General features: G+C 64.1%; 56 protein-coding genes (3 of these 56 only partly in view). 21 read left to right on the top strand and 35 right to left on the bottom strand.

The window, feature by feature from the left end; translation table 11 throughout:
* From AC1DUN_RS14005 to AC1DUN_RS13965, 9 genes are all read right to left on the bottom strand, one after another.
* Positions 1 to 187, bottom strand: partial view of a hypothetical protein gene (locus AC1DUN_RS14005; protein WP_477714473.1) — the 5' portion only. The gene continues 167 nt to the left of window position 1, outside the view; only the first 187 of its 354 coding nucleotides appear in the window; the start codon lies at positions 185 to 187; the stop codon falls past the left edge of the window.
* 246 nt (positions 188 to 433) lie between these two features.
* The gene (serA, locus tag AC1DUN_RS14000) at positions 434 to 1663 is read right to left on the bottom strand and encodes a phosphoglycerate dehydrogenase (RefSeq protein ID WP_477714472.1); all 1230 of its coding nucleotides are present in this window, start codon (positions 1661 to 1663) and stop codon (positions 434 to 436) included.
* Between the two features lie 69 nt (positions 1664 to 1732).
* A complete protein-coding gene (locus AC1DUN_RS13995) occupies positions 1733 to 2017 on the bottom strand; it encodes a hypothetical protein (protein ID WP_477714471.1) in 285 nt (94 codons plus the stop codon).
* A gap of 464 nt (positions 2018 to 2481) precedes the next feature.
* Complete coding sequence (locus AC1DUN_RS13990; protein WP_477714470.1) at positions 2482 to 2967, bottom strand: rod shape-determining protein; 486 nt, start codon at positions 2965 to 2967, stop codon at positions 2482 to 2484.
* A gap of 23 nt (positions 2968 to 2990) precedes the next feature.
* On the bottom strand, positions 2991 to 3509 hold the full coding sequence (locus AC1DUN_RS13985; RefSeq protein WP_477714469.1) for a hypothetical protein: 519 nt from the start codon (positions 3507 to 3509) through the stop codon (positions 2991 to 2993).
* A 12-nt stretch (positions 3510 to 3521) separates the two neighbouring features.
* A complete protein-coding gene (locus AC1DUN_RS13980) occupies positions 3522 to 3872 on the bottom strand; it encodes a GlpM family protein (protein WP_477714468.1) in 351 nt (116 codons plus the stop codon).
* 51 nt (positions 3873 to 3923) lie between these two features.
* Positions 3924 to 4433: a GNAT family N-acetyltransferase gene (locus AC1DUN_RS13975; RefSeq protein ID WP_477714467.1), complete on the bottom strand. Its 510-nt coding sequence runs from the start codon at positions 4431 to 4433 to the stop codon at positions 3924 to 3926.
* Positions 4434 to 4474: 41 nt separating this feature from the next.
* A complete protein-coding gene (locus AC1DUN_RS13970) occupies positions 4475 to 5218 on the bottom strand; it encodes a DUF1223 domain-containing protein (RefSeq protein WP_477714466.1) in 744 nt (247 codons plus the stop codon).
* 104 nt (positions 5219 to 5322) lie between these two features.
* Positions 5323 to 5841: a hypothetical protein gene (locus AC1DUN_RS13965; RefSeq protein ID WP_477714465.1), complete on the bottom strand. Its 519-nt coding sequence runs from the start codon at positions 5839 to 5841 to the stop codon at positions 5323 to 5325.
* Positions 5842 to 6047: 206 nt separating this feature from the next.
* Between AC1DUN_RS13965 and AC1DUN_RS13960 the strand changes: the two genes are divergently transcribed.
* Both AC1DUN_RS13960 and AC1DUN_RS13955 read left to right on the top strand, forming a co-directional pair.
* The gene (locus tag AC1DUN_RS13960; protein ID WP_477714464.1) at positions 6048 to 8408 is read left to right on the top strand and encodes a Tex family protein; all 2361 of its coding nucleotides are present in this window, start codon (positions 6048 to 6050) and stop codon (positions 8406 to 8408) included.
* A gap of 80 nt (positions 8409 to 8488) precedes the next feature.
* A complete protein-coding gene (locus AC1DUN_RS13955; protein ID WP_477714463.1) occupies positions 8489 to 9574 on the top strand; it encodes a patatin-like phospholipase family protein in 1086 nt (361 codons plus the stop codon).
* Between the two features lie 4 nt (positions 9575 to 9578).
* Here the strand turns inward: AC1DUN_RS13955 and AC1DUN_RS13950 are convergent, their stop codons facing one another.
* Entirely contained in the window at positions 9579 to 10685 is a 1107-nt protein-coding gene (locus AC1DUN_RS13950) for a porin (protein WP_477714462.1), read from the bottom strand.
* Positions 10686 to 11229: 544 nt separating this feature from the next.
* Between AC1DUN_RS13950 and AC1DUN_RS13945 the strand changes: the two genes are divergently transcribed.
* Positions 11230 to 13653 carry a calcium-binding protein gene (locus tag AC1DUN_RS13945; RefSeq protein ID WP_477714461.1) on the top strand — a complete coding sequence of 808 codons (2424 nt, stop codon included), beginning with the start codon at positions 11230 to 11232 and terminating at the stop codon, positions 13651 to 13653.
* Between the two features lie 31 nt (positions 13654 to 13684).
* On the opposite strand, the gene AC1DUN_RS13940 is transcribed toward AC1DUN_RS13945, so the two are convergent.
* Positions 13685 to 14821: an iron-containing alcohol dehydrogenase gene (locus AC1DUN_RS13940; protein WP_477714460.1), complete on the bottom strand. Its 1137-nt coding sequence runs from the start codon at positions 14819 to 14821 to the stop codon at positions 13685 to 13687.
* 157 nt (positions 14822 to 14978) lie between these two features.
* Between AC1DUN_RS13940 and AC1DUN_RS13935 the strand changes: the two genes are divergently transcribed.
* Both AC1DUN_RS13935 and AC1DUN_RS13930 read left to right on the top strand, forming a co-directional pair.
* Positions 14979 to 15932 carry an alpha/beta hydrolase gene (locus AC1DUN_RS13935; protein WP_477714459.1) on the top strand — a complete coding sequence of 318 codons (954 nt, stop codon included), beginning with the start codon at positions 14979 to 14981 and terminating at the stop codon, positions 15930 to 15932.
* Between the two features lie 16 nt (positions 15933 to 15948).
* The gene (locus AC1DUN_RS13930) at positions 15949 to 16806 is read left to right on the top strand and encodes a YbgC/FadM family acyl-CoA thioesterase (RefSeq protein WP_477714458.1); all 858 of its coding nucleotides are present in this window, start codon (positions 15949 to 15951) and stop codon (positions 16804 to 16806) included.
* Here AC1DUN_RS13930 and AC1DUN_RS13925 read toward each other — a convergent pair.
* The gene (locus AC1DUN_RS13925; RefSeq protein WP_477714457.1) at positions 16793 to 17611 is read right to left on the bottom strand and encodes an NRDE family protein; all 819 of its coding nucleotides are present in this window, start codon (positions 17609 to 17611) and stop codon (positions 16793 to 16795) included. The two genes, AC1DUN_RS13930 and AC1DUN_RS13925, sit on opposite strands and share 14 nt — an antisense overlap.
* Positions 17612 to 17613: 2 nt before the next feature.
* Positions 17614 to 18552 (bottom strand): CAF17-like 4Fe-4S cluster assembly/insertion protein YgfZ, encoded by a 939-nt coding sequence (ygfZ, locus tag AC1DUN_RS13920; protein WP_477714677.1) that lies wholly within the window; start codon positions 18550 to 18552, stop codon positions 17614 to 17616.
* A gap of 85 nt (positions 18553 to 18637) precedes the next feature.
* Between ygfZ and mltG the strand changes: the two genes are divergently transcribed.
* The 6 genes from mltG (at position 18638) to AC1DUN_RS13890 (ending at position 23457) form a co-directional block, all read left to right on the top strand.
* Positions 18638 to 19645, top strand: coding sequence for an endolytic transglycosylase MltG (gene mltG, locus AC1DUN_RS13915; protein WP_477714456.1), 1008 nt, complete (start codon positions 18638 to 18640; stop codon positions 19643 to 19645).
* Positions 19646 to 19647: 2 nt separating this feature from the next.
* The gene (gene tmk, locus AC1DUN_RS13910) at positions 19648 to 20343 is read left to right on the top strand and encodes a dTMP kinase (RefSeq protein ID WP_477714455.1); all 696 of its coding nucleotides are present in this window, start codon (positions 19648 to 19650) and stop codon (positions 20341 to 20343) included.
* Complete coding sequence (locus AC1DUN_RS13905; protein ID WP_477714454.1) at positions 20340 to 21443, top strand: DNA polymerase III subunit delta'; 1104 nt, start codon at positions 20340 to 20342, stop codon at positions 21441 to 21443. The genes tmk and AC1DUN_RS13905 overlap by 4 nt, the downstream gene beginning before the upstream one ends.
* A gap of 64 nt (positions 21444 to 21507) precedes the next feature.
* Positions 21508 to 21888, top strand: coding sequence for a PilZ domain-containing protein (locus AC1DUN_RS13900; RefSeq protein WP_007874426.1), 381 nt, complete (start codon positions 21508 to 21510; stop codon positions 21886 to 21888).
* 103 nt (positions 21889 to 21991) lie between these two features.
* Positions 21992 to 22792, top strand: coding sequence for a TatD family hydrolase (locus tag AC1DUN_RS13895; RefSeq protein WP_477714453.1), 801 nt, complete (start codon positions 21992 to 21994; stop codon positions 22790 to 22792).
* Positions 22789 to 23457 (top strand): ankyrin repeat domain-containing protein, encoded by a 669-nt coding sequence (locus tag AC1DUN_RS13890; RefSeq protein ID WP_477714452.1) that lies wholly within the window; start codon positions 22789 to 22791, stop codon positions 23455 to 23457. Before AC1DUN_RS13895 ends, AC1DUN_RS13890 begins: the two co-directional genes overlap by 4 nt.
* Positions 23458 to 23604: 147 nt before the next feature.
* Here the strand turns inward: AC1DUN_RS13890 and AC1DUN_RS13885 are convergent, their stop codons facing one another.
* Positions 23605 to 24687 (bottom strand): acyltransferase family protein, encoded by a 1083-nt coding sequence (locus AC1DUN_RS13885; protein ID WP_477714451.1) that lies wholly within the window; start codon positions 24685 to 24687, stop codon positions 23605 to 23607.
* Between the two features lie 725 nt (positions 24688 to 25412).
* On the opposite strand from AC1DUN_RS13885, the gene AC1DUN_RS13880 reads away from it, so the two are divergent.
* The 4 genes from AC1DUN_RS13880 to AC1DUN_RS13865 all read left to right on the top strand — a co-directional run bounded on the left by AC1DUN_RS13880 (position 25413) and on the right by AC1DUN_RS13865 (position 28446).
* Positions 25413 to 26591 carry an acyltransferase family protein gene (locus AC1DUN_RS13880; protein WP_477714450.1) on the top strand — a complete coding sequence of 393 codons (1179 nt, stop codon included), beginning with the start codon at positions 25413 to 25415 and terminating at the stop codon, positions 26589 to 26591.
* A gap of 235 nt (positions 26592 to 26826) precedes the next feature.
* Positions 26827 to 27312, top strand: a complete 486-nt coding sequence (locus tag AC1DUN_RS13875; RefSeq protein WP_477714449.1) for a hypothetical protein — start codon at positions 26827 to 26829, stop codon at positions 27310 to 27312.
* A gap of 85 nt (positions 27313 to 27397) precedes the next feature.
* Positions 27398 to 27862, top strand: a complete 465-nt coding sequence (locus AC1DUN_RS13870) for a type II toxin-antitoxin system Phd/YefM family antitoxin (protein ID WP_477663147.1) — start codon at positions 27398 to 27400, stop codon at positions 27860 to 27862.
* The gene (locus tag AC1DUN_RS13865) at positions 27859 to 28446 is read left to right on the top strand and encodes a DUF6036 family nucleotidyltransferase (RefSeq protein WP_477714448.1); all 588 of its coding nucleotides are present in this window, start codon (positions 27859 to 27861) and stop codon (positions 28444 to 28446) included. Before AC1DUN_RS13870 ends, AC1DUN_RS13865 begins: the two co-directional genes overlap by 4 nt.
* A gap of 49 nt (positions 28447 to 28495) precedes the next feature.
* On the opposite strand, the gene AC1DUN_RS13860 is transcribed toward AC1DUN_RS13865, so the two are convergent.
* Positions 28496 to 29113, bottom strand: coding sequence for a LysE family transporter (locus AC1DUN_RS13860; RefSeq protein ID WP_477714447.1), 618 nt, complete (start codon positions 29111 to 29113; stop codon positions 28496 to 28498).
* A 114-nt stretch (positions 29114 to 29227) separates the two neighbouring features.
* On the opposite strand from AC1DUN_RS13860, the gene pdxR reads away from it, so the two are divergent.
* The gene (gene pdxR, locus AC1DUN_RS13855) at positions 29228 to 30667 is read left to right on the top strand and encodes a MocR-like pyridoxine biosynthesis transcription factor PdxR (protein WP_477714446.1); all 1440 of its coding nucleotides are present in this window, start codon (positions 29228 to 29230) and stop codon (positions 30665 to 30667) included.
* A 54-nt stretch (positions 30668 to 30721) separates the two neighbouring features.
* On the opposite strand, the gene AC1DUN_RS13850 is transcribed toward pdxR, so the two are convergent.
* The 3 genes from AC1DUN_RS13850 to AC1DUN_RS13840 form a co-directional block, all read right to left on the bottom strand.
* On the bottom strand, positions 30722 to 31504 hold the full coding sequence (locus AC1DUN_RS13850; protein ID WP_477714445.1) for a hypothetical protein: 783 nt from the start codon (positions 31502 to 31504) through the stop codon (positions 30722 to 30724).
* Positions 31505 to 31715: 211 nt separating this feature from the next.
* On the bottom strand, positions 31716 to 34487 hold the full coding sequence (locus tag AC1DUN_RS13845; RefSeq protein WP_477714444.1) for an autotransporter family protein: 2772 nt from the start codon (positions 34485 to 34487) through the stop codon (positions 31716 to 31718).
* A 458-nt stretch (positions 34488 to 34945) separates the two neighbouring features.
* A complete protein-coding gene (locus AC1DUN_RS13840; RefSeq protein WP_477714443.1) occupies positions 34946 to 36073 on the bottom strand; it encodes a citrate/2-methylcitrate synthase in 1128 nt (375 codons plus the stop codon).
* Between the two features lie 126 nt (positions 36074 to 36199).
* On the opposite strand from AC1DUN_RS13840, the gene AC1DUN_RS13835 reads away from it, so the two are divergent.
* Genes AC1DUN_RS13835 through AC1DUN_RS13825 form a run of 3 tightly spaced genes read left to right on the top strand, consistent with a single transcriptional unit; the run spans position 36200 to position 39198 of the window.
* Positions 36200 to 37153: a 2-hydroxyacid dehydrogenase gene (locus AC1DUN_RS13835; RefSeq protein ID WP_413328114.1), complete on the top strand. Its 954-nt coding sequence runs from the start codon at positions 36200 to 36202 to the stop codon at positions 37151 to 37153.
* A gap of 55 nt (positions 37154 to 37208) precedes the next feature.
* Entirely contained in the window at positions 37209 to 38183 is a 975-nt protein-coding gene (locus tag AC1DUN_RS13830; protein WP_477714442.1) for a Bug family tripartite tricarboxylate transporter substrate binding protein, read from the top strand.
* A 40-nt stretch (positions 38184 to 38223) separates the two neighbouring features.
* Positions 38224 to 39198 (top strand): Bug family tripartite tricarboxylate transporter substrate binding protein, encoded by a 975-nt coding sequence (locus AC1DUN_RS13825; protein ID WP_477714441.1) that lies wholly within the window; start codon positions 38224 to 38226, stop codon positions 39196 to 39198.
* Between the two features lie 172 nt (positions 39199 to 39370).
* Here the strand turns inward: AC1DUN_RS13825 and AC1DUN_RS13820 are convergent, their stop codons facing one another.
* The 6 genes from AC1DUN_RS13820 to AC1DUN_RS13795 all read right to left on the bottom strand — a co-directional run bounded on the left by AC1DUN_RS13820 (position 39371) and on the right by AC1DUN_RS13795 (position 46302).
* Positions 39371 to 40126 carry a hypothetical protein gene (locus AC1DUN_RS13820; protein ID WP_477714440.1) on the bottom strand — a complete coding sequence of 252 codons (756 nt, stop codon included), beginning with the start codon at positions 40124 to 40126 and terminating at the stop codon, positions 39371 to 39373.
* A 362-nt stretch (positions 40127 to 40488) separates the two neighbouring features.
* Complete coding sequence (locus tag AC1DUN_RS13815; RefSeq protein WP_477714439.1) at positions 40489 to 43074, bottom strand: ATP-binding protein; 2586 nt, start codon at positions 43072 to 43074, stop codon at positions 40489 to 40491.
* A 52-nt stretch (positions 43075 to 43126) separates the two neighbouring features.
* Entirely contained in the window at positions 43127 to 44230 is a 1104-nt protein-coding gene (locus AC1DUN_RS13810; protein WP_477714438.1) for a sulfotransferase family protein, read from the bottom strand.
* Positions 44231 to 44337: 107 nt separating this feature from the next.
* Positions 44338 to 45015, bottom strand: coding sequence for an adenylyl-sulfate kinase (gene cysC, locus AC1DUN_RS13805; protein WP_477664569.1), 678 nt, complete (start codon positions 45013 to 45015; stop codon positions 44338 to 44340).
* Between the two features lie 233 nt (positions 45016 to 45248).
* Positions 45249 to 45851: a flavin reductase family protein gene (locus AC1DUN_RS13800; protein ID WP_477714437.1), complete on the bottom strand. Its 603-nt coding sequence runs from the start codon at positions 45849 to 45851 to the stop codon at positions 45249 to 45251.
* 1 nt (position 45852) lies between these two features.
* The gene (locus AC1DUN_RS13795) at positions 45853 to 46302 is read right to left on the bottom strand and encodes a VOC family protein (RefSeq protein WP_477714436.1); all 450 of its coding nucleotides are present in this window, start codon (positions 46300 to 46302) and stop codon (positions 45853 to 45855) included.
* Positions 46303 to 46415: 113 nt separating this feature from the next.
* Between AC1DUN_RS13795 and AC1DUN_RS13790 the strand changes: the two genes are divergently transcribed.
* On the top strand, positions 46416 to 47294 hold the full coding sequence (locus tag AC1DUN_RS13790) for a LysR family transcriptional regulator (RefSeq protein ID WP_477714435.1): 879 nt from the start codon (positions 46416 to 46418) through the stop codon (positions 47292 to 47294).
* 21 nt (positions 47295 to 47315) lie between these two features.
* Here AC1DUN_RS13790 and AC1DUN_RS13785 read toward each other — a convergent pair whose 3' ends face one another.
* The 7 genes from AC1DUN_RS13785 to AC1DUN_RS13755 all read right to left on the bottom strand — a co-directional run bounded on the left by AC1DUN_RS13785 (position 47316) and on the right by AC1DUN_RS13755 (position 52219).
* Positions 47316 to 47507 (bottom strand): hypothetical protein, encoded by a 192-nt coding sequence (locus AC1DUN_RS13785; RefSeq protein ID WP_413328127.1) that lies wholly within the window; start codon positions 47505 to 47507, stop codon positions 47316 to 47318.
* Positions 47508 to 47590: 83 nt separating this feature from the next.
* The gene (locus AC1DUN_RS13780) at positions 47591 to 47797 is read right to left on the bottom strand and encodes a DUF3606 domain-containing protein (RefSeq protein WP_477714434.1); all 207 of its coding nucleotides are present in this window, start codon (positions 47795 to 47797) and stop codon (positions 47591 to 47593) included.
* Between the two features lie 161 nt (positions 47798 to 47958).
* Entirely contained in the window at positions 47959 to 49179 is a 1221-nt protein-coding gene (locus tag AC1DUN_RS13775; RefSeq protein WP_477714433.1) for a pyridoxal phosphate-dependent aminotransferase, read from the bottom strand.
* Positions 49176 to 49838 carry an RraA family protein gene (locus AC1DUN_RS13770; RefSeq protein ID WP_477714432.1) on the bottom strand — a complete coding sequence of 221 codons (663 nt, stop codon included), beginning with the start codon at positions 49836 to 49838 and terminating at the stop codon, positions 49176 to 49178. Before AC1DUN_RS13770 ends, AC1DUN_RS13775 begins: the two co-directional genes overlap by 4 nt.
* A 4-nt stretch (positions 49839 to 49842) precedes the next feature.
* Positions 49843 to 50514, bottom strand: coding sequence for an RraA family protein (locus AC1DUN_RS13765; RefSeq protein WP_477714431.1), 672 nt, complete (start codon positions 50512 to 50514; stop codon positions 49843 to 49845).
* Between the two features lie 2 nt (positions 50515 to 50516).
* A complete protein-coding gene (locus AC1DUN_RS13760; RefSeq protein ID WP_477714430.1) occupies positions 50517 to 51494 on the bottom strand; it encodes a Bug family tripartite tricarboxylate transporter substrate binding protein in 978 nt (325 codons plus the stop codon).
* 26 nt (positions 51495 to 51520) lie between these two features.
* A complete protein-coding gene (locus tag AC1DUN_RS13755) occupies positions 51521 to 52219 on the bottom strand; it encodes an RraA family protein (RefSeq protein WP_477714429.1) in 699 nt (232 codons plus the stop codon).
* Between the two features lie 68 nt (positions 52220 to 52287).
* Between AC1DUN_RS13755 and AC1DUN_RS13750 the strand changes: the two genes are divergently transcribed.
* A complete protein-coding gene (locus AC1DUN_RS13750; protein ID WP_477714428.1) occupies positions 52288 to 53187 on the top strand; it encodes a LysR family transcriptional regulator in 900 nt (299 codons plus the stop codon).
* On the opposite strand, the gene AC1DUN_RS13745 is transcribed toward AC1DUN_RS13750, so the two are convergent.
* Complete coding sequence (locus AC1DUN_RS13745; protein WP_477714427.1) at positions 53184 to 53588, bottom strand: DUF1801 domain-containing protein; 405 nt, start codon at positions 53586 to 53588, stop codon at positions 53184 to 53186. The two genes, AC1DUN_RS13750 and AC1DUN_RS13745, sit on opposite strands and share 4 nt — an antisense overlap.
* Positions 53589 to 53622: 34 nt before the next feature.
* Complete coding sequence (locus AC1DUN_RS13740) at positions 53623 to 54054, bottom strand: DUF1801 domain-containing protein (protein ID WP_477714426.1); 432 nt, start codon at positions 54052 to 54054, stop codon at positions 53623 to 53625.
* A gap of 30 nt (positions 54055 to 54084) precedes the next feature.
* Positions 54085 to 54506, bottom strand: partial view of an SRPBCC family protein gene (locus AC1DUN_RS13735; protein ID WP_477714425.1) — the 3' portion only. 1 nt of this gene lie beyond the right edge of the window; the window shows 422 of its 423 coding nt (coding positions 2–423); the start codon is cut by the window's right edge — 2 of its three bases fall inside, at positions 54505 to 54506; its stop codon occupies positions 54085 to 54087.
* A protein-coding gene (locus AC1DUN_RS13730; RefSeq protein ID WP_074575104.1) for an ArsR/SmtB family transcription factor crosses the window boundary here: on the bottom strand, positions 54504 to 54506 show its 3' portion. It continues 321 nt past the right edge of the window; the window shows 3 of its 324 coding nt (coding positions 322–324); its start codon lies off the right edge, out of view; its stop codon occupies positions 54504 to 54506. The genes AC1DUN_RS13735 and AC1DUN_RS13730 overlap by 4 nt, the downstream gene beginning before the upstream one ends.

The raw sequence follows: 54506 nt of genomic DNA, 5'->3' as shown, positions 1-54506 counted from the left end.
TCTGCTCGCCTGGCCGCCCGGAGGATTCACGGTAGCAGAGCTGCCCGCGATGGTCCGGGTGGAACACTTCGCCGGGCGGTTCCGCCGGCAGCGGGCCGCCCTGCTTGGCCGTCTGCCCGTGCCGCCAATAAGTGCCCGCCATGTTGGCCATGTGCGGCAAGCTTGGGTTGAATAAGGGTTCGCGCATTTCCTTGACTCCTTCACGGTTTCACGGTGTGGATGTCTTGCGGCCTGATGTTTTTCAACGCAAGACGGTTGAACCGGTGCGGAGCTTATGCGCTGTGCCGGGCGCTTGCTGGGCTATCGCCACTTCTTTGTCCGCGGATGGACAAAGTTTGGCGATTTGGGTGATATTCACTTCTTTGCGGCCTGCGCCGATGCAAGCCGGGCGTGCGCGCGCCGGCCCCGGGCGGTGGGCGAGGAGGGCCCGGTCTTAGAACAACACGCGGCTGCGTATGGTCCCAGGCACCTCGGCCAGTTTGGCCAGTGCCATGTCGGAATGCGCCGCATCGATATCGATCACGACGTAGCCGACGGCCTCGTTGGTCTGCAGGTACTGCGACGCGATGTTGATGCCGTTGCCGGCAAACACCTTGTTGATGTCCGAGAGCACGCCGGGCACGTTGCGGTGGATGTGCAGCAGGCGGTGTTTGCCGGGGTGGGCCGGCAGCGCGACTTCGGGAAAATTGACGGACGAGGTCGAGGTGCCGTTGTCGCTGTACTTCACGAGTTTTTCGGCGACTTCTATGCCGATGTTTTCCTGGGCTTCCATGGTGGAGCCGCCCACATGCGGCGTCAGGATCACGTTGTCCAGGCCGCGCAAGGGCGACTCGAAGATGTCCTTGTTGCTGCGCGGCTCAACCGGGAAAACATCGATCGCGGCGCCCAGCAGCTTCTTTTGCTTCAGCGCTTCGGCCAGCGGCTCGATCTCCACCACGGTGCCGCGCGAGGCATTGATCAGCACGCCGCCGGGCTTGATCGCGGCGATCTCGGCCGCGCCCATCATCCACTGTGTGGCCTGGGTTTCGGGCACGTGCAGGCTCACCACGTCAGACTGGGCCAGCAAGTCCTTGAGCTGGGCCACCTGGCGCGCATTACCCAGCGGCAGCTTGGTGACCACGTCGAAGAAGACCACATGCATGCCCAGGGCCTCGGCCAGCACCGAGAGCTGCGTGCCTATGGAGCCGTAACCGACAATGCCTAAAGTCTTGCCGCGGATTTCATACGCGTTCTCGGCCGACTTGAGCCAGCCGCCGCGGTGCGCCACCGCGCTTTTTTCGGGCACGCCGCGCAGCAGCAAAATCGCCTCGGCCAGCACCAGCTCGGCCACCGAGCGGGTGTTGGAGTAGGGCGCGTTAAACACCGCGATGCCACGCTCACGGGCCGCGACCAGATCGACCTGGTTGGTGCCTATGCAAAAGCAGCCGACGGCTGCGAGCTTGGACGCCTGGGCAAATACCTCGGCCGTGAGCTGGGTGCGCGAGCGTATGCCGACAAAATGCACATCGGCGATCCTGGCCTTGAGCTCATCGTCGGGCAGGGCGCCGGACAGGCTTTCAATATGGGAATAACCCGCGGCCTTGAGAACCTCCACGGCGGAGGGGTGTATGCCCTCGAGCAGCAGGAACTTGATTTTGTGCTTGTCGACCGAGGTTTTGTTCATGGAGGCGGGCAGGGGATGGATAAAGGGCCACCCAGTATGACGCATGCCAAATACCCATGCTGCGCTGCGTCATTCCAGCACCCGGCCCGTGGGCGGGTGGTCGCGCGACAGCACCTGCTCGTCGGTGAGGTCCTGGCCTTGCCAGAGCGTGAGCTCCGACGCGCCGGCACCCAGGGCCATTTCGCGAAAGGCCCGTATCTCTATCTGGGTGAAGCCGCCGGCCGGGTCGCCCTGGGGATGCAGGAGCACGCCGGGCGAGGCGGCGAAGGTGTTGCCGCCATTGAGGATGTGGTCGCCGCGTTGGCCCTGCAGGCTGTCGCGACCATGGCCGCTATTGAGCGCTATCGTTTTCAATGTCGCCCTACAGGCGATCGTTTCTCGCGCGGCCATTCAACGTGTCATCGCCGCCGCCGCCATGGAGCGCCTCTTGCCAAGCGGACGCTAGCGCAGGCGCAAGAGCCACTCGGTAGTCCGCTGGCAACGTGGTGTATATCGCGGACGGCGGCGGGAAGGCGGCCATGGCCTGCACCAGTTGGTCGACATTGCCGTTCTTCAGCTCCACGAGTGCCCCGGGGTCGCCTGCCCTTGGGGTTGTTGAAGGGGTTCCTATTCCACCCTGATCCTCAATGGATCCCCAGGCCAAGATAGCCACGGCGATCTGAAAGCCTGACGCAAAAAGTTTTCTCGCGGACATTTTTTGCAGGGTTTCCGAACCACGTCTTGCGGCGGTCCGGCCGGCCGCCGGCAAGCACATGTGCCGCGCGGGCCTCGGCAATGGGTCTTATGCGGAGCCCCCTAGCGCAGGGGCCGGGCCCGCTTTATTCCAGTACCCGGCCCGTGGGCGGGTAGACGCGCGACAGCACCTGCTCATCGGTGAGGTCCTGGCCTTGCCAGAGCGTGAGCTCGGAGGCGCCCGCGCCCAGGGCCATCTCCCGCAGGGCCCGTATCTCTATCTGGGTGAAGCCGCCGGCCGGGTCGCCCTGGGGATGGAAGACCATGCGGGGCGAGGCTGCGAGGACATGGCTTTTGGGCAGCTTCTTGATGAAGGCCTTGAGCAACTGCTGGCCCAGCGTGAAGTCGGACACCAGGGTACGTGGATGGCTGAAAGGGTTGAGTACCTGCGCCGACTTGCTGGACTTGTACAAGGCTGCTTCATCGCCGGCGCCCAGCACCTTGGGCTTGGGTCCGCGCGAGAGGGCGATTTCGGGCACTTCAGACACAAAGGCGCCGGTCTTGACGTTGCGCACCGTCAGGCGAAAAGGCGACAGGCGTATATACAGGGGTGTCTGGAAAAGATCGAGCATGGTGCGAAAAATCCCTGTCAAATTCAGCCCTCAGAAAAAACGGCTTTCAGCGCCGCCAGCAGCCTGGCGCCCGCCAGCTTGAGCCGCGTCTTCATGCGGCGCGCCACACGCCAGGCCCAGGAGGCCCTGGCCTGCGCGATGAGCTTGTCTTTCCAGGCCTTCCAGGGCGTGTAGAGCCGCGCGAACCAGGCCATGCGCATCAGCGCCGGTTGCGTCAGCTGGAACAGGCGGGCCGCCATCGCCGTTCCCGCGATCTTCGCTGCAAGAATCAAGCCCAGCCCGACGGTGATATGGCCCTGGCCGAAGAGGTAGAGCGCCAGCAGCTTGAGGGGAATCAGCGCGAGCACCGGCACGCCAAAGGCCAGCAGCGCGGCCCAGGGTGGCAGGCCGGTGATGAAACGCTCCAGCCGGCCCCACCAGGGCAGCCGGCCCAGCGCCGCGAAGGCGGCGGCCAGCGGTTCCCAACCCCATTCCTCGAACAGCAGGAACAGGGCCACAGGGGCCAGCAGCAGGCTTCGCAGGATTTTTTTAAGTTTGTTCACGTGGGCTTCGGCTCAGAAAGACGTGGGGTAAGCGCGGCTCCATCCCAGCAGCAGCGCACCCGCCGCCACGGCCCAGGCCAGGGTGGCGGCGGCCAGCGTCACGGTTAATGTGGTCCGCACACTGAGCCAGTACACCGCCAGCAGGTAGGTCGCATAAGGGATCAGCGACCACAGGCCGAACAGCGCGGTGGCGCGCAAATCGGCGGCGCTGCGCTCGCTGCCCACCATGTAGTGCGCGATCAGCGCGAAGGTGGGGAACAGCGGCACCAGGCCGGCGATGACAAAGTTGCGCGAGCGGGACAGCAGGGCGATCAGCAGCACGGCCAGCGCGCCCAGCAGGCATTTGAGGAACAGGGAGATCATGCGAAAAAGAAAGAAGGGCGCGCGGGGCGGCAGAAAGACATGCAACGAAGTTTAGCCAAGCGCCCGGCCCTCCTTGCGCATGGCAAACACCCGCGCGTCCGACAGGTCCGGCACCACAGCAAAACCCAGGCGCTCGTAAATCGCCAGCGCCGGGTCGTTGTCGCGGTAGACGCGCAGCGTGAAGGCTGTGGCGCCGACGGCGCGCGCGGCCTCGGCCATCAGCAGCTCGCACAGCGTGGTGCCCAGCCCCTGGCCGCGCGCCGTGGGTGCCAGGATGATACGGGCCAGATGCGCCACGCCGGGATCGCGCACCCAGAACTGCCCGAAACCCAGGGCCGGGGCCGCCGGGCCGCGGCTCATCACAAAGCTGTTGGCGCCGGGCTCGGCCAGCAACTTCGAGAGCCGTGCCGGCCTGAACGGATACTTCAGCTTGGGTCCGGCCCAGCGCGCGCAGCCCTCGGCGTCGCGGATCCAGCTGCCCAGCGCCAGGTAGTCGGCATCTTCGGGCGTGCGCAGGCTGGGCGGCAGAAAAGAGGGGGAGGGCGCGGGCCGGGGCTCCATGCCGCCATTGTGCGGCAAGCCTTGTGAAATCTGCTCATGATTCAGGCAGGGCACTGCAGGCTCAACGCCTGCAGCGTCTTGCCGGTTTTAGGGTCGAACACCACGAGGTTGACCTGGCGTTCATGGCCGGGGGTGGCGGCAATGCTGCGAAAGGCCAGCTTTTGCGGCGTCGCGCCCTGGCTCGGGTATTCACCCGCCTGGGCGTACTGGCGCACTACAAAATCGTGCTTGAGGACGGCGCCGGCGTTTTCGCCGGCCTGCACCTTGGAGTTGTGGCCGTGTTCGGTGACGGTCCAGTAGGCCGCCCACGAAGGCGACAGCTGCCGCCCATCCACCGGCGCCACCACGGCTTCGAACTGGTCGGCACCCAGCTGCGTCAGCACGATGGCCGCGCGCGCCGGCTCCTTGCCGCCGGGCGGCCTGGGCCCCCAGGCGGGCAGGTCCTTGCCGTTGAGCACGGCCTGCGGGGTGTAGACGCTGCGCAGGCCGTTGCGGGCGGCCACCTCGTGCTGGCGCCGGGTGTAGGCCGGCGCGGCGAAGCGGTCCACCCAGCCTATGTAGTCCCAGTAACCGACGTGGAAGGCCTGCACCACCATGCCCGAGCCCTTGAGCGAGGACAGCCATTTGTCGGCGGGCGGGCAGGAGCTGCAGCCCTCGGAGGTGTAGAGCTCCATCACCGGCGTGACCGCCGGCCCCGATGCGGCGCTGCAGGTGTTTTGCGCCGCGAACACGCCGCAGCTCAGCGGCAGCAAGGCGGCGGCGATCCAGGGTGAAGGGTTGGGCATGGGCGTCTCCAATGGCGTTGAAACAGCGCCGCACCCGAAAAGGGCAGGCGGCTGCTGATGGCCGTTGGTCGCGCGGCGCCGGGCTTTCTTACAGCACTACACCCTCATACCAGGGGCATGGTCAGGTGGTCTTTTTGCAGGCTGGTCATGCCGTTGCGCCGCTCAAGCTGGTCTTCCAGCTGGCCCACGTGGGCCGCCACGCTGTTGTCGATCTGCTCCAGCCGCGCCAGCAGGGCTTGCTGCTGCTGGGCAAAACGTTCGGCCAGCACGGTGGCCGCGGCGGCTTCGCGGTGCTGGGCGGCCAGCGCCTGCACCTCCAGGTAGCTGCGCAGTTCGGTAAAGCGCGAGGCCTCGGCCTTGTCGGCGAGCTCACGCTGGGTGTTGAGTTCGCGCGCGTACTTGCGGCTTTCCAGCAGGTGGGTGCTTTGTATATAGAGCGTGCTGGCCAGGAAGACCACGGTGGCGATCACCAGCAGCAGCAACATTAGCAGGCCCAGCGACACCTGCACCGTGGTAAAGCCCAGGCTCAGCATGCTCACGCGCGTGAACTCGTCGAGGTTGAGGGCGACAAAACCCGACAGGAGCAGGATGCCCACTACCAGCAATATCGTGCGAATTCGCATATCAGTCTCCCCTGGAATAAATGTAAGAAATTGCTTTTCAGCCCGGCTCAATTATTGGGAGCGGGGCCCGGGTTTGCCTGTGGGACAATGCCGACCCTTGGCGTCAGTTTCCGGGTTCGCGAGTCCTGCGCCTGCGGCCACCTGATCCCGTTTCATCCGTTCATCCGTTTCACCCTCTTCAGCCTTTCCAGCCACTTTTTTCCGATATGCAAAAAATCATCCGCCAGATCGCGGCAGAAATCAAAGTCCAGGAACACCAGATCAAGGCAGCCGTGGAGCTGCTGGACGGCGGCGCCACCGTTCCCTTTATCGCGCGCTACCGCAAGGAGGCCACCGGCGGGCTGGACGACATCCAGCTGCGCGAACTTGAATACCGGCTCGGTTACCTGCGCGAGCTCGAAGAGCGCCGCGAGGCCGTGCTCAAAAGCATTGAGGAGCAGGGCAAGCTCACACCCGAGCTGCGCGCGGCGATTGAATTTGCCGCCACCAAGCAGGACCTGGAAGACCTGTACCTGCCCTTCAAGCCCAAGCGCCGCACCAAAGGCCAGATCGCGCGCGAAGCCGGCATAGAGCCGCTGGCCGACAAGCTGTTCGCCGACCCGTCGCTGGTACCGGTCGACGAGGCCGCGGCCTTTGTGAAGGCCGAGAAAAACGAAAGCGGCGACGACTTCACCACCGTGCAGGCGGTGCTGGACGGCGTGCGCGACATCCTCTCCGAGCGCTGGGCCGAGGATGCCGGCCTGGTGCAGTCGCTGCGCAACTGGCTGTGGAGCGAAGGCTTGTTCAGTTCCAAGCTGGTGGCCGGCAAGGACGAGAACAACGCCGACAACAGCAAATTCCGCGACTACTTCGAGTACGACGAGCCGATTGGCCGCGTGCCTTCGCACCGCGCGCTGGCGGTGTTCCGCGGCCGCGCGCTGGAGATTTTGGACGCCAAGCTGCTGTTGCCCGAGCAGGCCGAGCCCGGCAAGCCCAGCATCGCCGAAGGCAAGATCGCGCTGCACCTGGGCTGGAGCCACAAGGCGCGCCCGGCCGATGATTTGATCCGCAAAGCCGTGGCCTGGACCTGGCGCGTCAAGCTCAGCCTCTCGCTGGAGCGCGACCTCTTCACCCGCCTGCGCGAGGAAGCTGAAAAAGTCGCGATCAAGGTGTTTGCCGACAACCTGCGCGACCTGCTGCTGGCCGCGCCCGCCGGCCCGCGTGTGGTGATGGGCCTGGACCCGGGCATACGCACCGGCGTCAAGGTGGCGGTGGTCGACGCCACCGGCAAGCTGGTGGAAACCGCCACCGTCTACCCGCACGAGCCGCGCAAGGACTGGGACGGCTCGCTGCACACCCTGGCCAAGCTCTGCGAAAAACACGGCGTGAACCTGATCGCCATCGGCAACGGCACGGCCAGCCGCGAAACCGACAAGCTGGCCGCCGACCTGATCAAGGGCATGGCCAAGGTGGAGCAGATCATTGAAAAAGTCGTGGTCAGCGAAGCCGGCGCCTCGGTCTACTCGGCCAGCGAATTCGCCTCGCAGGAAATGCCCGACGTGGATGTGAGCCTGCGCGGCGCGGCCAGCATCGCGCGCCGCCTGCAAGACCCTTTGGCCGAACTCGTCAAGATAGACCCGAAGTCGATTGGCGTGGGCCAGTACCAGCACGACGTCAACCAGAGCGACCTGGCGCGCAGCCTGGACACCGTGGTCGAGGACTGCGTGAACAGCGTGGGCGTGGACCTGAACACGGCCAGTGTGCCGCTGCTGGCGCGGGTTTCGGGCCTGTCGCAAACCGTGGCCAAATCGGTGGTGCGCTGGCGCGATGCCAACGGCGCTTTTGCCTCGCGCGCCGATTTGCTCAAGGTGACCGGCCTGGGCGCCAAGACCTTTGAGCAGAGCGCGGGCTTTTTGCGACTGCGCGGCGGCAGCAACCCGCTGGACATGACCGGCGTGCATCCCGAAACCTATCCCGTGGTCGAAAAAATCATGGCCCACACCGGCAGGCCGGTGGCCGAACTCATGGGCCGCGCCGAAATGCTCAAGACCCTGAAGCCCGAGCTGTTCGCCAATGAGCAGTTCGGCGTGATCACCGTCAAGGACATCCTGACCGAACTCGAGAAACCCGGCCGCGACCCGCGCCCCGACTTCAAGGTGGCGCGCTTCAACGAGGGCGTGGAAGACATCAAGGACCTCAAGGAAGGCATGACGCTGGAAGGCACGGTCAGCAACGTCGCGGCCTTCGGCGCTTTTGTCGACATCGGCGTGCACCAGGACGGCCTGGTCCACGTGAGCCAGCTCGCCAACAAGTTCGTCAACGACGCGCGCGAAGTCGTCAAGACCGGCGACATCGTCAAAGTGCGCGTGACCGAGGTCGACGTGGCGCGCAAGCGCATAGGCCTGACCATGAAGCTGGACGCCGCGTCGGCGCGGCGCGACGGCCCGCGCGACAACCGCTTTGAAAGCGCGCGGCCCGGCGGGCAGGGCCGCGGCGGCAACTACGGTGGCGGGCGCGGTGCGCCGCAACCGGCGGCCGCCACGGCCATGGAATCGGCCTTCAGCAAGCTGGCGGCGCTCAAGAAATAAGCGGGGAGGGCGCGGCCGTCCCGCAAAGGACAAGTGCGCCACCGGCTTGATGCTCCAATACGCCCGACACTCCACGCTCCATGAAAGCCCTTCGCATCTACGCTGGCCCGCAAGCGCGCCGGCACATCGAGCAGCACGGCCTGCAAGCCAGGGACATCGGCGTGGTGCCGGGCGCGGCCGGCGGGCCCAAGGGCCTGATCCTGGGCGCGCTGGACCGTTTTATCTTCGGCGAGTGGCTCGCCAAAACCGACCATCCCGTCCATTTGGTCGGCGCGTCGATAGGCGCCTGGCGCATGGCCACGGCCTGCCTGAATGACCCGGCGGCCGGCTTCTCGCGGCTGGAGGACGACTACATCCACCAGCACTATGAATTGCAGCCCGGCCAGAAACGCCCGACCGCGGACAGGGTGAGCGAGCAGTTCGGCGAGAGCCTCAAGGCGTTTTACGGCGGCCGCGTGCAGGAAGTGCTGCAACACCCGCGCTACAAGCTGCACATCGTGACCTCGCGCGGGCGCCACATGCTGGGCCGCGAGCACAAGCTGGCCACACCGCTGGGCTATTTAGGCGCCTTTTTGACCAACAGCCTGCACCGCAAGGCCATGGGTGCCTGGCTGGAGCGCGTGGTGTTTTCCACGCCCGGCGTGAAACTGCCTTTCGCCACCGGCGACTACCGCACGCGCCAGGTCGACCTCAGCGAAGACAACTTCCAGCCCGCGCTGCAGGCCAGCTGCTCGATTCCCTTTGTGCTGCGTTCGGTGCACAACGTGCCCGGGGGGCCGCCCGGCGCCTACTGGGATGGCGGCATCACCGACTACCACCTGCACCTGAACTACAGCGCCCAAAGCGTGGCGGGCGGCGCCGGCCTGGTGCTGTATCCGCACTTCCAGAAATCGGTGGTGCCCGGCTGGCTGGACAAAGGCCTCAAGTGGCGCCACAAGGCCACCCACTTTCTGGACAATATGGTGCTGCTGGCGCCCGACCCGGAATGGATCAAGACCCTGCCCAACGCCAAGCTGCCCGACCGCCAGGATTTTGTGCGCTACGGGCCGGATATGCAGGCCAGGGTGAAAGCCTGGAGCGCGGCCACCGCGGCCAGCGCGCAGCTGGCCGAGGAATGGCAGGCCTGGCTGGCGCGGCCCGACCTGGGGAAGCTGGGCACGCTCTGACCGTTTAGAACATGTGCGCGATACCCGCGTACACCGATTTCGGGCTCTGGCCGACGGCCGAGAGCGCCAGGCCCGGCGAGCTGCCGCCGCCGCCGCTGATGGTGTAGCCGGCCGCGGCCTGGTTGCTGATCCGGGTCGCGCCGCCGTAAATCGTGGTGCGCTTGGACAGCGGGTAGTCGTAGCGCACGCCAATGGCCTTGGAGTCCGAGTTCGCCGTGGTCTTGTTTTTCAGCTGGCCGTAGGTGGCGATCAGCTTGCCGACGCCCACGGGCGCCGAGGCGCCGATCTGGTAGGCGTCGAGGGCGGGCGCGCCGGCCATGTCGCCGCGACGGCGCACAAAAATCGCCGAAGGCTTGATCACCCCGAAATCGTAGGACGCTGCCAGGACGGTGTACTTGTCGGTGTTGCCGACGATGTATATGGTTTTTTCCGTCATGTAGCTCGCTTGCGCCGACAGCGTGCTGCTGCTGTAGCCGGCCGCGATGTTGAGCGTGTTGCCGGTGGACTTGGGCTGGCCGCCCGCGCCGTTCGATTCACCGAAGGCGTAGAACAGATTGGCCTTGAAGCCGCCCCAGGTCGGCGTGGTGTACTGGATGGAGTTGTCGCGGCGCGTGGTGGCGTCGGCCAGCGAGCCGCCGTTGATGCCCACGCCGGGGCCGGCGTAGTAGTTCAGGGCGCCCGACATGGTGAAGCCGGCCGGGTCAAACGCCGCCATGGTGCCGAAGTGCGGCGTGTACTGCCGGCCTAAGTTGACCGCGCCGAAGTCGCCGCTCAGGCCCACCGTCGCCAGGCGCTGGAAGATATAGGCGGCGCCCGTCGGCACGGTGCTGGTCGGGACGGTGGCGGTGCCGGTGCTGGCGCCCGTGTCCATCAAAATGCCGGCTTCCAGGATGAAGTTCGCCTTCAGGCCGCTGCCCAGGTCTTCCGTGCCGCGAAAGCCGAAGCGCGAGCCCATGGCGCCGCCGCTGGAGACGCGTGTCACCGTGCCGTTGCCCGCGGAGGCGAGCTCGAGGTAGGAATCGAGCGCGCCATACACCGTGACGGAGCTCTGGGCTTGCACCGCGCAGCTGGCGGCCGACAGCACCGAAAGTGCGAACAATTGGGTCTTCATGATGTCTCCTGATGTTGTTGATCCGGCGTGCTTAGCGACCGGCGTCCGGCCGAGGCCATGCGCCCGCAAACCCGCCAGCGTGGAAATCGTTAACCACAAGCCGAAGCGTAACGGGATTTTGGTTATAAATAATAAGTAAATAGACTCTTGCCAAGTCGCCCATTTATGGTTATGAAACGTAACCATATTCCGTTGAACGCGCGCGCCCGGGCCTGCCTTGATCCCTGCCCGGATCACCTGGCGGCCCGGCCTTTGCGCCGCCAAGCGCATAGGGCCTTTATGGCCCGGGGCCGCCCCACGGCGCGCCCTTTAGACGAAGGGCAAATAAATCGCCCAAACAATGCCCACCAAAAGACAAAGCGCGTCTGCATTCCTGCCTGGCCTGCCCATAATTCGCCGACTTGGCGCGTAGTACCAAAACATTCCCGACGGCTCTCTACTCCGGGTTTATGAATGAAAAAGGATTCCCCGGGCGCGCAAGTGCAAGCGAACCATCCCACAAGCCCTTCAGCCCAAAGCAAGCAAGGAAAACCAAGGAAACCAAATGGCTCAAACACTGGCAGACACTCTCGCAGCGCAGAAACCCAGCTCCGGTAAAGAGACCGAGCCCGGGCTCCGGAAAAAAAAGCCCTACGGGGAAGCCGGCTCCGACCTGTACAACAACGAGGCCCCCGTCTTTGAGGCGGGTTTCCAGATAGCGGCGAACAGCCTGGGCTCAAGCCCGGCCACCCGGGCCGCTATGGGGCCTTTGGCGGTGGAGAACCACATCATAGGCACCCCCGGCAACGATAACCTGATCGGCACCGCCGGTGCCGACTGGATCGAGGGCCTGGACGGTGATGACACGCTGTGGGGCTTGGGGGGCAACGACAGGCTCTTTGGCGGCAATGGCAGAGACACGCTGAAGGGCGGCGAAGGCAATAACTGGCTCGATGGCGGTGCCAACGATGACTGGCTTGACCAATCAGACAGCTGGGGCAACAACTACCTGTTCGGCGGCGATGGCAACGATGAAATCAAGGGCGGCTGGGGCAACGATACGCTCAGGGGCGGAAACGGCAATGACTGGCTGCGCGGCGGCGAAGGCATCAACGTGCTGGATGGCGGCCCAGGCAATGACAGCCTCAGTGGCGGCAGTGGATATGTCACGGCGGCTTACAACCTCGGGGCCCCGGGCAGCAACGCCAACCCGGCGGTAGGCATTGTTGCCGACCTTGGCGCGGGGACGGTCGTTGAGCGCTACAACTCAAGTGGCACCTCCGTCGCAATCGGGACTTTCGGCCGCTTTATCCGCATCTACGCTTTCCTTCTTGCAGGCGAAGAGGGGATGCCTCCCGTCAGTCATTTGGAGCTGACTGAAGTGAGAGCATACGGGGATACCGCTATAGCCAACTTTGCGTCCGTCAGAGCCTTTGGCATAGGTAATTCCGCTTTCCCTCCCTGGAGTGGCCGTTTAAATGCACTGACGGACGGGATTGCAGGGGGATACGCAGATTTCCTGCATGTCACCGCCGTCGCTGGTCATGCCTGCATAGAACTGGACCTTGGTAGTGTGCAGGCTATAGACACTATCCAATTGTCGGGGCGACAAGGAAGCGAAAACGCGTGCAGGCTCTTGGGCGTGTATGTGTCTCCAACGGCATTTCCAAGCTACGATGGGTTCCCCCCCGACGGTTCCTATTGGCCCGTTGAGCAGGCCACAACGGCACGCGAAATCTCCTACATTGATTCGCTGAACCTAATCTCGAATGTGGATGGCACGGCAGGAGTCGACCACATCAAGGGCAGCCTGGACGGCGGAGCTGGGAACGACGCTCTGGCTGGGAACCAGGGCAACGACACGCTGTGGGGCCAGGCGGGCGATGACAGGATCAATGGCGATGAGGGCAACGATACCGCGCTGGGCGGTGATGGCCACGACAGCCTGTTTGGCCAGGAGGGCAATGACGCGCTTTACGGCGAAAGCGGCAATGACAGCCTGCACGGCGACGACGGCGATGACAGACTGGACGGCGGAGCCGGTGACGACACCGCCCAGGGCGGTAACGGCGACGACACGCTATGGGGCCAGGCGGGCCATGACTCGCTTTACGGCGAAAGCGGCAATGACAGCCTGTGGGGCGGTGGTGACAACGACAGCCTGTACGGCCAGGCGGGCAATGACTCGCTTTACGGCGAAAGCGGCAATGACAGCCTGCAGGGCGACGACGGCGATGACAGCCTGGACGGCGGAGCCGGTGACGACACCGCCAAGGGCGGTAACGGCAACGACACGCTATGGGGCCAGGCGGGCAATGACAAGCTCAATGGCGACGCGGGCAACGACAGCCTGCGGGGCGGTGATGGCAACGACAGCCTGGACGGCCAGGCGGGCAATGACTGGCTTTACGGCGAAAGCGGCGATGACACCCTCATGGGCGGCAATGGCAATGACGCCTTGGAGGGCGGCAATGGCAATGACGTCTTGGAGGGCGAGGCCAACGATGATTGGCTTGGCGGCGACTACGGCGACGACGGGCTATTTGGCGGCGAGGGTAACGATACCTTATTGGGCGGCCCGGGTAGCGATCGGCTACTGGGCGGAGAGGGCTCGGATACCTATTGGTTCCGCCCAGGCGATGGGGCGGACAAGCTGTGGGAAAACGACTCCACGGCCGGCAATACGGATGTTCTTAAGTTAAGCGACATAAGGCATGATCAGGTGTGGTTGCGCCAGCTTGACAACAACCTGGAACTCAGCCGCATAGGCACCGGCGACAAGGTGACAGTTATCGGCTGGTACCTGGGCAATACCTACCATGTGGAGCAGATCAAGGACACCTCCTTTCAACTAACCCTGCTGGACAGCAATGTCGACAAACTGGTGCAGGCCATGGCGGTTTTCCCGCCGCCGCCGCTTGGGCAGACCACGCTGCCGGACAATTACCGCACGGCGCTTGCCCCCGTGCTCGCGGCCAACTGGACCTGAGGCGGGTGGCGCGCCGGCGGCGGCTGTTCGTTCAGAGCGACGCGGCCAGCATGTCCTCGTATTCCTGCGCCGTCGCGATGCGCGGGTTGGTCTTGTGGCAATGGTCGGCCAGCGCGCCGCTGATGATCTGGCCGAACTGCCCGCGCTCAACCCCCATGGCCGCCAGCCCGCTGGGCAGGCCCAGCCGGGCGTTCATGTCGCGTATCGCCTCGGCAATGTCGCCGCCCGAGGCCAGGCCCATGGCGCGGGCCATGCGGTCCAGTCGCCGGTCTTTTTGCACCGACTCGGCCCCGGCGTTAAAGCGCACCACGGCCGGCAGGAACATCGCGTTGAGCGTGCCATGGTGCAGGCGAGGATCCACGCCGCCCAGGCTGTGGCTTAAGGAATGCACGCAGCCCAGGCCTTTCTGGAACGCCATGGCGCCCTGCATCGATGCGCTCATCAGGTTGAAACGCGCTTCCCGGTCGCTGCCGTCGCGCGTGGCGCGCTCGATGTGGGCCCAGCCGCGTTCCAGGCCGTCCAGCGCAATGCCGTCGGCCGGCGGGTTGAAGGCGGCCGACATATAGGTCTCCATGCAGTGCGCGATGGCGTCCATGCCGGTGGCGGCCGTGAGTTTGGCGGGCAGGCCCAGCGTGAGTTCGGGGTCGCAGATGGCCGTCTTGGGCACCAGGTGCCAGGAATGGAAACCGAGCTTGCGGTGGTCGTCCACGATGATGATGGCGCCGCGCGCGACCTCGCTGCCGGTGCCGCTGGTGGTGGGCACGGCGATCAGCGGCGCGGCGCGCTCGGTGATCTTGAGTGAGCCGCCTTCTATGGTGGCGTAGGTGGTGAGCGGGCCCTCGTGCGTGGCGGCAATCGCCACGCCCTTGGCGCAGTCGATGGCCGAGCCGCCACCCACGGCGACCAGGCCGTCGCAGCCGCTGGCCTTGTAAAGCTCGGCGGCGGCGCGCACTGCGGCCTCGGTCGGGTTGGAAGGCGTCTGGTCGAACACCGTGACCTGCATGCCGGGCAGGGCGTCCAGCGCTTTTTGCAAAATGCCGGCCGCCTTGACGCCGGGGTCGGTCACGATCAGCGGGCGCGTGATGCCCACGCGCTCGCATTCCTGCTTGAGCAGCTTCACAGCGCCGAACTCGAACTGGATCTGGGTGACGTAATAAATGAAGGCCATGCGGGCGGTCTTTCTGCGTTGTACGATGTGGGGCTATGCGGGCTCTTGCACTGACTTTAATGGCTTTCCAGGCCTCCTGCCCGAATCCCCCGCCCGCCAACCCCTATTCCCGTCACCTGGGTGATAGCGCCCGCGCCGCCGCCCCACGCCTTCACTGATGCCGCCGAATCCGCAAACCCTGCTGACCCCCGCCATGCGCGATGTGCTGAGCCGCATCGCGCGCGCCAATCGCCCGGCCTTCCATACCCAAACACCCGACCAGGCCCGCGCCGCCTACGCGGCCGGCGCCGGCGTGCTCGAAATCCCCAAGCCGGCGCTGGCCCGGGTGGAGGATTGGCAGATCCCCGCGCGCGACGGCGAGCTGCTGGGCGCCCGGCTGTATGCGCCCTCGGACCAGGCGCTGCCGGTGCTGCTGTTTTTCCATGGCGGCGGCTTCACGGTGGGCAGCGTCGCCACGCATGACATCCTGTGCCGCCAGCTGAGTCTTTTGGCCGGCATCGCCGTGGTCTCGCTGGACTACCGGCTGGCGCCGGCCCACAAGTTCCCGATGGCGGCCGACGATGCCTGGGACGCGCTGCAGTGGCTGGCGGCCAATGCCACCGCCCGTGGCCTGGACGCGAAACGCATCGCCGTGGGCGGTGACAGCGCGGGCGGCACGCTGGCCGCCATGTGCGCGGTGCTGGCGCGCGACGCCGGCCTGCCGCTGGCCCTGCAGCTGCTGATCTACCCGGGCTGCACCGCCCACCAGGACACGGCTTCACACAAGACTTTTGCCGAGGGTTTTGTGCTCAGCGAGGCCGATATCAGCTGGTTCTTCAGCCAGTATGTGCGCAGCCCGGCGGACCGTGACGACTGGCGTTTCGCGCCGCTCAATGCGCCCGACGTGGATGGCGTGGCACCGGCCTGGGTGGGGCTGGCCGAATGCGACCCGCTGGTGGACGAAGGCGTGATGTATGCCGACAAGCTGCGCGCGGCCGGCGTGGCGGTGGACCTGGAGATTTACCGCGGCGTGACCCATGAGTTCATCAAGATGGGTCGCATCATTCCCGAAGCCAGGCGCGCCCATGCCGATGCGGCGGCGGCGCTGCGCGGCGCCTTCGGGCTGGATTGATAAGGAGACGACAGGGATGAAACGACAGAACTTCCGCTTTTTCCACCGCCTGCGCGTGCGCTGGGCCGAGGTGGACATGCAAAAAATCGTGTTCAACGCGCACTACCTGATGTACTTCGACACGGCCATCACCGACTACTGGCGCGCGCTGGCCTTGCCCTATGAGGAAGCCATGGTGCTGCTGGGCGGCGACCTCTACGTCAAGAAGGCGACCGTGGAATACCACGGCTCGGCGCGTTTTGACGAACAGCTCGAGGTGGCGCTCAAGTGCGCGCGCATCGGCAATTCGTCGATGGCGTTTACGGGCGCGATCTTTCGCGGCGACGCGCTGCTGATCAGTTGCGAGCTGGTCTATGTATTTGCCGACCCGGCCTCGCAGACCTCCAAACCGGTGCCCGAGGCCTTGCGCCGCGTGCTGACAGCGTATGAAGCCGGCGAGGCCATGCTGCAGGTCAAGACCGGCGGCTGGGCCGCGCTGGGCGCGGACGCCGGCAAGGTGCGCACGGCGGTCTTTGTGCAGGAGCAGGGCATCCCCATGGAGATGGAATGGGACGAGGCCGACAGCACGGCCCTGCATGCCGTGGCCTACAACGGCCTGGGGCAGGGCATCGCGACCGGTCGGCTGGTGCAGCAAGCGCAGGGCGTGGGCAAGATAGGCCGCATGGCGGTGCACCATGCGCTGCGCGGCTCACGCGTGGGCAGCGACATCCTGCAGGCACTGATGGATGCGGCGCGCGAGCGCGGTGACAGGGAGGTGATGCTCTATGCCCAGCGCAGCGCCGAGGGCTTTTACCAGCGCCTGGGCTTCAGGCCGCGCGGCGAGCCCTTTGAGGAAGTCGGCATCCCGCACATAGAGATGGTCAAGGCGCCTTGACGCTGAATTGCTCGCGGTGTACCGCTACGGCGGCCGGGCCCTCGCGGCCGTGGCTGCGCTCTTCCAGCTCGATGTTCCAGCCGCTGCCGGAGGCCGTTGCCAGCAGCACGGTGCTGCAGCGCGTGCCGTAGCCGCGCCCCGGCACTTCGACAAAGGCGCTGGAGAGGGCTTCTTCCAGCTCGGGCGGCACGCCGGTATGCGGAAGGTCCGCGGGCAAGGCGCGCTGCCGGCTGCCCAGCGCCGTCCATAGCTTTTGCAGGCCCTCAGGGCCGTCGCCGCTTTGCAAGGCGGCCGCCAGCACGCGCTTGAGTTCCAGGGTTTTGGGCCAGGGTGTGTCCAGCCCTGCGTTGGAAAGCCCATAGAGGCCGGGCGCCAAAGCCTGGGCATGCAAGGCTGGTGCGCCCTCATATTTGTTGGTGACCCAGGTCCAGGCCTTTTGCCGGAAGTCGCCCAGCACCAGGTTAAAGCCGCCAAAGGCCGCGCCTTTATCTTCCAGCGCGGCCACGAAACCTGCCGCGTCGCCGCTGCCTTCGAGCCAGCGCGTGACCAGTTCACCGCGCGAGCGCGGCGCGGCCTCGGGCTGGGCTTGGCGCACATTGGTCAAAAAAGCGATGCGGCCGGCTGGCGTGATGCCCATCCAGGTGCCGCCGGCGCGCAGGTCGCGGCCTGAAACGATCTCCTGGCCGGACGCGGTGTTCCAGCGCGCCAGGGGCAGGGTGGGCCGCTCCAGGAATTCATCGCGGTTGGCCGCGATCACCAGCGGCCATCGTGCGGAAGCGCCTATGGCAAAGGCGACCAGGCACATCGTTAAATATCTTCTAGCAGTGCGTAGGGCAGGGGGAGCAGGGTGAGGGCGTCACCGGAAGCGCTTCCCAAGGTCAGGCGGCCGTCTCCAGCATCGGCCGCTGCGGAAGTCTGCATGGACACAATGGCGTCAGAACCGCCGGCTGGGTTGGGGGCGGCAGCGGCAACCAGGCCGCAGGGCTGGCTGGCATCGGAGGCGTGGAACACCTCCTGGCCGACCGCAGGTGTTCCGGCGGTGTGGGCCAGATAAGCGCGCCGCTTGAGCGTGCCGCGGAACTGGCTGCGCGCCACGATTTCCTGGCCGGGGTAGCAGCCTTTCTTGAAGTTCACGCCGCCCACGGATTCATAGTTCAGCATCTGCGGCACAAAGGCCTCGAAGATGGGTTGGGTGATCATGGCAATGCCGGAGCGCACGCCCAGCCATTGCCAGTCGGCCAGGCTGATATGCGGGCTCGGGGGTGCGGGCGAGCCGGCCGGCAGGCAGCACAGCGCGCGCGCCTGGCCGGCGCCGGGATGCAAAAACACCAGGCTGGTTTCGCCGATCTCGGCTTTTTCCCACAGGGCGCCGGCGCGGCCCGCAAGCTGGGCCACGGCGGCGCCGGCGACACCATACAAGGCGAATTCCGCGCTGGCATCGCTCAATTTGGCCTTGGCGCGCAGCACAAACATGGACAGGCGCTTGAGTGTGGCCGGCAGGATGTCGCGGCTGCAAACCAGCAGCAGGTCCGCGCCATGTTTGAAGACCACAAAGCTGGCCTGCATGCGGCCCTTGGCATTGCAAAAAGCCGCCAGGCGGGCTTCGTTGTTGGCCATCAGCGCCACGTCCTGCGTGAGCTGGCCCTGCAAAAAGGTGACGGCGTCGTCGCCCGTGACGCGGATGACGCCCAGGTGCGTCAGTTCGGTGGTGCCGGAAATCGGGTGGGCGGTGCTGGGCAGGGTCATGGGGGTCTTCACGGTCGGTGGGGAGATGGGCTGAATTATCATAGGCCTCGGCTTTTGCGTTCTGTACAGAAAAGGTAGCTGGGTTGTGCGTCGTGTCTTTACAAGTCTGTTGATCCTGGTATTTGCCGGCGCCCTGCTGTTGTTCGGTGCGGGATTGTGGTGGCTGCACGAGCCGATTCCGCTGCGCCTGGCGCCCGGCAGCCAGGTGGTGGACCTGGAAATCGAGCCCGGTACGCCCGCCAGCGGCGTCGCCGACGTCATAGTCGCCAGCGGCGCAGACGTGCCGGCGGTCTTGCTCCATGCCTGGTTCCGCTTTTCGGGTCAGGGTCGGCTGATCAAGGCCGGCAGCTATGAATTGGCGCCTGGTACCACGCCGCAAAAGCTGCTCAGCATGCTGGTGCGCGGTGACCAAGCCCTCAAAAGCGTGACGCTGGTCGAAGGCTGGACCTTTACCCAGGTGCGCGCGGCCCTGCAAAAAGCCGAGCAGCTGTCACCCGACACGCTGAACCTGGCGCCCGAAGCCATCATGGAAAAACTGGGCAAGCCGGGCGTGCACCCCGAGGGCCGTTTTTTCCCCGACACCTACACCTATGCCAAGGGCTCCAGCGACCTGGCCGTGCTCAAACGCGCGGCACGCGCCATGGACAAGCGCCTGGATGCCGCCTGGTCCCTGCGCAGCCCGGACACCCCGCTCAAAACCCCGGATGAGGCGCTGATCCTGGCCAGCATTGTCGAAAAAGAGACCGGCAAGCCCTCGGACCGGCCGCAGATAGGCGGCGTTTTCAGCAACCGGCTGCGCCTGGGCATGCTGCTGCAAACCGACCCGACCGTGATTTACGGCCTGGGCAGCAAGTTCGACGGCAACCTGCGCAAGCGCGACCTGCTGGCCGACACCCCCTACAACACCTACACCCGCGCCGGCCTGCCGCCCACGCCGATCGCCATGCCGGGCCGGGCCGCGCTGCTCGCGGCGGTGCAGCCGGCGCCCACCAAGGCCATCTACTTTGTGGCGCGCGGTGACGGCAGCAGCCAGTTCAGCAGCAGCCTGGACGAGCACAACCGCGCGGTGAACAAATACATCCGGGGTCAGTAGCCATGCATTCCAAACACCCCACGCATGGCCTTTTCATCAGCTTCGAAGGCATAGACGGCGCCGGCAAGTCCACGCACATCGCCGGCCTGGCCGAGGCTTTCAAGGACCAGGGCAGGGCGGTGACGCTGACACGCGAGCCCGGTGGCACGCCGCTGGCCGAAAAGCTGCGCGCCATGGTGCTCAACGATGCCATGGACCCGCTGACCGAAGCGCTGCTGATCTTCGCGGCCCGGCGCGACCACATCGTCAATGTGATCGCCTCGGCGCTGCTGCGCGGCGAGGTGGTGCTGTGCGACCGTTTCACCGATGCCACCTTTGCCTACCAGGGCGCGGGCCGCGGCTTTGACCTCAAGCTGCTGGCCACGCTGGAGCAATGGGTGCAGTCCGACGAAGGCCTGCTGGGCGACCCGGCCGGCAACACGCCCATGAAGCCCGGCGTCGAAACCGTGATCGAGCCGCATCTGACGGTCTGGTTCGACCTGGCGCCTGAGGAGGCCGCGCTGCGCCTGGCCGGCGCGCGCGTGCCCGACAAATTTGAAGCCCAGCCGCTGGAGTTTTTCCGCCGCGTGGCGCAAGGTTATGCCGACCGGCAGAAAAACCACCCCGAGCGTTTTGCCCGTATAGACGCCGCCAAAAGCCGCGACGAAGTCTGGCAGGCGGTGCGCCAGGTCTTTATGGACAAGGGCTGGCTGCCATGAGCGACACCGAAACCGCGGACGGCCCAGCCGTATCGAACAACCCGCCGCTGGCGCCCTGGCTGCAAACCCAGCTGGAAAGCCTGCTGGTGCAGCGCGGCCACGCCTGGCTGCTCAGCGGGCCGTCCGGCCTGGGCCAGTTCGAGCTGGCGCTGGCGCTGGCCCGCGCCTGGCTTTGCGAAGAGCCCACGCCGCAAGGCGCTTGCGGGCACTGCGGCAGCTGCCATGCGGTCGACGTGCACACCCATGCCGACCTTTGCATGCTGATGCCCGAGACCCTGTCGCTGGCGCTGGGCTGGCCGCTGGACGAAAAAACCCAGGATGAGCTCGACAGCAAAAAACGCAAGCCCAGCAAGGAAATCAAGGTCGACGCGGCGCGCGAGGCCGTGTCCTTCACCCAGTTCACGCGTTCGCGCGGCACGACCAAGGTGGTGCTGGTGTTCCCGGCCGAGCGCATGAACAACGTGACGGCCAACACCTTGCTCAAGACGCTCGAAGAGCCGCCCGGGGCCGTCAAATTCATCCTGGCCACCGATGCGGCCCACCAGCTGCTGCCCACCATACGCAGCCGCTGCCTGGGCCACACCATGGTCTGGCCGGATTTTGAGCTCGCGCTGGGCTGGCTGCAGCAGGAAATCAGCCAGGCGGGTGAGGGCGGCGGCGCCAAAAAAGCCGCGCCCGCGCCCAAGCCGGCCGACCTGCAAACCCTGCTAGTCGCCTCGGGCGGGCGCCCGGCCGATGCGCTGGCCTGGGCCCAGGATGCGCCACCCGGCGAAGCGGCCCAGCACTGGCAGGCCCTGCCCAAAGCCATGGCGCGCGGCGACGTGAGCGCCCTGTCGGACTGGGCGCCGGCGCAGGCGGTGGACGCCCTGCAAAAGCTTTGCCACGATGTGCTGGCTGTGCGCATGGGCGCCGCGCCGCGCTTTTTCAGCGCCGCCGACCTGTCGGCCGCGGCCGGCAAGGCGGGTGCCGGCTTGTATGCGCTGGCCAGCTGGTCGCGCGAGCTGGCGGCCATCGCGCGCACCGTGGAGCATCCCTACAACCCGGGCCTGATGCTGGAATCGCTGGTCAGCCGCGCCCGGCTGGCGCTCAATGCCAAATAAAAAAGCCCGCCATTCATCCCGCAAATTGCGGACACCGCCGCCTTCAAACCGATAAACTAGCGCCATGAGTACAACGCCCCCCGCCAGTTCCCCCGCAGCCGCCGGCGCCCGGCCCAGCGTCGTCCAGCTGGCCATCAAGGAAAAAGCGGCTTTGTACGCCGCCTACATCCCGCTGTTCAAGGAAGGCGGCGTTTTCATTCCCACCGCACGCGACTACAAGCTCGGCGACGACGTCTACGTGCTGCTGACGCTGCCCGAAGACACGCAACGCTACCCGGTGGCCGGCAAGGTGGCCTGGGTCACGCCGGGCAGGGCGGCCGGCAACCGCACCCAGGGCGTGGGCGTGCGTTTCCCGTCCGACGAAAAATCCCGCCTGCTCAAGATCAAGATCGAGGAAATCCTGGGCGCGCACCTGGCCTCCGACCGGCCCACCCAGACGATTTAAGCGGAGCGGCGGCCGCGCCGGCCGCCCCGCTTTCCATGCCTTTCACCCCCTGTCCCTCTATATATATAGTGGGATAGCGGCACCCATCCAGAGCCATTGCGCCATGTTTACCGACTCCCACTGCCACCTAAGCTTTCCCGAGCTCCAGGCCCAGCTGCCGCAAATCCGCCAGGCCATGCGGGACGCCCAGGTCGACCGGGCGCTATGCATTTGCACCACCCTGGAAGAATTCGAAACCGTCCACGCCCTGGCCACGGGCTATGATAATTTCTGGGCCACCGTGGGTGTGCACCCCGACAACGAGGACGTGCGCGAGCCCAGCCTGGACGACCTGCTGCAGCGCGCGGCCCTGCCCAAGGTGGTTGGCATAGGCGAAACCGGGCTGGACTACTACCGCCTGGGCGAGCGCACCGTGGCCGACATGGAATGGCAGCGCGAGCGCTTTCGAGTGCACATACGCGCGGCACGCCAAACGGCCAAGCCGCTGGTCATCCATACCCGCAGCGCGTCTGACGACACCATCGCCATCCTCAAGGAGGAGGGCGGCAGCGCGGGGCAGCCAGGCGCCGCCACCGGTGTTTTCCACTGCTTCACCGAAACCCTGGCCGTGGCCCGCGCGGCTCTGGACCTCGGCTTTTACATCTCGTTTTCCGGCATCCTGACCTTCAAGAACGCGGCCGATCTGCGCGAAGTGGCGCAATTCGTTCCGCTGGACCGCATGCTGATAGAGACCGACAGCCCCTACCTGGCGCCCATGCCTTACCGCGGAAAAACCAACAACCCGTCTTACGTTCCCTTTGTGGCCAAGCAGATCGCCGAGCTGACGCAGCAACCGCTGCAAACCATCGCCGAGGCCACCAGCCGCAATTTCGAGCGCCTGTTCAGCGGGGTGAACGCCTCATGAAAAACCTCATCCAATACTTTAAGAAGGCAATTTATCTTATTGTCATTACTGGTTTTTCTGTGGCGAATGCTGGCTCCTACGAAGATTTTTTCGCGGCCATACGGCAGGACAATCCCGCCGTCATCCAGAACCTGCTGCAGCGCGGTTTTGACCCCAACACCCTGAACCCGGCGGGCCAGACCGGCTTGTACCTGGCCTTGCGCGAGCCTTCGCCCAAGGTCGCCGAGGCGCTGATCGCCTGGCCCAAGACCGACGTCAACATCCTCAACAGCAAGGACGAAAGCGCCCTCATGCTGGCCGCGATCAAGGACCACCAGGCGCTGGCCGAAAAGCTGATCAAAAGGGGCGCCGACGTCAACAAGACCGGCTGGACGCCGCTGCACTACGCCGCCAGCAACGGCAACGTGGCCATCATCAGCCTGCTGCTGGAGAACAACGCCTATATCGACGCCGAGTCGCCCAACGGCACGACGCCGCTGATGATGGCCGCCATGTACGGCACGCCGGCGGCCGTCAAGCTGCTGCTCGAAGAAGGCGCCGACCCCCAGCTCAAGAACCAGCAAGGCCTGACCGCCTTGCAGTTCGCCGAGCAAGCGAATCGCCCGGACGCCGTCGAAGCCATCGCCGCGGCGATCCGGAAGAAGCGGCCGGCCGGGCAATGGTGAGCCTACGGTGAGCGTAAACGGGCTGCGGCGATTCGTGCGGCCCAGCAAGGCCGAGCCCAGCCAAGCTGACCAGAGCGCCAAACGGGCCCTTGATTCAGTTAGGACGAGGGCAGAGTGATCAAGTGTACTTAGCTGTCAGTCGGCGGCTTACGACGTCAGCAGTGAAGGCTGGCCACGCTTTTTGCCGAGGTAACCAGCGATAGGTTTTTCCACCCAAATGTGGAATGCCAGCGAGATGGCAATGCATGCGCACAGTATGGCCCCGTAAGTTGCCATCGCCCCGAACCATCCGAACCCATTAAGCCCAATCGACATAGCAAGCCTGGAAAAAACCCCGATCACAGTAAAGTGAATTAGGTAAAGGGAGTATGAGGATTGACCCATTAATTGGAGCCAATTCTGATCGAGCAAGACCTTACCTCTATTCTCTGCTTGTACTAGACCGAGAATAATCACGGCACTCGCTATGCCATAAAGGATCGTGCGCCAAGCATTAAGCAAATTGGCTCCCGCAACAACATCAATCGCCACTAACGCAAAAAGTGCAACCCCGAACCCCGCAACAGCGACAGGTGCTCTCAAGAGACTCTTGTTTTTCGAATTGACGAATGACACCAGCGCACCCATCATAAAAAGAAAAACATAGTCTCGAAATATGAAAGACAGAGGAAAGCCTACAGATGGGGAGCCACTATAAGTGGAGTACAGATAAAGATAAAAGCATCCAAGAGCAAGTGCCACCCACCGACTCGCAATCAAAACCGCAAAAAATAGATAGAAGCACATCTCGTACTGCAACGTCCACGCAACCGAAACCACGGGAGCTCCCGCCTCCTGCGGAATGAGCAATAGTGAGGCTAGGACATGCGATACATCTTTGGGAACGTTATCTCTAAAGCCGCTCAATAGCATAGCGACTACAAATATCGACAGAAAAATAATCCAGTAGATGGGGAAAATGCGGCTAATTCGCTTTCGGATATATGCCGCTAATCGATCCGGTCTATCTATGTCTTTAGCATGCACACTGAGGATGATGAAGCCACTGAGAACAAAGAAAAATTCAACACCGGCGCTACCAAATTTGAAGGGGACGGCTAATGCATCAATTCCAAAGTACTTGCTCAGTGCCAAGGTACTTCCAAGGTGAAACAACACAACAAGCATCGCTGCAACTGCTCTAGTACCTTGAAGCGATCTGTACATGTGTAGCCGTTCTTTAGATTTCATTTTTGTCCAACACAACGCGGCAACCAGCCGCTAATGCCTTTTATTAATTCCCAGTGTATGTGAGCCACACTACGAAGGGATTGGTGTCCAACACCCAACAGTCGCCAAAACTGTTTAACCAGTGCCGCGCCACCCGATGACCGGGCGGGCATTCAAAGCACACAGCAGTGGCCCCTCAGGGAACTCCAGCGTAATCGCCTTGGGTGGCGTGAGGTCCAGCGTGCTATCCCACATCCTGCATCGACCGTGCTTGATTTTGTGCCGGCAGTTCCGTTTGGCTGCTCAGAGCCTCGTCATCGCCACACCATGCGGGCGTGGTGTCGGCGTTCCTCTTGCACTGGAATTGCCAGCAACGACGGGTTATGCGGACTTCGCGCTGTCCGGTGCCGTATCTGGTGCCGGCCGCTAAGCCAGTTTTGTAAAGTCCGCAGCGAGACCTGCAGATGCAGAGCCGCGTTGGGCAACTTGAGGCCAGTTTCAGCGAGCAGAGCGCGCAGCCGGGCACTGGCGCCCCCTAGCAGGGTTATTTTTATATTCCACGATGTATATTCCGGACTCGTTATTACAACTATGTAGTTAGAGTCTCGTTGTCATAACACCACGATCTTTGTAATGTTAAGAAAACCCTCCCCTAATCGGAGGGTTTTTTTTCGCGCTTCGGACGGCTTGATCTCAAAACCTTTCGATTATCGAAAAATTCGTCACTTTGCAAACTAGTATGCGCCATGCCTACATTAACCCAGCCAGATTTTCCGGGCAGACATCGCCTGCCAGAAATAGAGGTTTTGCGCGCTGTCGCCATCTTGATCACCTTGGTTGCTCACCTCAACCTGTTGTTTGCGTGGAAGCCCGCTTGGTTCCAAGTGCTTGCTTCAAATACGGCACTAGGTGGCGGCGTAGACCTGTTTTTCTGCATTTCCGGCTATGTCATCGCTAGCAGCTTCGTCGCGCGGCCTGCCGGTCGGTCATGGCAAGACTTCAAGGCTGTTGCCGTCCCGTTCTGGATAAAGCGCATATGGCGATTGTGGCCCTCGGCCACGCTGTGGCTGATGGTGTACCTAGGTGCCTCGCTGTTTTTCAATAATTCGGGGAGCTTTGGCAGCTTCTTTAATACTGCGACTGGCACCCTTGCCGCCCTACTGCAAGTGGCTAACTTCAACTTCGCCGCATGTGCTGAAGCAAAAAATTGTGGTTCCAGCGTGATTTACTGGAGCTTGTCGCTGGAGGAACAGTTCTACCTCGTGTTCCCATTTGTGGTGGTGTTCTTGTCGAGATCACGCCTTAAGTTTGTGCTGGTGGCTCTGGTGCTGGTGCAGATCGCTCTACATCGGCCTCCGCCCGGGCTTTTGTGGAATATCAGGACCGATGCGATCGCGCTGGGTGTTCTGCTGGCCGTCACGCCAGAGACAATTGCACTGCTGAAACAGCTAACCGGCCGCATCGGTGTGTTTCGTGCCATCCTGCTGCCAGCGCTCTGCCTGGCGCTGATCTTATTGCCCACTGGGCCGTTGCGCGACTACCCCGGAGTGGCCGCGTTAGTGTCGGTGCTGCTGGTGGCGCTGGCCGCGTTGGATCAGGCCGTGCTCATCAAGCCAGGGCGGGTCCGCGCAGCGCTGATCTACCTTGGCACGCGCTCCTACGCCATCTACCTATGCCACGAGGCGGTGTTTTTCGCCGTGCGAGAAGGGTACTTCAGGATCAACGGCTGGCAGTTGCCCGGTGCTGAGCAGACCGCAGCTTTCAGTGCGGCGGCTGCGGTGCTGATCCTGCTGACGGCCGACCTGAATTTTCGATTTGTGGAGCGTCCTCTGCGTGAGCATGGGGCCAGACTGGCTGCTGCCTATCGCACGCGGCCAAGCGCCACCAACGATCAGCCTGTGCCTACTGCTCCAGCTGGGTTGTGAGTCGATTAATTCCACGATATGTATTATGTTAAGTATTATTCGCGCATCGCTTTGGGCCTCAAAGACGGCCGTGTCTTTTGACAGGACGGCTAGCCTGATCGCTGTCTGCACGGTGCTCGTTGCCGGTTGCGCCGCTGATCGCCCTGCGCCAGTCAACACGCGCTGCGGTGATCTTCAGCTAAGCCAGAGCGACCGTCTCGTAGAGTCCAACGGAGCGTCGGTCACGATCCGCCGCATGCCCTTCGCTGTGAGCTATGCCGGAAAGGCACAGGGCGTGTTCAGGCTGCACGCGGCCTCGCCGAATTCCTTGACCAACGTCTTGCGCGATGCGCCCAAGGATCTCTGGCTTGTGGATTCCAGAACTCTGGTGCGCGAGCCTGGCGATTTGCGCCTCGCCGGACATCTTCTGGAACACGGACGCTCGTCCAGCTACGATGCAGGCCCTGACATGAGCATGACTCGGCAACTCCGGCGTCCGGCAGGCTCGCCTTCGGACTCCCGCGCCGTTGGCCGCTTGGACTACAACGAAACGGCTGCTGGCGACGACCCCGCCAAGCGGCTGATGCGGGTGACCAAGCTGCACGGGCAGGCACTTCCCGGCTCGAAGTGGCCTGTGTTGCATCTGACTTCGCTGGTCAGCACGCCGGCGCCGGCCTCCTCCGCCCCGGCCTCTGCCCCGGAAGTGGTGAACTGGTCGGTCTGCACCGTGTTCTTCGAATAATTCACTCCTGCATGGCATCCCCGGGCTAAAGCAGACAAATTGGACATTTTTAATTAAAATGGACAATTCAACGTGGAGCCCCCAGATGGAGCAATTCCCCTCAAGCATCGCCAAGCAGCAATTTGGGCAGCTCATCAAAGCCGCGGGAATTGCGCCCGTGGCCATTGAAAAACACGGCAAGGTTGTAGCCTATGTCGTCTCACCCGAGAGATTTAACCAGGCGCAGCCTGACGATCCACAGCGTTCGGCGCGCCAGCTTGCCCGAGCGAATCAGGCCATGGTTGAGAAAGACCGGCTGAACAGGCACCACAGAATTGCGCTGGATCTGGTCACGCTGCCTGCCTCCCAGCGTGACCAGCTCATTCAGAACGCTAGAGCCGTGGTGGATCGCTGGAAAAAAGAACGGCTCTGCAGCACGGACTACATCCGGAAATGGGAGCAGATCTTGAGTTTGGATCCAGTCGCCATGGCAAGCACCATGGTTTCCGACGCCGATGGATGGGGTCCTTCGCTACGGCAAAACTCGCCGTGGGTGGGAGTGCACGCATGAACCTGGACGCCCTGTTCGCGATGTTCAAAGAGGCCCGGATCTTGTCCGGCCACACCGACTTTGTCGTGATTGGCAGCCTTTCCATCCTGGGTTTGGAGCAGAGCTTCGAGATCCCCGAGGCCATGACCTTGTCCAACGACGTGGATTGCTTCACCCAGGCCGATCCCGGCCGCATCTTTGACATTGCGAAATCGTTGGGGGAAAACTCGGCCTATCACGAGAAGTCAGGCTATTTTCTCGACGCCGTCTCCCCTGATTTACCGGCATTGCCGGACGGCTGGCGTGACCGCCTCATCAAGGTTGAGCGCGACGGACTGAGGGCCTGGTTTCTGGATCCAAACGACGCCGCCCTTTCCAAATATGCCCGTGGTGAGCCCCGCGACCGTCGGTGGATTCAGGCGGGAATCCTTGCCGGAGTCGTGTCGATGCCGATCGTGAAGTCCCGGATCGGAAGTACAAGCTTTTTCGACACAGAGGAGGAGCAACGCGCTCGCACGCTGGTTGAAGAGGATCGCGCCTGGTTCGAGTTCATCAAAGACGCCCGCTCGGAGGCGATGCGAGGGAATTTGAAGCCGCCGCAATAGTGCGCGAACGATCCATGTCGCTGCTCATCGCCAGCCGGCCTCCCCCGCGCTACAGCATCAGCTTGACGCCGAAAGCCGCCATCAGCGCCGCACAAGCCCGGTCTATAGGCCGGCGCAGCGTCATATAGCCTTCGATCACGCGCGGCGTCGAGAACAGGCAGGCGGCCAGGCCGTACCAGAGCAGCGCGTCGAAAAGCACCAGCCCGACTGCCGCGGCGCGAAGCGGCCAACCGGCATCGGCCGGCACCAGCAACACAAAGATGCTTCCAAAGTAAGCCAGCGACTTGGGGTTCAGCAGGCCGGTGGCCAGGCCGCGCAGCAGCGCCTGGCGCGCAGGCTGCGCCGCCCGATCGGAGACGGCCACCGTGGGCTTGGGCCCCGCGTGCGAACGCCACAGGCGCACGGCAATGTACAAAAGATAGGCCGCGCCGGCGATGCGGATCGCCGTCTGCAGCGAAGGCATGAGCTCAAAAACCGCCGTCAGGCCAGTGACCGCGATCAGCGCCCACATGGCACCGGCGGCGGCCAGCCCCACGGCAATCAGCAAGGCGCCGCGCCGGTCGCGCTCGGCGGCCGCATGCACGACCAGAAGGATGTTGGGGCCGGGACTGACGATGGCCAGGCTGTCGATCAGGAACAGCGAGAGCAGGACAAGTGCGGTATCCATGGGGGTATCACCCTTTGTTTCAGGTTTTATTTCATGTTTCCGGGCCGGAGCATGGCATGCCATCTGGTACCTTTGAAGCTCCACAATTTGCTAATTCATAAGGGCCATACCGGCATGGAATTTCACATCGACATGCCCGCGGCCGGCTCGCGGGAGCGCTTCGCCGCCCTGCACCGCCAGATCCGGGCGGCGATCATCGACGGGCGCCTGGCCGCGGGCGTGCGGCTGCCGACCACGCGCGAACTCGCGGACAGGCTGGGCGTGTCGCGCAACACCGTGCTGGCCGCGTATGACCACCTGGCGGCCGAAGGTTATCTGCTGCCGCGCCAGCGCGCGGGCACTTTTGTCGCGGCGACCCTGCCGCCACGTGGCCATGCGGCGCCGCCATCCACCCCCGCCGGCCCGCCACGGGCCGACCTGCCCGACGCATGGCGGCACGTGGCACCGTGGTCCGCCGAAGCCATGCCGCCTGGGCCGCGGTTTGACTTCCGCGTGGGCCTGCCGGACCACGCGCAGTTTCCCTGGGCTGGCTGGCGGCGCCTGTGCGCCCGCGCCCAGCACGACTTCGCGCGCGCCCCCAGGGCCTACACCGATCCCGCCGGCGACCCCCAGCTGCGCGAAGCGATTGCCGGCCATGTGTCCTTGTCGCGCGCAGTGGCCTGCAGCGCCGATGACGTGTTCATCACCTCGGGCGCGCAGCATGCCTTCGCCCTGCTGGCCGACCTGCTGGTCACGCCGCAGGCCACGGTGGTGGCCGTCGAGGACCCGGGTTATGCGCCCCTGCACGCGGCCATGGCGTTTCGCGGCGCGCAGCTGCAGCGCGTGCCGCTCGACAAGGAAGGCCTGCGCGTGGACCGCCTGCCGCCCGAGGCCAAGGTGATCTGCGTGACGCCCTCGCACCAGTTCCCGGTCGGCACGGCAATGTCCTTGAACCGCCGCTCGCAGTTGCTGGACTTCGCGCGGCAACACCAGGCCGTCGTGATCGAAGACGACTACGACGGCGAGTTCCGCTACGGCGGGGGGCCGCTGGACGCGCTGCATTCGCTGGACGACAGCGGCCTGGTGTTTTATGTCGGTACTTTTTCGAAGGTGATGTTCCCTGCCCTGCGCGCCGGCTTTGTGGTGGCGCCGGCCTGGGCGCGGGAGCGGCTCGCGGCGGCGCTGCACGCTACCCAGGGCGCGCCGCCCTTGCTGACGCAGCTGGCGCTGGCCGCCTTTATCCGCGAAGGGCATCTCGCACGCCATGTGCGGCGCATGCGCCGCGTCTATGCGGGGCGGCGCGACGCCCTGCTGCAGGCGATGGAGCAGCATGCGGAAGGGCTGCTGATACCGCTGCCGTCGGCCGCCGGGCTGCATGTGAGCACAATGCTGGCGCCGCAGTTGGAGGCGTACAAGGTGGCGCGCGCGGCCGCCGAGGCGGGCATCGCGGTGGAAGCGCTGGATAGGTCCGGGCTGCGGCGGCTGCGCTACAACGGCCTGACCTTCGGGCTGGGCTTGATCGGTGACGGCGAGGTGGCGGCGGGGGTGCGGGCGCTGGTCAAACTATTGGGCTGAGCCCGCCCTGCCCCAGGCCACCCATCTTCGCCATAAAAGGGACGCATCGAAAAATTAGCGCCACAGCTCTCCACTCAGGGACACATCCTTGACCATGCGCTCCTCCAGGTAGGCGTCCTTGTACGCGGAACGCACCGTTTTCCAGGTTTCGCTGTTGGCGGCAAGGTCGGTGCGCGCCGAGATGATGGTGCGAAACGAGATGTGGCCGACGCCGGTGAAAGAGGCTTCGGCGCGCAGGACCACATTGCAATTGATCGTCTCCCCCGGCCCGATCAATCCTGGGGGGCAAATGTCGGCCCGTATGTCGCCGGGTTTCAGTGCCAGCGCCGATGGCAGCATGTTGGGCAAGGGGTGCAGCGTCAGGGCGAGGCGCGGCTGGCCCACGCGGACGGCACGGCGGCTTGCGTTGGTCACGCTAAAACCGAAGGAGACGGTGTGGTCCAGCCAGGCGACCTTTTGCTGGAACTTGACCTGCAGAGTGGGGGTCAGGGAGTCCACCAGTTCATCGACCGCCTTGACCCGCTCCAGCCGCTTGCGTTCCAGGGCCAGGGCGTCGGGCACCGGCTTCTGGACGGGCTCCGGAACCGGTTCAACCGCGGCTTTAGGCAGCTGGATCTCGGCTTTCATCTGCTCCATGTTGGCGCGCAATGCCTCGGTCTGGGCCTTCGCCTCCGCCAGCTTTTGTTCGAGCTGCTGCTGGTTCTTCTGGCTTGCGGCCATCAGTTGCTGCATCAGTAGCTGGGCCTCCTTCTGTGCCTTCGCCGCGGGCCGGTCCACCAGGATGTAGCGCGCCGCGCCACCGGCCATCACCACGACCAGGCTGAGGATGAGCAGCAAAACAATGGTGTCGTACCGTCGGGCCCCTGCGTCCTTGCCGGGTTTAAGGGGCTTTAGAGGTGGGCGTGGCGTGAGGGGCGCCGGGGGGATGGGAGGCATGCTTTTGTAAGGCATGGGTATGCGTGGGTTAAGTGGATAAATCGGTTAACCGGCTAAAAAACAAACCAGAGACTGGGCGCAGCCGGGGTGGGCAGATCGAATGTGGAGGTGTTCACCATTTGCCGCGCACGCCCATCAGCAGGGCCAGGTTGCGCTGGCGTGCGTTCTGTTCGGTTTGAAGGTCGGCAAAGAGCCTGAAGTTGTCATGGATGCGGCCTGAAACACCCACGCCAAGGACCACGGTGTTGGCATTGAGGGATACGCCCGCGATCTGGAACTGGTAGGGCGTGCTGGCGCCTTGCAACTGTGCCGTCATCGGGGCGTTGTAGTTGCCAAACTCGTGCGCCCACAGCAGCCGCGGCTCGATCCGCAGGCGGCCCACATCAAAGCCGGCCTTCAGCCCCAGCAAGGACTTCGTTGAGTACACGGTTTGCGCGGCGACCTGCAGGTTGAGCGCGTCGGCGCCCTGCTCGGTAAAACCGTTGGTCTGGTTGCGGCTGAAGGCCAGCGCGGCCATGGGCTGCAGCGTCCAGCCGGCCATGTCCAGGTCGTATGTCAATTCGCCATAGGCCGTGGCGGTGCTGCTGTCGAAATCCGATGAGGCCATGCGACTGAGCGGCCCGACCACGATGCCGCGGTCCATGTGGTTGCCGTGAAAAGCCAGGCTGGCCAGGCCGTTCAGGCGCCATGCGCCGTCGGTGTAGCCGGCGTAGATCGCCAGCCCCGCGCTGCGGGCTCTGCCCTGGTCGCTTGAATCAAAGCTGACCTTTGACGTGCCTATCGTCACGGCGCCCCCCACCATCAACCCCGGGCGCAGCTCGGCGTCGTAACCCGCACTCAGGCCGGTGTTGTTCAGGCGGCTGGCGACGGCATTGCCGTCGCTGTCGGTGTTTTGGCGGCTGCCGTAACCACGCAGCCAGAAACCGCAACCGTCCTCGATGGCCGGGAAAAGTGCCCGCAAGGCTTCGCGGTCCGCAACATCGTCACTCCCGCATACGCTGCCCAGGCTGCTTCGTCCCATGCGTGCCTGCAATTGCTCACCGAATGCGGCGGCAAAGCTGGGGCCGGCGCGGCGCAAAGCCACGAGGTTGGCGCCGCCTATGGCGTCGAAGGCGGCCAGGGCCTGAGGCGCCGACAGGCCGTTGACGGCGCTGAGCACCGTGCGCATGTCACCGCTCGCGCCGCCGGAGGCATTTTGCAGCGCATCGGAGGCCGATTGCTGGTTGGGCGTCATGCCCGGCAGGTTGTTGTAGCCGACACCATTGCGGGCGAGGGTCAGGTACACATTGTTGGGGTCGTAGGTGAGCGACGGTGTCAGAAACGCCAGATTGGTGTTCAGGCCGGTGAAGGTGCCGGTGCGCCCGCCCGCGGCATTCAGGATGGTGTACCGCGTGGCCAGCGAGTAGGTGCCGGCGCTGGCCAGCACGTTGACTGTGCCGCCGTTGATGGTCAGCGTGCCGGTGGCGTTGGTGCGGTCGTTGCTGCCGGCTGAGTCGACTTCCACGCTGTAAACGGAGCCCGCGTTGAAGGTCAGGTTGCCGACGACGGTGAGCGTGCCGATGGAGTTGCCGGGCGCCAGCGTGCCGCCCGACTGGATGGTGGTGTTGCGCACGGAACCGGTGCCGCCCAGCGTGCCGCCGTTCAGCACCTGCACGGCAGAGTTGGTCAGGCTGCCGTTGACCGACAGCGTGCCGCCGTTGACGGTGGTGCTGCCGCTATAGGTGTGGGTGCCGGAAAAGGTCACATTGCCGGTGCCGCTTTTCACCACATTGCCGGTGCCGCTGATGGCGCCGCCAAACGTTCCGTTGCCTGATTGCAAGAATTCCAGGTTGGCGTTGGTGGTAATCAAGCCCTGCAGGCTGGCGGTAGTGCCGCGCAAGGTGCCGCCATTGATGGTGGTGCCGCCTGTGTAGGTGTTGGTGCCAGAGAGAATCACCGTGCCAATGTTTTCCTTGATCAGTGTGCCGCCTCCATTGATGGAGCCGGCAAAGGTGCCGCTGGTGCTTTGATCGAAGGTCAGCACGCCCTCGTTGCTGATGACTCCCTGCAGACTGGTGGTGTTGCCGGTCAGGCGGGCATTGGTTCTGACGAAAGTGCCGCCGGTGTAACTGTTGGCACCCGTCAGTATGGTGGGGCCCCCGCCGTGGTTGAACACTTCGACCCATCCTGCGCCGCTGATCGCCGCAGAGAATGTGTAGGGTGCGGCGTCGTTCTGGTTGAACTTGATACTGGAGCTGGGATTGCCGAAAACCACGGCGCTGGCATCCAGCGTGCCGCTGGGCCCAATGTTGCCGATGATCAGCGTCCCGGTGCCCACGTTGCCCAGGTGCAGGGTGCGGGTGCCGCCCACCGTAACGGTGGCGCCGGAGCGAATGCCCAGGGTCCCGTCGCCATTGTTGCCAACAATGAACTGGTCGCCCGCAGCCAGACTGGGGGGCGTCACGCTCAGAGTGGCGCCGGCGCCGCTGATGAAGATCTGGCCTCCGGTGACCGTGTCGCCCACGCTCACCCGGGTGGCCGTGACGCTTCCATCAATCAGCAGTGATCCCGCGGTACCCGGCGCTGGCGTGGTGCCCACCAGAAGCGTGCCGGCGGCCAGGGTGCCGCCCGTATGGACGACCACCTGGCCGTTTTCCTCCACTTGCAGCGTGCCCACCTGGGCTGCCCCGGTAACGTCCGCCTGCTGGTTAGTCGGGACCTTTGCCACGCTGGCAGCAGTCGGTGTGCCGCCGCTCCAGTTGGCTGCGTCGTTCCAGTCCTGGGTGGCTGTGGCCGAGAAATTGTTGGTGACTTGAGCGTGGCCCGCATGTGGCGCCATGGCCAGGCCGGCAAAGGTCAGCGTCAGGCAAAGCGGCTTGAGGGGAAGGTGAAGACAGGAATGCATGCTGGCGCCGCTTTGGTTGTGAAGTTCAAGCCCTGGGATCAGCGGGATCCAAAGCCCTGGCTCCACCAAAGGACGCCGTGGGAGCGGCTGCAAGCGCCGATGACTGTCGCTTTAACATTTTTTAACGTGTGTTCTGTCGATGATTTGCGCTGCAAGAAGCCCGCTCTCCCGGGACGCGGTGCCTGATTGACTTTGCTTTACGTTACATTTTTTTGCAAGTAGACCGTTTGGCAACTTTTGGCCTTTCTATTACCAAGTATTAGAACCAAAGAATTAATTTATTGAACAGAGCCAGCCGGGAGCCTCAGAGCCTGGTCTGAAAGTTCAAAAAACTGAATTGGCTACGACAACCCGCCTGAGGGGGCAGCCGATCAGCCAAGAGGGATTCAAAAAAATTAACAGAGGCCGGGACTTAGGCCTGTTTCCGCGAAATTTTCAGAAATCGCGGCCGACCCTCCCTACGGCATGTCCGGCATGACGCCCACATAACGCCCGCGCGGCCGTATCACCTGGGCAACACCCAGCTGTTCCAGGCTGTGCGCCAGCAGGCCCACGCTGCGCGCGGTGGCGAACAAGGCAAAGGCCGCGTCGGCCGGCAACTGGTGGTGGGCGACCAGCGCGGCCAGGGCCACGTCGATATTGGGCTGCAGGCCGGTCAGCTGCGTGGCCTGTTCGATAAAGCGCGTGATCATTTTTGAAGGCTCAAACAAGGCCAGCAGCGCGGCCGCGCGCGGGTCGCCGTCCGGGTAGATGTGGTGGCCGAACCCCGGCAAGGCCAGGCCGGTCGACAGGTAATGGTCTATGGCCCTGTCTTCGCCGAGCCGCTCCACCTCGCCGAACAGGGCCTGGACACGGCCGGAGGCATCGCCGTGCAGCGGGCCCGAAAGCGTGGTCAATCCCGCCAGCAGGCAGGCCGGCAATGAGGCGCCTGTCGAGGCCGCAATGCGCGCGGCGAAAGCCGAGCCGGTGAGTTCGTGGTCGGCCAGCAAGACCATGGCCGTGCGCAGCAGTTCGGCCACCTCGGGGGGCTGTTTCCAGCCCTGCGCGAGGCGCACATGCAGCGGCTTGCTCCCTTGCCGGGCGCCGAAGGAATTGGCCACCAGGCCCACCAGGCGCTGCCCCTCGCCGTGCAGCACCCGCGTCAGGCGCCCGCGCGTCGAATGCCCTTCGGCCGCCAGGCCGGCCAGGGCGGTAAAGGCCAGGGCCCTCCCCGGCTTGCCCGGCGCAGCTTCAGGCGACGAAAAATCGACCACCTGTTCGGCATTCCACAAGAGCTGCGCCACCTCCTCCAGAGTGGCGGAGGCCGACAGGCCGATCACGTCCCGGCCCCGGTAATACGGGCGCCCGCGGAAGAAGGCGGTCAGCGCCGTCGGGATGCTGGGTTCCGCGCCGAACAGCGTGTTGGCGGCCACGGTCTCGTGCTTGCGGCCGGCCTGTTTGCGTTTGGCCAGGGCCGCCACATCTTCGGCGCGGTACAGGCTGCGCCGCGTGTCGACCGGGTCGGGTGCGACCTCGAGTTTGCCGCGGCTGACATAGGCGTAAATCGTCTGCGGCCGCACGCCGAGAAGCTCACAAGCCTCGTTCATTGAAATCCAGGAAGCCATGGTGATGGGAAGAATGAATTTATATTGATTTTATACATCAATATTGACGATCTCATCAATTCATTCATACCATGCGCTTCACCTCGCTCCATGAACTGAATCCTCTCCATGAAACCCCGGATCCTCCAACTCAATCCCATCCTGATCCCCGCCATCAACGACAAGCTGGCCTCCCTTTACACCGTGCACAAGCTGTTTGAGCTGGCCGACCCGCAAGCCTGGCTGCGGGAGCATGGCGCCTCCATGGACGCCGCCATTACCGGCGGGCATACCGGCATTTCACGGGCCATGCTCGAGCAACTGCCCGGGCTCAAGGTGGTGGCCGTCAACGGCGTCGGCACCGACGCGGTCGACCTGGCCTACTGCCGGGCCCGCGGCCTGCCCGTCACCGCGACACTGGGCGCGCTGACCGAAGACGTCGCCGACCTGGCCATAGGCCTGCTGATCGCCGCCTGCCGCAACCTGTGCGCGGGCGACCGCTTTGTGCGCGAAGGCCAATGGGAGCTGCGTCCCCAGCCCAGCGCCCTTCCGCTGGCCCGCCGCTTCAGCGGCATGCGCGTGGGCATTGTCGGCATGGGCCGGGTCGGGCGCGCCGTCGCGCAGCGGGCCGCGGCCTTTGCCTGCCCTGTCAGCTACACCGACCTGCAGCCCATCGACGGCGTTGCACATCCTTATGTGCCGGACCTGCTGGCGCTGGCGCGCGGCTCCGATGCGCTGGTGCTTTGCGCCGCGGCCGACAAGGCCGAAGGCATCATCAATGCCGCCGTGCTGGACGCGCTGGGCCCGCGCGGCTTCCTGGTCAATATCGCGCGCGGCCGCCTGGTCAACGAAGCCGACCTGACAGAGGCCCTGGCCGCGGGCCGCATTGCCGGTGCGGGCCTGGATGTTTTTGTCGACGAACCCCGCGTTCCCCTGGCACTGCGCCAATCCGATGCCGTGACGCTGCAAGCCCACCGCGCCAGCGCCACCTGGGAAACCCGGACCGCCATGGGCGAGATGGTGCTGGACAGCATCGCCCAGGCCCTGGCGGGCCAGCGGCCGGCCATGAGCCTGACGACATAGGCCCCGCATTCGCCTTTTGCAGACCTAACCTAAAAACAAATGACGGAGACAAAAAATGATCAGCAGACCTCTTGCCCTTGCCATGGCTTTCGCCGTGGCCGCCCTCGCCTGCACCGGCACTGGTGCGCAGACCTTTCCCACCCGGCCGGTCACGCTGGTGGTGCCCTTCCCGCCCGGCGGCGGCAGCGACACGGGCGGCCGCATCATTGCCGAGCAGCTGACCAAACGCTGGGGCCAGCCCGTGATCGTCGACAACAAGGGCGGCGCGGCCGGGCAGATAGGCGCCGACTTCGTGGCCAAGGCGCCGCGTGACGGCTACACCTTGCTGCTGGGCAATATCGGCACCCAGGCCATCAACCCCTCGCTCTACCCCAAGCTGCCCTATGACCCGGACAGCGCTTTTGCCCCGGTGTCGCTGGTGGCCGAACTGCCGCTGGCCATGATGGTCAACCCGGCGGTGCCCGCAAAGACCGCCGCCGAATTCATCGCGCAGGCCAGATCCCGGCCCGGCCAGCTGACCTACAGCAGCTCAGGCGCCGGCGGCGCGCCGCACCTCGCGGCCGAGATGTTCAAGGACCAGACCGGCACCTTCATCCTGCATGTGCCCTATCGCGGCGGCGGGCCGGCCATCGCCGACCTCATCGCGGGCCATGTGCAGCTGTCTTTTATGACCGTGCTGGAAGCCTCGGGCCACATCAAGGCCGGCAAACTTCGCGCCCTGGCCGTGACCGGCGACAAGCGCGTCGCCGCCCTGCCCGATGTGCCCACCCTCGCCGAAAGCGCGCTCCCGGGCTTTAACGCGATTTCATGGATAGGCCTGCTGGCGCCCGCGGGCACGCCGCCCGATCTGGTGGAGAAGATCGCCGCCGATGTGCGCGCCGTCATGGCCGATGAAGCGGTCAAGGCGCGTTTCGCCTCACTGGGGGCCGTGCCGCGCACCACCTCGCCGCAGGAATTCTCCAAACTGATTGCAGCGGACAAAACCCGTTACGCCCAGATCATCCGCAGCCGCAAGATCACCACGCAATAAGGTGAGCGGGCCCGAACCACAAACAAGGAGACAAATAAACATGCAACGCACAACCCTCATCAGGGCCCTTGCCGTTTCGGCCTCGCTGGCTCTGGTCCCGGCCCTGGCCCTCGCCCAGGCCTACCCCACGCGCGCCATCAAGATCATCGTGCCCGCGCCGCCCGGCGGTGCCATAGACACCATTGCCCGGGTCGTCGGCGACAAGCTGGCAATCTCCATGGGCCAGCCGGTGATCGTCGACAACCGGCCCGGCGCGTCCAACAACCTGGGCACCGAAGTGCTCGCGAAGTCCGCGCCTGATGGCTACACCATAGGCATCGTGGGCGGCAGCCACAACACCAACAAATTCCTGTTCAAAAACCTCGGCTGGGACCCGGAAAAAAGCTTTGAGCCCATCGTCTACACCCACGAGGTTCCGCTGGTGTTTGCCATGTACCCGCAGATTCCGGCCAGGACCCTGCCCGAGTTCGTGGCCTGGATGAAAGCCAACCCGGACCAGGCCAAAGTCGCCACCTCGGGCCGCGGCAGCGCCCAGGAAATGGCGGCCGAGATGTTCCGCATGGCCAGTGGCGCGCAGATGCTGCTGGTGCCCTACAAAGGTTCTTCGGCCGCCCACCCGGATTTACTGGCGGGCCGTACCGCGCTGTACATAGACACCATCAGCGCCATCCAGTCGCAGGTCAAGGCCGGCAACGTCCGGGCGCTTGCCGTGTCGACGCGCAAACGAACCCTGTCGCTGCCGGACGTCCCGACGGCCGACGAACAGGGACTCAAGGGCTATGACGCCAACACCAACGGCGGTTTCCTCGCGCCGGCCGGCACGCCGCCGGCCGTCATCACCCGGCTGAATGCCGAGATCAACGCGGCGCTCAAACTGCCCGACGTGAAAGCCAAGCTCGAAGCCGCCGGCATAGAAATCCAGGGCGGCACGCCCCAGGAATACGCCGCACTGATCAAGTCCGACCTCGCCAAATGGGCCAAGGTCGTCAAGGCCGCGAACATCCAGGCGGAGTGACCCCGACCCGCTGAATCTCTCCCTGTTGTCTCTCCTGTCACTTTGGTGGTGACAACTTCATCCCGCATGAGAACTGCGGGATTTTTTTGCCTGGCTCGTCCCGGGCATGGCTCAAGCTGTCAAGGCAGAAGCCGGGCAGCCGGCCCGCCCGTGCTTCAGCTTGCCGTGTTGATCAGAGCGCCGGCTTGGCCGCGCGGCTCTTTTCGCTTTCCAGCGCCTTGGTCCGCTGCTCATCCAGCACCTTGTACCAGTCGGCAAACGCGCTGACATCCATGGCAAAGGACGAGAACTTGTCGGCCAGGCCGTCCTGCTTGCCGGAGCGGGACGACACGCTGTAAATCGTGGCGCAGGCGTTGGTGGGTGCCACGGGGTAATACAGATAGCCCGTCACGACGCCCCCAATGAAATAGTCCTTGAGCGAATCGAAGCAATTGCCGTTCTTGGGCTTGTCATAGACGGTGACCCATTCGATTTCCTTGCCCCCCTTGTCATACATCCAGTGCTGGCTATAGCCCTCGGGGCGCAGGCTGGCCGGATTGACCTTGCCGTATTTGGCCGATGCATCCGCGATGGCCTTTAATGCGGGCCGGTCCCCTGCCGGGTATTCCGTCTTGGCAATGGCCCACACCTTGTTGGTCAAAGGCGAAATGCTGAAGTTCAGGTTCTTGGCTTCGTTGTTGAATTTGGGGACGTAGCTGTAGTTGTCGAAGGTACCGGTTCTGCCGTCTATGGTCAGCTTCAGCGCAGTTTTTGTGCTGCTCACATAAACCTTGTTTTTCAGATCGGTGTTTGCAATATTCAGGGCCTCCTGCACATCCATGCCGAGGCGAATGCCTCCCACATCAGGCGCCGCTGCGTAGGCCGCTCCCGCCATGCTGGTGCCAATAGCCCATGCCAAGGCCCATTGGCCTGCGATTTTTTTGCTCATGTTTCCTCCCTTGAGTTCTCAATAAAAAAACAGGCCTTGGGCAAACATTCCCTTTGGCCTGCGTTGCGACGGCGCGTCCCTGCCGCGCCGCGGGCCATCTTAGCGAGCGCCCCACAGCGGCCTGGAGAGGCACGCACATGAATTGCAACGAAGCGTTTCCGGGGCGGGATTTATTCCTGGAGAACGTGAAATAGTTGGCAGGGCCACGCGCGCTCGCAGGCGAGCTGCGTGATCGCTGTGGTGTGCTGATGAAGGCCGAGCGGGCTTTGCCTGCGGATGCAGGCCCGCCTTCACGGCGGCGCTGCAAAAATTTTTTACCCCCACCTCACGAAATTAATCCGGCGGTGCCCGCATGGGGCTGCTCAGGGGGTCGGGGCGGCGGTGCCTGGGTCTGCGGGAATCTGCAGAATACGCTGGATGGTGCTTAACAGCTCCATGCTGGAGGTACGGGCCTTGAGCAGGACTGCCTCGGCCCGCTTATCTTCCGCCAGGTCCGTGTCGCTGGGCGAAAACACGATCACCGGCGGCCGCGGATCGAGCGCGTCAATGTCCTCGACCAGGTCCCAGCTTGACTCCTTGCCCGGCCCCAGGTCCAGCAGCACCAGGTCAAAGGGCTGCTCCCGCAGCAGGGCACGGGCTTCGTCCAGCGTGGCGGCAGATGTGAAGTTGGCGAAATCCTGGGCCACCGCGGCGACGATGCGCTGGATATCGGGATCGGCTTGCACATGCAGTATGCGCGGCTTGCCGGCCTGTATGCCGGCGACGGCCCGGCGTACGCTGAGGACCAGCAGATCTTCATCAATCGGCTTTTGCAGCCAATCCGAGACAGTGAGCGGTTTGTGGTTGAACTCCAGCCGCCCTTCCTCGGCCAGGGCCGAGACCACCACGACCGGCAGCTTGCGTGTGCTTTCGTTGTCGCGCAGCGCACTGATGAAGGCGATACCGTTCTGGCCGGGCAGCTTCAGATCCACGGTCACGGCATCGTAGCTGCTCCGCGCGAGGCAGGCCAAAGCCTGTTCAGCGCTGTATGCCATCTCGGCTTCAAATCCCGCCTTGGCCAGCATCATGCTGATGAGCCTGGCCACGTCGGGGTCGTCCTCGCAAATCAGGATGCGCGGCTGGAAGGCGTCAGCCTTGGCCCGGAAGGGCTGCAGCTGCGGCACCGGACTCTGCCATTCGGGCAGCTCGAAGAAAAAGGTGGTGCCCGTGCCCAGCGTGCTGCTAAAGCCTATGCTGCCGCCCATCTTCTCGATGAGCGCCTTGGAAATGTTGAGCCCAAGGCCGGTCCCGCCTTTTTGCCGGGTGTCGGAAGAGTCCGCTTGCGAAAATTTCTGGAAGATGCGGCCGCGAAACTCCTCCGGGATGCCGGGTCCGCTGTCCACTACTTCGACCCGCACACCCTGGGCCACGCGCGACACCCGCACCTCCACGACCCCGCCCTGCGGCGTAAATTTCACGGCATTGGACAGCAGGTTGGTCAGCACCTGGATCATGCGGTCCCCGTCAATGCGCACCTGCAGCGGCGCATCGGGCGCCTGCAGCCGCAAGGTCGCGCCGTATTGGCCCGCGAAACCCTCGTTGGCGGCCAGCACCTGCTGGATCAGCGGCTTGAGGTCAATGACCTGCAGGTCCAGGCGCATCTTGCCGGACTCGATCTTCTCGCTGTCCAGCATGTCGTTGATCAGCCGGATCAGGCGCTCACAGTTGCTCTTGGCGATGCCCACCAGGTTCTTCACGGTCTCGGGCAACTCGCCGCCCACACCGCCGAAGATCAGCCCGAGCGAGCCGCGAATGGAGGTGAGCGGGGTTCTCAATTCATGTGAGACCGTCGAAATGAATTCATTTTTCATGTTTTCGACCCTCTTGCGCTCTATCAGGTCGTAGGCAACGCAAAGAAAACCCGTCAGCGCAAGCTGCTCATCCCTCAGCGCCGTGACCGATACCATGACAGGCAAACGGCTGCCGTCCTTGCGGATATAAGTCCATTCCCGCTCGTCCGCCAAGCCGCCGCGCGCCCTGGCAACAAGCGCTTCAAAACCGGCTTTGACCGGTTGTCCCAGTTCGAGGCTCAGCTGCCGCGCGCGCTCCGCCATTTCGGTTTCGTCGTGCAGCAAGTCGGGTGTATGCCGGGCGAAGAGCTCGCTGGCTGAATAACCCAGCATGCGATGCGCCCCATTGTTGAACAGGCGGATCACTCCGTTGGTATCCGTCGAGATGATGGAGAAATTGGCGCTGTCCAGGATTGCCTGCTGCAGTTCCGTGCTTTCCGACAGCTGATGATTCAGCGTGCGCTCGACCTCCCTGGAGCGTTTGTGCGCCACCAGCCAGAACAGCAGCGCCAGGACGAACGCGACGGACGTGGAGACTGCAACGATGAGTCGCGCCTGTTCCGACCGCGCATTGTTGCTCGCGACCAGTTCCTGCATATGCGCGACCTGCTCGTCGGACAGCTGCTGTACCGCGGCCTGAAAGCCGTTCTGCGCATACATCAGCTCCTGCTCAATGATGCGGGTGACTTCGCGCTCGTCGCCGGCCTTTTTGGCCTGGAATGCGTCGGCGCGGATCTTCTGGTATTGCAGGCGCCGTTCGGTTGCCGCGGAAAAGGTCTCCACAATCGGGTCATCGTGCAAGGCCGTATCCAGTTTGCGCAGGATAACGTTGACTTTTTTGACCGTTTCGTCGATCTCGGCGCGAACTTCCTTTTCCAGTGCCGGGTCATTGGTTTTGAGCAAAAGCAGCGTCCGCAAGGTATTGGCCCGCGTCAAGCGATGCCATTCCTTGATCTGCCGCTCCACCACCAGTCCCGCGTCAACCATCTCGTCGTTGACGCGCTCCAGCTTCATGATCCACCACACGCCCGTGATGGCGATCAGCGCGGTGAATGCCAGCATGGAACCCAGGCCAACGAGGAGTTTTCCTGTGACGCCGCCGAATTGCCAATGTTTCATCGCAGTCTTTTCGTTCCGCATGCAATTTCGCCGCGTTCGTTATAGAAGAATTTCACGCAATGCGAGCTGTATCGCGTGCCTTACCCGCAACGGCAATCGGCAAATCGTCCAGGCGATTGCGTACCTGCTGCAGATAGTCTGACCGGAAACGGCGCAAAATGAAATCCCGGTAATCGTTGTGTTCCAGCTCCTGCCAGGCGCGCCGCTTCGCGATCCCGGAGCATTCGCGGGAATCCGCCATCATGCTGTCGCTGATCGCTGCCTGTGCGTCCGTCATCAGTTCATAGCCGTAAAGCGCCATGTAGTCGCGCGCCAAGGTCTCGATCACTTCGATTTCCCTCATCGAAAGCTGCGTTTTGAACTTGTCGGCGTTGGCGGCTATCGGCGCGAAACAATTCGAAGCCCAGAGCGCCGACATATGGGAGAGCTGCTGCGCCTCGTGCGAGCGCGTGACATCCAGCATTTGCGGCAAATACTCGATGCCGAAGAAGCGGCAGATCTTGCGCAAGGTGCTCTCCTGATCGGCAAGAAAGTCCTCATAGCGCACGGTAAGCACCCGTTCCGGGTAACGCTCCGCCAGCGACAGCGCCACACGATACGCATCAACCCATGCCATCGCGTTCAGGGTGGCATCGAAGTCGTGGATGATGGCGCGGGTCATGGAGGCCACCTGCGCGCGGGGATCCCGCACGACATTCAGGAACAGCAGCTGCGGAAACAGGCTCATCAACTCGTCCGCGTAGTGCACGCTGTCCAGCGATTTATCCATGACGATTCTTGCGCCATGCAGCTCTCCGGCGCGTAGCAGCAACTCCCAGACGACGCGATGCACACTGCGCCTCTCGAGGCGTATCGCCTCGAATATCTGCCTCGGATCAAATACCAGGTTGGGCCACTTGACCGGGCTTGCCGCCTGCAAACCCACCACGTCCACCACCATGCGGAAATACGCCCGGTCATCGGAAAGATCGCCATAGAGCGGCACCAGCGGCATGAAATCCACGATATGCAAGGGATAGGGCGAGTAAAAGTGCGGATTGAAGCTCAGGCGCAAGCGCAAGGCATGGCTGCCGCAGCGCCGCAGCGGGATCATCAGCACGGGCCGTGGGCGAGAGTGCACAAGGGCGCCGGCATCTTTTGCTTCTGCTACCTCCATACGCCTGCTCCTGTTATTGCTTACCTTGAGTCAGCTGAAATATTCAGCGCACAACGGCCAAAGAAATTGTTGACCCGTCGATCATGAGGCCTGCTTTGTGTTGCGGCTCATTTGAAGCAGCGCTGCGCAACCAGGTCGAGCAAGGTCTGGGTCGAATCTTTCAAAGGCAATGCGTCGGTGTCGAGCACCAAATCAGGTATGAGCGGCGTTTCGTAGGGAGACGAGATTCCGGTAAATTCCGCAAGCTGTCCGGCGCGCGCCCGCACATACAGCCCTTTCGGGTCGCGCTGTTCGCAGACGGTTGCCAGCGTACTGACATGGACTTCAACGAATCGCGCATCGCCGATGATGGCTCGCGCCATTTTCCGGTCGTCCCGGAACGGCGAAATCAAGGCTGTGATCACGATCAACCCGGCTTCATTCATCATGTGCGCGACTTCGGCCGTGCGTCGAATATTTTCACGCCGGTCTGGCGCAGAGAATCCCAGGTCTTTGCTCAGTCCATGGCGCAGGTTGTCCCCGTCCAGAACGAAGCAAGGGTGGGCGAGATCCAGCAGCATGGCTTCCAATGCGTACGCGAGTGTGGACTTTCCCGCACCGCTCAATCCGGTCAACCAGACCGTGGCCGGGGCGTGCCCAAGCAAGGCTTGCCTGCATTGCTCGGTGACCGTGCCGGCATGGTAGAAAACATCTGTGCCAGGCACGCTGCGGCCCTGTTCTGAAGGCTTTACGGCCGCTGCGGCAATGTCAGTCGCGGAGTCCTTCGCCACATCGAACATACGCATAGACGTTCTCATGCTGAGAGTTCCTCGCTTGAATACGTTCATCCGCCAATCTGGATATTGCGCAAGCGCAGTATCGGCGGGTCAATATCAGACAGAAGCGCGCAAAGGCCGCCAAAGGCAAAGCACAAGATACTCTGCGGGGACGATTAGTCAATACTACCTTCGTCTATATGGGCGTTATGGGAAATATTACCTTCGTGCTGAAGGCCAAGTTCCGATTCACGCGCCCATGTTCATTGCGAGCCTGGAGGCTGCGCCGTCGCGGCGTCACCCGCATAAAACATCCCGCCCGCCCTGACAAAATTACCGCCGCCCAGGTGGTGGATGGTCTGCAAGTCGTGGTTGTCGTCACCGAAGCGCCAATGCCCGCGCTGGAACACACGTTCATCGGCGGCCGCGGCGACGACTTCCGCGAAACAGGTGTCGTAAGCGTCCTCGGTGTGCGGCTCGGGGATCAGCCGGCATTCCAGCCAGGCCGCGCAGCCCTCTTCCAGCAAGGGAACGCCCAGGACAGGGCCGCTGCGGGCTTTCAGGCCGTAGTGCGCGAACTTGTCGATATCGCGGCCCGATTCGCTGCCCACCGCATGCGTCAAGGCGGCCAGGGTGCTGCCCGGAATGCAGATGCCGAAACCGCCGCTGGCCATGATGAGCTCGCGCGTGTAGGTCTTCTTGTCGATCACCACGGAAATACGCGGCGGCACGAACTCCACCGGCATGGACCAGGCGGCCGCCATCACATTGCGCGCCTTGCCGCGCGCGCTGGTCACCAGCACCGTGGGGCCGTGGTTGATCAGCCGGCTCGCGTGCTGGAGGGCGACCTCCCTGAAATGGCTCATGTCACTTGGCAAACAGGTTGTCCAGGCTGGCAAAGGCCTTGAACTCGATGGCGTTGCCGGACGGGTCCAGGAAAAACATGGTGGCCTRCTCGCCCGGCTCGCCCTTGAAGCGGACATAAGGTTCGATGACAAATTTCGTGCCGGCCGCCTTCAGGCGCGCCGCCAGCGCATCCCACTCGGGCAGCGACAAAATCGCGCCGAAATGGCGGACCGGAACGTTGTGGCCGTCCACCGCGCTGGTCTGGCGATGGCCGCATTCTTCGGGCGCCAGATGGGCCACGATCTGGTGGCCGTAGAAATTGAAGTCCACCCACTCATTGGAGCTGCGGCCTTCGGAGCAGCCCAGCAGTTCCCCATAAAACTGGCGCGCCACGGCCAGGTCATGGACGGGAAATGCCAGGTGGAAGGGAGGCAGGACTTTGGCGGGTGCTGTGGTGTTGTGTGCGGTCATCGTGAGCCTTGGGAAATCATGAAGACCTTACTGTAGGGCGATTCATGGAGTTTGAAAAACGATATATATTCAAACTGAGAATCAATAATTTCGATGAATTAAGGCCCTCCCCCATGATCACCGAGCTGAAAACCCTGATCGCGGTCGTGCGTTACGGCGGCTTTTCCGCGGCCGGCGAGCAGATCGGCCTGACCCAGTCCGCCGTGAGCAGCCAGATCCAGCGGCTGGAGGAATCGCTGGGCTTTGCGCTTTTCGACCGCACGCGTCGTTCCGCCGTGCTCAACGAAGCCGGCGCCAGGGTGCTCGCGCGCGCCGAAGACATCGTGGCGCTGTATGCCAGATTAGGCGATGCGGGCGGCGATGAGGAACTCGCCGGCACCTTGCGCATAGGCGCCATTGCCTCGGTGCAGTCCTCGGTGTTGCCGCGCGCGCTGGCGGCGCTGCGCAAAGACCATCCCAGGCTGTTCGTCAACATCATCCCGGGTGTTTCGATGAAGCTGATGGACCAGCTCGACAGCGCCGAGATCGACGCGGCCGTCATGATCCGGCCGCCCTTCGGCATCCTGCCCGAGATGAGCTGGCAGCCCCTGATGCGCGAGCCCTTCAAGCTGCTGGCCCCCAAAGACAGCAAGGGCCGGGACTGGCGCAAGCTGCTGGAGTCCCAGCCCTTTTTGCGCTACGAGCGCACCTCTTTCGGCGGGCGCCTGGTGACGCGCTTCCTGCGCGACAACAAGCTCAGCGTGCGGGACGCCATCGAGCTTGATGAGATCGCGGGCCTGATGAAGCTGGTCGCCGAAGGCCTGGGGGTCGCGCTGGTGCCCATGGTCGAGGCCTACCTGCCCCTGCCGCCGGGCGTGCGCGCCATTGACCTGGGCGACAAGACTTTTTACCGCGAGATCGGCATCCTGCGCAAAGGCCTGGGCTCGCGACAGCCTGTTGTGCTGGCCCTGCAAAAACACCTGCGGGAGGCCATTGCGCCCTTGCCGGCCTAGCCGTCCGTGCGGGGCCCTGTTTCAGGCCTGATCGAAAAGCCGCCTCAGCACAGGCGCGATGAGAAGCACCGCGTAGCCCGCCAGATGCACCGCCGCAAGCGCGCAGATGCCGAGCGCCAGGCCGAACAGGAGCTCGGTGGTGCTGGAGGCTTTTTCTTGCTCTTCCCCGGGCGTGGGGGCCTCGATCACGGGGGGATGGATCAAAGTGTTCATGCCGCATCATCCGCAAACAAAATCATTCATGGGGTCGGGTGATGCCTTGTCCCAGGCTCGGTGGAAAACCTACAGGGAAACCCTCAGTCCTCCAGCATTTCCGGTGTTTCCTTGCCACGGCGAAAATAGCGCCTGACCTGCCCGGGATCGCTGCCCACGGCGTAAATGGCCGCGCGCAGTTCGTGCTCGGTGCATTGCAATTCAGCGCACCAGGCCTGCACGACCTGCGGGTCTAGCAAGGTGATACGGTCAATCACCGCGGCGCTTGGGGGAGCTCGCGAAACCATCATGGTTCTCCCTTCAGATGGGACATTTCATGGAGCCGAAAGATGCCCGGGCTGTTCCCGGGCCCGGATACATCCTGCTACATGACTTTGCTACCTTTTGGGCTATAGCGCATCCCCCAATTGGAGGAGGTGGCTGGAAACGCCAGCTTACGAATTCGGGGGATTCAGGCCGGACCGGCCAGGGCGCAGAAGTCCCGGACCGCGGCGCCTGCCTGTTGCAGGGACGCCTCACCGATCGCATAGGCGAAGCGCAGGTGATGCGCCAGGCCGAAAGCGGAACCGTGCACCACACCCACGTTCGCCTCCTCGAGCAGCGCGACCGCCACGGCTTCATCGGAATCGAGCAGAACGCCGCCCGCGCTGCGCCTGCCTATCAGGCCGGCACAAGAAACAAATGCATAGAACGCGCCGGCGGGCGTCTCACAGCGCAGCCCCGGGGCCTGGTTCAACTGCGCGACCAGCAGGTCGCGCCGCCGCTGGAACTGGGCGCGGCTTTGCGCGATGAAATCCTTGGGGCCGTTGAGTGCCGCGACAGCGGCATGTTGCGAGATCGAACAGGCACCCGAGGTCTGCTGCCCTTGCAGTTTTTCCATGGCCTCCAGCAGCCACCGGGGCCCGGTGCCAAAGCCGATTCGCCAGCCCGTCATCGCGTAGGCCTTGGACACACCGTTCATGGTGAGCGTGCGTTCCCGCAGTTCCGGCACGGCCTGGGCCAGGGTGCAAAACGCCGCGCCGTCGAAGATCAGGTGCTCGTAAATGTCGTCGGACAGGATGAGTACGTGCGGGTGCGCCAGCAGCGCGCGCCCGAGTTCCACGAGTTCCTCGCGGGTATAAACCGCACCGGTGGGATTTGACGGGGAATTCAGGATCAGCCACTTGGTCCTGGGCGTGATCGCGGCTTCGAGGGCGGCGGGCGTCAGCTTGAAGCCGGTTGCCGCGGTGCACGGCACGATGACCGACAGGCCGCCGCAGATCTGGACCATCTCCGGGTAGCTGACCCAGTATGGCGACGGAATGATCACCTCGTCGCCCTCGTTGAGCGTGGCGGCCAAGGCGTTGTACAGCACCTGCTTGCCGCCCGAGCAGACGATGGTGTCCAGCCAGGCCACATCCAGCCCGTTCTCGCGCTGGTACTTCGCGGCCACCGCCTCGCGCAAGGCCCGTAAGCCGGCCACCGGTGTGTAGCGCGTGTGCCCCGCCCCAATGGCGGCGATGCCCGCCTCGCGCACATGGGGCGGCGTGTCGAAGTCGGGCTCTCCCGCAGTCAGCGAGATCACCGGGTATCCGGTCGCTTTGCGCAGCGCGGCGCGGTCCATCATGCGATAGGTTGCGGAGGGCTGCGCGGCGGCGAGGCGGGTGTTCAGCAGGCTGTGGGCGCGCGTCATTTGCGCTCCGCGGCAATGGCCTCAAACTCCTTGTCGTGCATCACGTCGGCGACGGAGCGCCCTGCCCTGACCGCGGCGACCATACCCTCCTGGCGGCGGTTGATCTTTTCCCCCAGGGCCAGCACTTCTTCGATCTTTTCTTGCGGGATAAAGACGGTGCCGCAACGGTCCGCAATCACGTAGTCGTTTTCGTGCACGGTCACGCCGGCCATTTGTACCGGCTTGCCGGCGTCGAGCTGGACGACGCGGTTGCGCGCGCTGACCATGGTGATGCCCTTGCCGTACACCGGGTAGGCGATGGACTCGCTGCCTTCGATGTCGCGGCTGCAGCCATCAATGACGGTGCCGCGGATTTTCTTGGCTACGGCGGCGTTGGCCAGAATGTCGCCCCAGCACGAAATGCCATCTATGCCACCCGAGATTACGAGCACCCTGTCGTCCGTCGTGACCGCGTCTATCACGGGCGAGATCAGGTGGACCGTGGGTTTGGCTTCGGTCTTGGGCCCCAGCAGCACCGTGCTGGCCCGGCCCACAATCCTGGGGCAGTCCCAGAGCGGCCGCAGCCCATAGGTGGCGCCGGGCAGCCCCAGGAAATCCAGCGCGTCGGAAACGGTGTTGCTGTCCAGCGCCGCGAGGCGCTGCAAAGTCGGCTTGTCCATGGTGTCAAACGCCTTTCTGGCTCAGGGTGGCATCCACCCAGGCCGATGAGTATGTACCCGCGAGGATCGCGGCGATGGTGGCCTGCTCGTCCCGCACCTTGGCGTGGGCTTTTTCCGCGACCTCGGCCGCGAGCGCGGCGGGCACCGCGATAAGGCCATCCGAGTCGCCAACCATCACGTCCCCGGGCTGCACCAACAGGCCGCCCACGGTGACAGGCACGTTGATGCTGCCGGGACCGTCCTTGTAAGGGCCGCGCAGGCTGACGCCCCTGGCCCAGCACGGAAAGCCCTGCGCCTCGAAGGCGTCGACGTCGCGGATCGCGCCGTCCATCACAAAGGCCGCGGCGCCGCGCATGCGCGCCGTCGTCATCATGATCTCGCCCACCAGCGCGCGCGAGATGTCCCCCTCCCCGTCCACCACCAGCACATCGCCGGCCCGCAGCATGTCCAGGGCCTTGTGGATCAGCAAGTTGTCGCCGGCTCGCACCCGCACCGTGAAGGCGTTGCCGCAGCAACTGACCATGGAGCGGTTGACGGGCCGCAGCGCGGTCGTGCCGACCAGGCGCCCGCCCATGACGTCGCCGATCACCGAGCTGGGCAGGCCGCGCAAGGCGTCCAGCGCGGCGGCGTCTTCTTTCACCCGGGGGTGGATCTCGATTCCGTTGAATGCCGTCATGCTCAATCGACCTTCGCGCCCGAGCGCTTGACCACGGACTCCCACAGGGGCAGCTCCGAGGCGATGAATTTGGCGAAGGTTTCGGGCGTTCCCTTGACGTCGGCCGATCCCATTTTGTCCAGGCTCATACGCGCTTCCTTGGAGTCGAGCACGGTGTTGAGCGCGCCGTTCAGCCGCTTCACCAGCGCCGCCGGCGTGCCGGCCGGCGCGAACAGGCCGTACCAGTTCTCGGTCACAAAGCCGGGCATGCCCTGCTCCTTCATGGTCGGCACATTCGGCAAGCCGGCTGAGCGGGCCGCGCCCGTGGTGGCGAGGGCACGTATGCGGCCCGACGCGAGCTGCGGCACGATCACGCTCATGGCCTCGAAAGACATTTCCACCTGCCCCGCAACCACATCCTGGATCGCCGGCCCCGAGCCTTTGTAGGGAATGTGGGCCAGGGATATCTTTTGCTCCAGCTTGAGCAGCTCGCCCATCAAATGCTGCGGGCTGCCGCTGCCGGCCGATGCGTAGCTGAGCTTGCCCGGGTTCTTTTTGGCGAGATCCACCAATTGGGCCAGGCTGGTGGCCGGCACGCCCGCGCTGACATACAGCACCAGGGGCACGGAGGCGACCTGGCCAATCGGTGCAAGCCCCTTCACCGGGTCCACGCGCAGCTTGTAGAGGTTCCGGTTGATCACGATGCCGGTGTTGCTGCCCAGCAAAAGCGTGCAGCCGTCCGGCGCGGCGGTGGCCACAAACTCAATGCCGATATTGCTGCTGGCGCCCGCCTTGTTCTCGACGATCACGGGGGTCCCGAGCTCTTTCCCCAGGCCGGGCTGAATCAGCCGCGCCAGCAGGTCGGTGGTGCCGCCCGGCGGATAGGGCGACACGAGCTTCACCGCGGGGCAAGGGTAAGCGGCTTGCGCACAGGCCGCGCCCGATGTGATGGCGAGGGCCGTGCAAGCGGCAAGGGTGGAAAGAAGGCGTACGGGGTTCATGGTGTTTGTCTCCGGAAATCAGGGGTTCAGGCCGTCAGCGGCGAATCGGCCGCGCGCTGCAGCGTGTGGTACTTGAACTGCTTGCGGGCCTCGGCCAGCGGCATGCCGGCCAGGGCTGCGGCGAGGATCTGCTCCTCAATCACCCGGGTTTCCAGCGCCTTGGCCAGCACGTCCTGCAGGCGGGCTCGCGGCACCACCACAATGCCGTCTGCATCCCCGACGACCAGGTCGCCCGGACAGACCCGCACGTCGCCCAGCGTCACCGGCTGCTCATAGGCCTCGACCTGCACGCGGTCCTTGCCGGTGCGCATGAAACGACCATGGGCATACAGCGGGTAGCCCACCTCATCGGCCTCCGCCGTGTCGCGGCAGACGCCGTGGATGACTGTGCCGGCCAGGCCCCTGTGCGCGGCGAGCCGGCTCAGGATGCCGCCCCACACCGTGCAGTCCAGGCGGCCGCCGTTGTCGAGGACCGCGACGGTGCCGGGCTTGAGCGTGTCGATGAAGTCGCCCACGGTTCCGGGCGAAGACCGGTCAATGGGCGCAAAGCGCACGGTGAAGGCGAAGCCGAACAGCTTGGCCGGGCCTGCCACAGGGCGTATGCCCAAAGCGCTGCCGGGCAGCTTCAGCGCGTCCAGCGCATCGGAAATTTCGGCGGTGGACAGGGCTTTGGCCTGCTGGAACCAGGTGGCCTGGTAGATGTCCTGGGGGATGTCATTGCTCATGAGGAGCGATGATGAGCTAGTGAATATCTGAATGCAATTGCCGATTTTTGAACTAATATTCAAAAATAATGAACTTAAAGCAAGTCAGATACTTTTGCGAAACCGTGGACGCCGGGAATGCCCGTGCCGCGGCCGAAAAACTATTCGTCGCGCCGACGGCCATCAGCATGCAGATCAGCCAGCTGGAGGCCTTGCTGGGTGGCGCCCTGTTTGACAGGGCAACCCGGCCCATGGGCCTGACGCCGCTGGGCCAGTTTGTCTACTCCAAGGGCACGGAGCTGCTGTCGGCCAGCGGCCGGCTGGAAGTCGAGGCCAAAGGCATGGCTGCGGGCAGGCTGGGCTGGTTAGGCATAGGTTTTACGCGCTCCACGATTTTTTCCATCCTGCCCGAGGCCGTGCGCGCCATGCAGTCGGCCTTGCCTGACGTGCGCATCGACCTGCAGGAAATCCTTACCGAGGAACAACCGGCCGCCTTGCGCAGCGGCGCCATCCACCTGGCCATCGCGCGCACCCTGGGCGCGTTCACGCGCGAGCCCGACCTGCACTACACCGAACTCTTCGACGACCCGCTGGTCGCCGCCCTTCCCGCGCAGCATCCGCTGGCGGCGCAAGCCAGCCTGCGGGCCGCGGAGCTGAACGCCCTGCCCTATGTGAGTTACCCCAAGGTGGCCAACGCGCACTTTTCCCGGCAGGTGCTGAACATCCTCGAGCAGGCCGGCGCCAAGGTCCAGGTCGGCCATGAGGCGAAAGAAATCAACACGGCGCTGGGACTGGTGGCCGCGGGCCTGGGCGCGACGGTGGTGGGCCGCAGTGTCGCCACGAACAACCGCGGCGACATCCGCTTTGTGCCGATTGCGGACCTGTCCGTCGGCAGCAAGGTTCTCGCGGTCCGCAAAGCCGGTCCCGCAAATGCGCTGGTAGAAGCCTTTCTGGACAAGCTGCGCGAGCAGGTGCCAGGCCGCGACTAAGCCTTGCTGTTCAGCGCCGCGGCGGCGCGCACCAGTGCCTTCAAGGCCTTTTCATCGAGGCTGTCACCCTCGTGGATATCGATGGCGCGCCGGGTGTTGCCTTCGAGGCTGGAATTGAACAGGCCTGACGGGTCCTCGAGCTTCGCGCCCTTGGCGAAGGTCATTTTCACGGTGCTCTTGTAGGTCTCGCCGGTGCAGATGATGCCGCCGTGCGACCAGACCGGAACGCCTCGCCACTTGATCTCCTCCACCACCTCGGGAAGCGCTTGCTGGATGATCTTGCGGATGCGGGCCAGGGTCTCGCCGCGCCAGTCATCGAGCTCGCGGATCTTCAGGTCTATCTGCGCGGAGGCGGAACCGCTTTCACTGGCTTTCGCGTCGCCGCTGCTTGCTTTTTTCATGGTGAATGCTGCTTTCTCTTGAGGTTTTAGCCGCTCACATTTTTTCGCCGGGCAATTCGCTGGCCTGCTGTATCCACGCCGCCAGCTGGGCCTCGTCGAACCGGCCGTCCTCCAGGATGTGGACATAACGCGTGTCCCGGCTTTTGGATTCGACCGGCGGCACGGGGCGTAGCGACAAGCCGCGAAAGAAGCTTACTTTGACGTAGTGCGTGAAGCAATGAAAGCTCAGGAACCAGCCCTGGCCCGCCACACCGTAAAACGGCGAGTTCCATTTGACGGCCTTGTGCACGCCGGGCACGGTGCGCATGACCAGCGCATCCAGGCGCCGCCCCACATCGCTTTTCCAGCCCGGCATGGCCGCGATATAGGCCTGCACCGGCGCGTCGCCCTCGCCTTTGGCGATCTGCGGGTTGCCGCCCGCGAGCAGCGCCGGCTCCGCGCGGGCCTTGCTGTCCGTTGTTTTCATCTCCGGGCCTTCTTGCGAAGAATGCCGGCCTCAGTTCGCCCGCGCCAGCACCTGCTCCAGCTGGCCGAAGAACTGCTGCCAGCCGTGTTTCGCGCCCTGGTAAGCCTGTTCCTGGTCGGTGCGGAAACCGGCCTGCTCCATGCGCAAACGGGTACCCGTGCCTGTGGGCGTGAGCGTCCAGGTCACGACGCTCTCCAGGCCGTAGGCGGCCCAGGTATAGGACAGGGTTTTCTCGGCTTCGACGGTTTTCACCTCGCAGTCGACGGAACCCCAGTCGGCGCTGAGCTTGAAGCCGCGGCCCACAAGGGGCTGGAAGTCGTTCTTCATGAGCCATTCGGCGATCAGGTGCGGCTGCGTGAGCGCGCGCCAGATCTTTGCGGGCGGGTGGGGAATCTCGCGCTCGACAACAACCGAGCGGGTTTCGGTAATGGCTTGAGCTTGGGCTTGGGTCA

The organism is Polaromonas sp. P4_F6 (genome assembly GCF_056401275.1).
This window is presented reverse-complemented; position numbering and strand designations above follow the sequence as displayed.

Bases quoted from the DNA above. Each gene is read 5' to 3' on its own strand.
- AC1DUN_RS13930 (WP_477714458.1), top strand. From the start codon at position 15,949: ATGAAACGACAGAACTTCCGCTTTTTCCACCGCCTGCGCGTGCGCTGG.
- AC1DUN_RS13810 (WP_477714438.1), bottom strand. From the start codon at position 44,230: ATGGAGGTAGCAGAAGCAAAAGATGCCGGCGCCCTTGTGCACTCTCGC.
- AC1DUN_RS13885 (WP_477714451.1), bottom strand. From the start codon at position 24,687: ATGAAATCTAAAGAACGGCTACACATGTACAGATCGCTTCAAGGTACT.
- AC1DUN_RS13780 (WP_477714434.1), bottom strand. From the start codon at position 47,797: ATGATGGTTTCGCGAGCTCCCCCAAGCGCCGCGGTGATTGACCGTATC.
- AC1DUN_RS13870 (WP_477663147.1), top strand. From the start codon at position 27,398: ATGGAGCAATTCCCCTCAAGCATCGCCAAGCAGCAATTTGGGCAGCTC.
- AC1DUN_RS13845 (WP_477714444.1), bottom strand. From the start codon at position 34,487: ATGCATTCCTGTCTTCACCTTCCCCTCAAGCCGCTTTGCCTGACGCTG.
- AC1DUN_RS13840 (WP_477714443.1), bottom strand. From the start codon at position 36,073: ATGAACGAGGCTTGTGAGCTTCTCGGCGTGCGGCCGCAGACGATTTAC.
- cysC (WP_477664569.1), bottom strand. From the start codon at position 45,015: ATGCGTATGTTCGATGTGGCGAAGGACTCCGCGACTGACATTGCCGCA.
- AC1DUN_RS13865 (WP_477714448.1), top strand. From the start codon at position 27,859: ATGAACCTGGACGCCCTGTTCGCGATGTTCAAAGAGGCCCGGATCTTG.
- AC1DUN_RS13740 (WP_477714426.1), bottom strand. From the start codon at position 54,054: ATGAAAACAACGGACAGCAAGGCCCGCGCGGAGCCGGCGCTGCTCGCG.
- AC1DUN_RS13965 (WP_477714465.1), bottom strand. From the start codon at position 5,841: ATGCGAATTCGCACGATATTGCTGGTAGTGGGCATCCTGCTCCTGTCG.
- AC1DUN_RS13895 (WP_477714453.1), top strand. From the start codon at position 21,992: ATGTTTACCGACTCCCACTGCCACCTAAGCTTTCCCGAGCTCCAGGCC.
- AC1DUN_RS13960 (WP_477714464.1), top strand. From the start codon at position 6,048: ATGCAAAAAATCATCCGCCAGATCGCGGCAGAAATCAAAGTCCAGGAA.
- ygfZ (WP_477714677.1), bottom strand. From the start codon at position 18,552: ATGACCCTGCCCAGCACCGCCCACCCGATTTCCGGCACCACCGAACTG.
- serA (WP_477714472.1), bottom strand. From the start codon at position 1,663: ATGAACAAAACCTCGGTCGACAAGCACAAAATCAAGTTCCTGCTGCTC.
- AC1DUN_RS13755 (WP_477714429.1), bottom strand. From the start codon at position 52,219: ATGAGCAATGACATCCCCCAGGACATCTACCAGGCCACCTGGTTCCAG.
- AC1DUN_RS13890 (WP_477714452.1), top strand. From the start codon at position 22,789: ATGAAAAACCTCATCCAATACTTTAAGAAGGCAATTTATCTTATTGTC.
- AC1DUN_RS13935 (WP_477714459.1), top strand. From the start codon at position 14,979: ATGCCGCCGAATCCGCAAACCCTGCTGACCCCCGCCATGCGCGATGTG.
- AC1DUN_RS13875 (WP_477714449.1), top strand. From the start codon at position 26,827: ATGCCCTTCGCTGTGAGCTATGCCGGAAAGGCACAGGGCGTGTTCAGG.
- AC1DUN_RS13750 (WP_477714428.1), top strand. From the start codon at position 52,288: ATGAACTTAAAGCAAGTCAGATACTTTTGCGAAACCGTGGACGCCGGG.
- AC1DUN_RS13860 (WP_477714447.1), bottom strand. From the start codon at position 29,113: ATGGATACCGCACTTGTCCTGCTCTCGCTGTTCCTGATCGACAGCCTG.
- AC1DUN_RS13880 (WP_477714450.1), top strand. From the start codon at position 25,413: ATGCCTACATTAACCCAGCCAGATTTTCCGGGCAGACATCGCCTGCCA.
- AC1DUN_RS13760 (WP_477714430.1), bottom strand. From the start codon at position 51,494: ATGAACCCCGTACGCCTTCTTTCCACCCTTGCCGCTTGCACGGCCCTC.
- AC1DUN_RS13790 (WP_477714435.1), top strand. From the start codon at position 46,416: ATGATCACCGAGCTGAAAACCCTGATCGCGGTCGTGCGTTACGGCGGC.
- AC1DUN_RS13970 (WP_477714466.1), bottom strand. From the start codon at position 5,218: ATGCCCAACCCTTCACCCTGGATCGCCGCCGCCTTGCTGCCGCTGAGC.
- AC1DUN_RS13770 (WP_477714432.1), bottom strand. From the start codon at position 49,838: ATGGACAAGCCGACTTTGCAGCGCCTCGCGGCGCTGGACAGCAACACC.
- AC1DUN_RS13955 (WP_477714463.1), top strand. From the start codon at position 8,489: ATGAAAGCCCTTCGCATCTACGCTGGCCCGCAAGCGCGCCGGCACATC.
- AC1DUN_RS13990 (WP_477714470.1), bottom strand. From the start codon at position 2,967: ATGCTCGATCTTTTCCAGACACCCCTGTATATACGCCTGTCGCCTTTT.
- tmk (WP_477714455.1), top strand. From the start codon at position 19,648: ATGCATTCCAAACACCCCACGCATGGCCTTTTCATCAGCTTCGAAGGC.
- AC1DUN_RS13815 (WP_477714439.1), bottom strand. From the start codon at position 43,074: ATGAAACATTGGCAATTCGGCGGCGTCACAGGAAAACTCCTCGTTGGC.
- AC1DUN_RS13945 (WP_477714461.1), top strand. From the start codon at position 11,230: ATGGCTCAAACACTGGCAGACACTCTCGCAGCGCAGAAACCCAGCTCC.
- AC1DUN_RS13975 (WP_477714467.1), bottom strand. From the start codon at position 4,433: ATGGAGCCCCGGCCCGCGCCCTCCCCCTCTTTTCTGCCGCCCAGCCTG.
- AC1DUN_RS13800 (WP_477714437.1), bottom strand. From the start codon at position 45,851: ATGAGCCATTTCAGGGAGGTCGCCCTCCAGCACGCGAGCCGGCTGATC.
- AC1DUN_RS13980 (WP_477714468.1), bottom strand. From the start codon at position 3,872: ATGATCTCCCTGTTCCTCAAATGCCTGCTGGGCGCGCTGGCCGTGCTG.
- AC1DUN_RS13925 (WP_477714457.1), bottom strand. From the start codon at position 17,611: ATGTGCCTGGTCGCCTTTGCCATAGGCGCTTCCGCACGATGGCCGCTG.
- AC1DUN_RS13835 (WP_413328114.1), top strand. From the start codon at position 36,200: ATGAAACCCCGGATCCTCCAACTCAATCCCATCCTGATCCCCGCCATC.
- AC1DUN_RS13830 (WP_477714442.1), top strand. From the start codon at position 37,209: ATGATCAGCAGACCTCTTGCCCTTGCCATGGCTTTCGCCGTGGCCGCC.
- AC1DUN_RS13825 (WP_477714441.1), top strand. From the start codon at position 38,224: ATGCAACGCACAACCCTCATCAGGGCCCTTGCCGTTTCGGCCTCGCTG.
- AC1DUN_RS13905 (WP_477714454.1), top strand. From the start codon at position 20,340: ATGAGCGACACCGAAACCGCGGACGGCCCAGCCGTATCGAACAACCCG.
- AC1DUN_RS13775 (WP_477714433.1), bottom strand. From the start codon at position 49,179: ATGACGCGCGCCCACAGCCTGCTGAACACCCGCCTCGCCGCCGCGCAG.
- AC1DUN_RS13745 (WP_477714427.1), bottom strand. From the start codon at position 53,588: ATGAAAAAAGCAAGCAGCGGCGACGCGAAAGCCAGTGAAAGCGGTTCC.
- AC1DUN_RS13940 (WP_477714460.1), bottom strand. From the start codon at position 14,821: ATGGCCTTCATTTATTACGTCACCCAGATCCAGTTCGAGTTCGGCGCT.
- AC1DUN_RS13950 (WP_477714462.1), bottom strand. From the start codon at position 10,685: ATGAAGACCCAATTGTTCGCACTTTCGGTGCTGTCGGCCGCCAGCTGC.
- AC1DUN_RS13765 (WP_477714431.1), bottom strand. From the start codon at position 50,514: ATGACGGCATTCAACGGAATCGAGATCCACCCCCGGGTGAAAGAAGAC.
- AC1DUN_RS13900 (WP_007874426.1), top strand. From the start codon at position 21,508: ATGAGTACAACGCCCCCCGCCAGTTCCCCCGCAGCCGCCGGCGCCCGG.
- AC1DUN_RS13785 (WP_413328127.1), bottom strand. From the start codon at position 47,507: ATGAACACTTTGATCCATCCCCCCGTGATCGAGGCCCCCACGCCCGGG.
- pdxR (WP_477714446.1), top strand. From the start codon at position 29,228: ATGGAATTTCACATCGACATGCCCGCGGCCGGCTCGCGGGAGCGCTTC.
- AC1DUN_RS13820 (WP_477714440.1), bottom strand. From the start codon at position 40,126: ATGAGCAAAAAAATCGCAGGCCAATGGGCCTTGGCATGGGCTATTGGC.